The sequence below is a fragment of the Sphaerisporangium melleum genome, assembly GCF_014646695.1.
In the GTDB taxonomy this organism is placed as follows: domain Bacteria; phylum Actinomycetota; class Actinomycetes; order Streptosporangiales; family Streptosporangiaceae; genus Sphaerisporangium; species Sphaerisporangium melleum.
Window position 1 is genome coordinate 99691 of the sequence record NZ_BMNT01000021.1, and the last position, 46913, is coordinate 146603.

At 72.4% G+C, this 46913-nt stretch carries 39 protein-coding genes and 1 pseudogene (1 of these 40 running past the window's edge); 15 read left to right on the plus strand and 25 right to left on the minus strand.

Features of this window, described 5'->3' with window-relative positions; genetic code table 11:
• On the minus strand, positions 1-176 hold the 5' end (the start) of the coding sequence (locus IEY93_RS19630) for an ion transporter (protein WP_189164545.1). 667 nt of this gene lie to the left of the window's left edge; only the first 176 of its 843 coding nucleotides appear in the window; the start codon lies at positions 174-176; its stop codon lies beyond the left edge, outside the window.
• Positions 177-469: 293 nt separating this feature from the next.
• Between IEY93_RS19630 and IEY93_RS19635 the strand changes: the two genes are divergently transcribed.
• Genes IEY93_RS19635 through IEY93_RS19650 form a run of 4 tightly spaced genes read left to right on the plus strand, consistent with a single transcriptional unit; the run spans position 470 to position 4545 of the window.
• On the plus strand, positions 470-1366 hold the full coding sequence (locus tag IEY93_RS19635; protein ID WP_189164546.1) for an ABC transporter ATP-binding protein: 897 nt from the start codon (positions 470-472) through the stop codon (positions 1364-1366).
• A 41-nt stretch (positions 1367-1407) separates the two neighbouring features.
• A complete protein-coding gene (locus IEY93_RS19640) occupies positions 1408-2217 on the plus strand; it encodes an ABC transporter permease (RefSeq protein ID WP_189164547.1) in 810 nt (269 codons plus the stop codon).
• Between the two features lie 58 nt (positions 2218-2275).
• Positions 2276-2989 carry a response regulator transcription factor gene (locus tag IEY93_RS19645; RefSeq protein ID WP_189164548.1) on the plus strand — a complete coding sequence of 238 codons (714 nt, stop codon included), beginning with the start codon at positions 2276-2278 and terminating at the stop codon, positions 2987-2989.
• A complete protein-coding gene (locus IEY93_RS19650; RefSeq protein WP_203968746.1) occupies positions 2986-4545 on the plus strand; it encodes a sensor histidine kinase in 1560 nt (519 codons plus the stop codon). The genes IEY93_RS19645 and IEY93_RS19650 overlap by 4 nt, the downstream gene beginning before the upstream one ends.
• A 64-nt stretch (positions 4546-4609) precedes the next feature.
• Here IEY93_RS19650 and IEY93_RS19655 read toward each other — a convergent pair whose 3' ends face one another.
• Both IEY93_RS19655 and IEY93_RS19660 read right to left on the minus strand, forming a co-directional pair.
• Positions 4610-4843: a hypothetical protein gene (locus tag IEY93_RS19655; protein ID WP_189164549.1), complete on the minus strand. Its 234-nt coding sequence runs from the start codon at positions 4841-4843 to the stop codon at positions 4610-4612.
• A gap of 46 nt (positions 4844-4889) precedes the next feature.
• Positions 4890-6254: a S8 family peptidase gene (locus tag IEY93_RS19660; protein WP_189164550.1), complete on the minus strand. Its 1365-nt coding sequence runs from the start codon at positions 6252-6254 to the stop codon at positions 4890-4892.
• A 309-nt stretch (positions 6255-6563) separates the two neighbouring features.
• Between IEY93_RS19660 and IEY93_RS19665 the strand changes: the two genes are divergently transcribed.
• On the plus strand, positions 6564-8612 hold the full coding sequence (locus IEY93_RS19665) for a spermine/spermidine synthase domain-containing protein (RefSeq protein WP_229691284.1): 2049 nt from the start codon (positions 6564-6566) through the stop codon (positions 8610-8612).
• 87 nt (positions 8613-8699) lie between these two features.
• Here the strand turns inward: IEY93_RS19665 and IEY93_RS19670 are convergent, their stop codons facing one another.
• Positions 8700-10259: an LCP family protein gene (locus IEY93_RS19670; protein WP_189164551.1), complete on the minus strand. Its 1560-nt coding sequence runs from the start codon at positions 10257-10259 to the stop codon at positions 8700-8702.
• 751 nt (positions 10260-11010) lie between these two features.
• Positions 11011-11982: a neutral zinc metallopeptidase gene (locus IEY93_RS19675; RefSeq protein WP_229691285.1), complete on the minus strand. Its 972-nt coding sequence runs from the start codon at positions 11980-11982 to the stop codon at positions 11011-11013.
• A gap of 878 nt (positions 11983-12860) precedes the next feature.
• Here IEY93_RS19675 and IEY93_RS19680 point away from each other — a divergent pair.
• Positions 12861-13730 (plus strand): LysR family transcriptional regulator, encoded by an 870-nt coding sequence (locus IEY93_RS19680; RefSeq protein WP_189164552.1) that lies wholly within the window; start codon positions 12861-12863, stop codon positions 13728-13730.
• Between the two features lie 86 nt (positions 13731-13816).
• A complete protein-coding gene (folP, locus tag IEY93_RS19685; RefSeq protein ID WP_189164553.1) occupies positions 13817-14656 on the plus strand; it encodes a dihydropteroate synthase in 840 nt (279 codons plus the stop codon).
• A gap of 29 nt (positions 14657-14685) precedes the next feature.
• On the opposite strand, the gene IEY93_RS19690 is transcribed toward folP, so the two are convergent.
• The 4 genes from IEY93_RS19690 to IEY93_RS19705 form a co-directional block, all read right to left on the minus strand.
• Positions 14686-16110, minus strand: coding sequence for a pyridoxal phosphate-dependent decarboxylase family protein (locus tag IEY93_RS19690; protein WP_189164554.1), 1425 nt, complete (start codon positions 16108-16110; stop codon positions 14686-14688).
• Positions 16111-16165: 55 nt separating this feature from the next.
• Complete coding sequence (locus tag IEY93_RS19695; RefSeq protein ID WP_189164555.1) at positions 16166-16795, minus strand: TetR/AcrR family transcriptional regulator; 630 nt, start codon at positions 16793-16795, stop codon at positions 16166-16168.
• A gap of 160 nt (positions 16796-16955) precedes the next feature.
• Positions 16956-17714 (minus strand): YcnI family copper-binding membrane protein, encoded by a 759-nt coding sequence (locus IEY93_RS19700; protein WP_189164556.1) that lies wholly within the window; start codon positions 17712-17714, stop codon positions 16956-16958.
• A gap of 368 nt (positions 17715-18082) precedes the next feature.
• Positions 18083-18724 carry an MFS transporter gene (locus IEY93_RS19705; protein WP_229691286.1) on the minus strand — a complete coding sequence of 214 codons (642 nt, stop codon included), beginning with the start codon at positions 18722-18724 and terminating at the stop codon, positions 18083-18085.
• A 186-nt stretch (positions 18725-18910) separates the two neighbouring features.
• Here IEY93_RS19705 and IEY93_RS19710 point away from each other — a divergent pair, with 186 nt between their 5' ends.
• A complete protein-coding gene (locus tag IEY93_RS19710) occupies positions 18911-19408 on the plus strand; it encodes a hypothetical protein (RefSeq protein WP_189164557.1) in 498 nt (165 codons plus the stop codon).
• A 6-nt stretch (positions 19409-19414) separates the two neighbouring features.
• Here IEY93_RS19710 and IEY93_RS19715 read toward each other — a convergent pair whose 3' ends face one another.
• From IEY93_RS19715 to IEY93_RS19725, 3 genes are read right to left on the minus strand one after another with little or no spacing between them, the layout of a single operon-like run.
• Positions 19415-20191 carry an ABC transporter ATP-binding protein gene (locus tag IEY93_RS19715; RefSeq protein ID WP_189164558.1) on the minus strand — a complete coding sequence of 259 codons (777 nt, stop codon included), beginning with the start codon at positions 20189-20191 and terminating at the stop codon, positions 19415-19417.
• Positions 20192-20197: 6 nt separating this feature from the next.
• Entirely contained in the window at positions 20198-20986 is a 789-nt protein-coding gene (locus tag IEY93_RS19720) for an ABC transporter permease (protein ID WP_189164559.1), read from the minus strand.
• 13 nt (positions 20987-20999) lie between these two features.
• Positions 21000-21773 carry an ABC transporter permease gene (locus IEY93_RS19725; protein WP_189164599.1) on the minus strand — a complete coding sequence of 258 codons (774 nt, stop codon included), beginning with the start codon at positions 21771-21773 and terminating at the stop codon, positions 21000-21002.
• Positions 21774-22147: 374 nt separating this feature from the next.
• On the opposite strand from IEY93_RS19725, the gene IEY93_RS19730 reads away from it, so the two are divergent.
• Both IEY93_RS19730 and IEY93_RS19735 read left to right on the plus strand, forming a co-directional pair.
• The gene (locus IEY93_RS19730) at positions 22148-23137 is read left to right on the plus strand and encodes an alpha/beta hydrolase (protein WP_189164560.1); all 990 of its coding nucleotides are present in this window, start codon (positions 22148-22150) and stop codon (positions 23135-23137) included.
• A 208-nt stretch (positions 23138-23345) separates the two neighbouring features.
• Positions 23346-24980, plus strand: coding sequence for a serine/threonine protein kinase (locus tag IEY93_RS19735; protein WP_189164561.1), 1635 nt, complete (start codon positions 23346-23348; stop codon positions 24978-24980).
• 120 nt (positions 24981-25100) lie between these two features.
• Here the strand turns inward: IEY93_RS19735 and aceA are convergent, their stop codons facing one another.
• The 8 genes and pseudogenes from aceA to IEY93_RS19775 form a co-directional block, all read right to left on the minus strand.
• A complete protein-coding gene (gene aceA, locus IEY93_RS19740) occupies positions 25101-26393 on the minus strand; it encodes an isocitrate lyase (protein ID WP_189164562.1) in 1293 nt (430 codons plus the stop codon).
• Between the two features lie 200 nt (positions 26394-26593).
• Positions 26594-27385 carry an RraA family protein gene (locus IEY93_RS19745; protein WP_189164563.1) on the minus strand — a complete coding sequence of 264 codons (792 nt, stop codon included), beginning with the start codon at positions 27383-27385 and terminating at the stop codon, positions 26594-26596.
• A gap of 6 nt (positions 27386-27391) precedes the next feature.
• The gene (locus tag IEY93_RS19750; protein ID WP_189164564.1) at positions 27392-29281 is read right to left on the minus strand and encodes a DUF8034 domain-containing protein; all 1890 of its coding nucleotides are present in this window, start codon (positions 29279-29281) and stop codon (positions 27392-27394) included.
• Entirely contained in the window at positions 29278-30153 is an 876-nt protein-coding gene (locus tag IEY93_RS19755; protein ID WP_189164565.1) for a carbohydrate ABC transporter permease, read from the minus strand. Before IEY93_RS19755 ends, IEY93_RS19750 begins: the two co-directional genes overlap by 4 nt.
• A complete protein-coding gene (locus IEY93_RS19760; protein WP_189164566.1) occupies positions 30150-31157 on the minus strand; it encodes a carbohydrate ABC transporter permease in 1008 nt (335 codons plus the stop codon). The genes IEY93_RS19755 and IEY93_RS19760 overlap by 4 nt, the downstream gene beginning before the upstream one ends.
• Positions 31147-32421, minus strand: a complete 1275-nt coding sequence (locus IEY93_RS19765; protein ID WP_189164567.1) for an ABC transporter substrate-binding protein — start codon at positions 32419-32421, stop codon at positions 31147-31149. The genes IEY93_RS19760 and IEY93_RS19765 overlap by 11 nt, the downstream gene beginning before the upstream one ends.
• A gap of 320 nt (positions 32422-32741) precedes the next feature.
• Positions 32742-33395 (minus strand): GntR family transcriptional regulator, encoded by a 654-nt coding sequence (locus IEY93_RS19770; RefSeq protein WP_189164568.1) that lies wholly within the window; start codon positions 33393-33395, stop codon positions 32742-32744.
• A 107-nt stretch (positions 33396-33502) separates the two neighbouring features.
• Positions 33503-33772 (minus strand): annotated as a pseudogene (locus tag IEY93_RS19775) (carbohydrate-binding protein); the annotation flags it as partial.
• Positions 33773-34269: 497 nt separating this feature from the next.
• On the opposite strand from IEY93_RS19775, the gene IEY93_RS19780 reads away from it, so the two are divergent.
• From IEY93_RS19780 to IEY93_RS19790, 3 genes are all read left to right on the plus strand, one after another.
• The gene (locus IEY93_RS19780; protein WP_229691287.1) at positions 34270-35739 is read left to right on the plus strand and encodes an XRE family transcriptional regulator; all 1470 of its coding nucleotides are present in this window, start codon (positions 34270-34272) and stop codon (positions 35737-35739) included.
• Between the two features lie 160 nt (positions 35740-35899).
• Complete coding sequence (locus IEY93_RS19785) at positions 35900-36898, plus strand: glucosyl-3-phosphoglycerate synthase (RefSeq protein ID WP_189164570.1); 999 nt, start codon at positions 35900-35902, stop codon at positions 36896-36898.
• Positions 36899-37106: 208 nt separating this feature from the next.
• Positions 37107-37685: a hypothetical protein gene (locus IEY93_RS19790; RefSeq protein ID WP_229691288.1), complete on the plus strand. Its 579-nt coding sequence runs from the start codon at positions 37107-37109 to the stop codon at positions 37683-37685.
• Between the two features lie 99 nt (positions 37686-37784).
• Here IEY93_RS19790 and IEY93_RS19795 read toward each other — a convergent pair whose 3' ends face one another.
• The 5 genes from IEY93_RS19795 to IEY93_RS19815 form a co-directional block, all read right to left on the minus strand.
• A complete protein-coding gene (locus tag IEY93_RS19795; protein WP_189164571.1) occupies positions 37785-39299 on the minus strand; it encodes a glycosyl hydrolase 53 family protein in 1515 nt (504 codons plus the stop codon).
• Positions 39300-40370: 1071 nt separating this feature from the next.
• Positions 40371-40700: a hypothetical protein gene (locus IEY93_RS19800; protein WP_189164572.1), complete on the minus strand. Its 330-nt coding sequence runs from the start codon at positions 40698-40700 to the stop codon at positions 40371-40373.
• Between the two features lie 270 nt (positions 40701-40970).
• Positions 40971-42371, minus strand: a complete 1401-nt coding sequence (locus IEY93_RS19805) for a cytochrome P450 family protein (RefSeq protein ID WP_203968745.1) — start codon at positions 42369-42371, stop codon at positions 40971-40973.
• A gap of 142 nt (positions 42372-42513) precedes the next feature.
• On the minus strand, positions 42514-43554 hold the full coding sequence (locus IEY93_RS19810) for a nitronate monooxygenase (RefSeq protein WP_189164573.1): 1041 nt from the start codon (positions 43552-43554) through the stop codon (positions 42514-42516).
• A 66-nt stretch (positions 43555-43620) separates the two neighbouring features.
• Positions 43621-44256, minus strand: coding sequence for a DUF305 domain-containing protein (locus IEY93_RS19815; RefSeq protein ID WP_189164574.1), 636 nt, complete (start codon positions 44254-44256; stop codon positions 43621-43623).
• 180 nt (positions 44257-44436) lie between these two features.
• Here IEY93_RS19815 and IEY93_RS19820 point away from each other — a divergent pair, with 180 nt between their 5' ends.
• On the plus strand, positions 44437-45855 hold the full coding sequence (locus IEY93_RS19820; protein WP_307837601.1) for an LVIVD repeat-containing protein: 1419 nt from the start codon (positions 44437-44439) through the stop codon (positions 45853-45855).
• A 328-nt stretch (positions 45856-46183) separates the two neighbouring features.
• On the plus strand, positions 46184-46913 hold a 730-nt coding region (locus IEY93_RS38330; protein ID WP_229691289.1), incomplete at its 3' end, for an acyl-CoA dehydrogenase family protein.

Below are 46913 nucleotides of genomic sequence, written 5' to 3' on the forward strand. Positions count from 1 at the left end.
TCGGCGACGAACACGTACAGCGCGATGTGGTCCACCACGTGCAACGGCGTGGCGTAGGAGGCCATCACCCGCGGTGAGGTCTCCAGGCCCAGCGTCGCCGCGTTGAGCACGATGACGGAGATGATCAGGCGCTGGAATCCCGTCGATTCAAGGACATGACGGACACGATCACGCATGAGGATGAGCACTCCAGGAGCCGGCTGATCAGGATGCGCAAGATCCTAGAGTCTGCGCGGACGCACCTGTGTCCGGATCGCCGTCCTCGTCCGGATTCACGGCGCCCCACCGCGCCGGTTCTTGGAATGATCTGGGAACCATGGCGTGGACCGCGCGGAAAACGGCACGTGCCGGGCGGCGGCTTTCGGCCCGCGCGCCCACCTCACAGAGACCTCCCAGAACCTCTCCGGCGCCCTTCAGGCGTGTGGCCCAGGCTCTCCGCCATGAGGGACCACCACGCGAAGGGAGATCGATGATCGAGGTAATGGGACTCAGCAAGCGCTATGGCCCCGTGACGGCGGTGGACGGCCTGACGTTTGACGTCCGGCCGGGCGTCGTCACCGGCTTCCTCGGTCCGAACGGGGCGGGCAAGACGACCACCATGCGCATGATCCTGGGACTCGACACGCCGAGCGGTGGCCACGCCCGGGTGCTCGGCGCCCGGTACGCCGATCTGCCGGAGCCGATGCGCGCGGTCGGCGCGCTGCTCGACGCCGGAGCCGTGCACCCGCGCAGGACCGCCCGCGACCATCTGATGTGCCTCGCACTGAACAACCGGATATCCCGCGGGCGCGTCGAGGAGGTGCTCCAGCTCACCGGGCTGGCACCGGTGGCGCGGCGCGCCGCCGGGAGGTTCTCCCTCGGCATGAGCCAGCGCCTGGGCATCGCCGCCGCACTGCTCGGCGACCCGGCCGTGCTCGTCTTCGACGAGCCGGTGAACGGGCTCGACCCCGAAGGCATCGTGTGGATCCGCACCCTGATGCGCGATCTGGCCGCCGAGGGGCGCACGGTCCTGGTGTCCAGCCATCTGATGGCCGAGATGGCGCTCACCGCCGACCACCTGATCGTCATCGGGCGCGGCCGGCTGATCGCCGACGTCGCCGTCGAGGCGTTCATGCGGTCCGGCGAGGTCCGTGTCCGCACCCCCGGCGCCGCGGACTTCGCCCGTGCCCTGAGCGCGTCCGGGGCCGCCGTGCGGCCGCAGGGCGCTGACGGCCTGCTCGTGAGCGGGATGGCGGCCGAGGACATCGGCCGGATGGCGGCGGCCGCGAGCGTGACCCTGTACGAGCTCACGCCGCTGCGGGCCTCACTGGAGGAGGCGTTCATGGAGCTGACGCGCGACGACGTCGAGTACGGGGTGGCTCGGTGAGCGGGCCGCGGCGGAACGGCGGGGTGGCCGTGCGAGAAGCGATGAGCGGGCGGCGGGATCCCGGTACGGTGCGGCAGCGGTTCGGCGACGTGCTGAGGTCGGAGTGGGCCAAGGCGCGCACCATGCGGTCCACCTGGTACACCGTGCTCGCCGCCGTGGCGGTCGGCGCGCTGTTCGGCGCCATGTTCGCGGGCGCGGGGGCTCGCGAGTACGTGACGGCGACGGCGGCGGAACGCGCGGAGTTCGATCCCTTCGGCATGGCCTTCCGCGGACTGTTCTTCGTACAGATCATCTTCGGATACCTGGGGATGCGCAGCGTGACGGTCGAATACGGGGTGAGGACGCTGCCGGCGAGTCTCGTCGCGGTGCCGCGGCGGGGCCGCCTGCTGGCCGCCAAGGCGGTGGTCTGCTCCGTCATGGCCTTCGTCGCCGGCGAGGCGGCGGCGCTGTCGGTCTATCTCACCGGCAGGGCCGTGCTGACCGCCCGGGGAGTGCCCGTCTACGACCTCGGACAGCCGGGCGTGGCGCGGGCGATGCTGGGCGTGGGGATCCTCATGGCGACGATGAGCCTGTTCGGGCTCGCGCTCGGGTTCCTGCTGCGGGCCACCTCCGGCGGGCTCACGGTCCTGGTCGCCATCACCGCCCTGATACCGGCGATGGCGCCCACCTTCCCCGCCTGGCTGGCGTCCTTCGTGGTGAAGTACTGGCCGGCGCAGGCGGGAGGGCGGCTGGTGAGCGTGCGCGAGCAGTCCGGCCTGCTGGCACCCTGGACCGGGTACGCGGTGTTCTGCGGGTACGTCGCCGTCGCCCTGCTCGCCGCCTTCGCCATCTTCCGGAGACGGGACGCCTGAGGCCCGTCGGCCGCAGGCGAGTGGCGCGGCCGCCGGTCGGCGGAGACAGGAGGCGGAGATGGAGCGGGATGGGCAGGTGCCGGGCGAGCGGCGGCGAGAGCGGCTGCTGGTCGTGGACGACGAGCCCACGGTGCGCGAGCTGCTGTCGGCGACCCTGCGCTTCGCGGGCTTCGCCGTCACCTCGGCCGCCACCGGGGCCGAGGCCCTCGACGCGGCGCGCGACCAGCCGCCCGACCTGGTGCTCCTCGATGTGATGTTGCCCGATCTGGATGGGTTCGAGGTCGTGCGGCGCCTGCGCGACCTCGTCCGGCCGCCGGTCCCCGTCCTGTTCCTCACCGCCCGCGACTCGCCGGCCGACAAGGTGACCGGCCTGACACTCGGCGGGGACGACTACGTCACCAAGCCGTTCGACCTGGAGGAGCTGATCGCGCGCATCAAGGCGATATTGCGCCGCACCGGTTCGCCCGGCGCCCACACGCTGGTCATCGGCGACCTGGAGGTCGACCCGGAGGGACACCACGTCACGCGGGCGGGGCGGCCCGTGCGGCTGTCGCCCACCGAGTTCCGGCTGCTGTGCTACCTGGCGGCGAACGCGGGGAGGGTCGTGTCGAAGGCGCGCATCCTCGACCACGTGTGGCAGTACGACTTCGCCGGAGACGCGAGCATCGTCGACACCTACGTCAGTTACCTGCGCCGCAAGCTCGACTCCGCCGGCCCCAAGCTGCTGCACACCATCCACGGGGTGGGCTACGTGCTCCGCGAGCCCCGATGACGTCCGCACGCGGCCGGCGCGCGGGCGGCGCGGACCCGGTGAGCGTGCCGGGCCGGCTCGGGCGGATGTCTTTGCGCGCGCGGCTGCTGCTCATCACCAGCGTCCTGCTGGCGGCGGGGCTCGCGCTCGGCGGGTCCATCGTGATCGGCCTGCTCCGCGCCAACCTGGTCGACCGCGTCGACCGCCAGTTGCACGCGCTCGCCGGCCTGGCCGCGATCCTGCCGGCGGGTCTCCCCGCGGGACTCCCGGGCGCGGGTACGGGCCAGGACGGGGCGGGAGCGCTGGGCGGGCGGGCGCTCGCGGCCGGCTTCGACCTGATCACCGAGATCTACGTCGCCGACCTCGCCGGCGACGGCACGGTCCGGAGCGGCACCCGCATTCCGGGCGGCCCGGCGGCCGGTGGGCCCGTTCTGCCGGTTCTCGACACCGCGGCGGTCGCGCGATACGGACGGCGGGCGTTCGAGGCCGGGGGCCTGGACGGCACCGGACGATGGCGCGTGATCGCCATGCCGCGCCCGGCGGCGCGGACGCCCGGGGGAGCCGCGCCGCCCGGGGACGGCGCCATCGTCGTGGCCGCGTCGCTCGATGCCGTCTCGGCCACGGTCGGCCGGCTGCGCGCGGCCTTCTTCGTGACGGGGGCGGCATTGCTGGCCCTGCTCACGCTGTGCGGCTGGTTCGCGATCCGGGCAGGACTGCGCCCGCTGCGCCGCATCGAGGACACCGCGGCCGCCATCGCCTCGGGAGACCTCACCCGGCGCGTTCCCGACGCCGCCGGGCCGGCCACCGAGATCGGCCGCCTGTCGGCCTCGCTCAACGGCATGCTCGCCCAGATCGAGCGGGCCTTCGCCGCGCGGGCCGACTCCGAGGCGCGGCTGCGGCGCTTCGTCGCCGACGTCGGCCACGAGCTGCGCACCCCGCTGTTCGGCATCAAAGGATTCTCCGAGCTGTACCGGATGGGAGGCCTCAGCGACGTGGGGCCCGCCATGGCCCGCATCGAGAGCGAGTCCGGCCGCCTGGCCGGCCTCGTCGACGACCTGATGCTGCTCGCGCGGCTGGACGAGGGCGGGGAGGCGCTGCCCCTCGACCTGGCGCCGATGGACCTGCGGACCCTGGCCGCCGACGCGCGCCTGGACCTCAGGGCGCTCGCCCCCGACCGGCCGGTCGAGCTGACCGGCCCCGCAGGTGGCACGCCCGCCTCGGCGCCGGTGCTCGGCGATGAGTCGCGCCTGCGCCAGGTGGTGAGCAACCTGGTGGGCAACGTCGTCGCGCACACGCCCGCCGGCACCCGCGTGCGCGTCGGCGTGGGAACCGCGGGCGCCGAGGCGGTGCTGGTGATCGAGGACGACGGGCCCGGCCTGACCCCCGAACAGGCCGCCCGGGCGTTCGACCGGTTCTACCGCGCGGACGCCTCGCGAAGCAGGTCGGGTAGCGGAGGGGTGGGCCTCGGCCTCGCCATCGCGCAGTCGCTGGCGGCGGCGCACGGCGGCCGCGTCACCCTGCGCACCACCCCCGGCCACGGTGCCACGTTCACGCTGGTGCTTCCTCTGGCCCGCTGAACCCCGCCACGCGCGGTCACCTCACGGCCGCACCCTCCGCATGAGCGCGCCCTGGGAGACCGGCTCAGCGCGGCGGGCCGTACGGCTCGATCGGCGGGTCGGAGAAGGGGCCGCCGCCGGGCGGGGCGACGCGCCGGCCGGCGTCCTCGGTCACCCTGAGCGCGTACAGGCCTTGCTCGGGGGCGAGGAGCACCAGGCCGTAGGCGGTGTCCACCTCGTCCTCGCCCAGCCCGAGCCGGCGCATCGCCTCCTCGAGCGTCGCCTCCGCCGGCGGCAGCTCCACGGTGATCAGGACCATGCCGCCCACGTTACGCGCCCGCCTGCGGCCCGCACACGAACGCCCCTCAGGCTCGCAGGCGCTCCTCCCGGCGACGCAGCGCCGCGAGGAGCGCCGCGGTGTCGGCGATGCCGTACCCGTAGTCGTAGTCGAAGCCCACGGTGCTGCGGTCCTCGGCGGTGCGGTGCATCAGCGTGCGCAACTGGGACGGGGTGAGCCGCGAGGCGGGCCAGCGGGTGCGGATCGCCGCGACCAGCCCGGCGGCCACCGGGCAGGCGGCCGAGGTGCCCGAGTCGGGCACGTCATCGCCGAACGCCTTGGACCCGGCGAAGTGCGTGTAGGAGCAGACGTCGGGCTTGCGGTCGCTGAGCCGTCCCGGGCCCTGCGAGGAGTACCCGACCCGCTCGCCGTTGGTGTCCACTCCGCCGATCGACAGCACCTGGGGGTGGGAGTTCGCCCCGACGATGGGGCGGCCGGGGAAGGCGCACCGGCGGTCCTTGCACTCGGTGCCGCAGTTGCCCGCCGCGAACAGGATGTCCGCCCCCGCCTGCTCCAGGCTGCCCACGATGATGTTGAACGGGTGGGCGGCGCTGTCGGAGTAGTTGCCCGCCACCCCGGGCGGCAGGTCCCACAGCGGGGAGAACGAGCCCCAGCTGTTGCTCACGACCAGGGCGCGGGAGGCCGCGGGCTGGGCGTCCAGGACGGTGCGCAGGTGGGCGAACGCCGCCACCGCGTCCGACAGCAGGCCGTCCATGACGGTGCCGCCCTGCCGGCGCGACAGCAGGATCGGCACGTCGACCAGCGAGGCGCGCGGCGCCGCGATCAGCGTGTCGAACGCGCACATCGTGCCGTGGTCCACGGCGAACTCGCCGGGCTTGCCGGACACCCCGGCCGGGACGAAGCTCCGCTCGGCGTCCACGGTGACGTCCCGGCCGAGGTGCTCGGTGACGTGCGCCGCGTTGACGCCGGTGTCGCACACCGCCAGCGCCACCCCCGACCCGTCGTACCCGCCGGCGCGCAGCTCGGGCACCCGCAGCAGGCGCTCGACGTCCTGCCAGGTGCCGACCGGCGGGCTGCCGCCGCAGGTGAGGCTGGTCTCGATCAGCGGGTCGGCGTAGACCGCGATCACGTCCCTGACCCGGCCGGGCAGCAGTGCCATGCGCGCGGAGCCCTCGTCGTCGGAGATCTCGCCGCGCACCAGCACCGACGCCTCCTCCGGCGCCATGGAGAACACCAGCGGCTGGTGCAGCGACAGCGGGTCGCCGCCAGGGGCGGCGGGCCGGGCGCGGGGGAGGGCGACGGGGGCGAAGGAGTGGTCCAGCACGACGCCGGGGAGGTCGTCGGTGACGTCGGCGGTCGTGGCGGCGAGATCGGGGGCCGCCACGGCGGCGACGACGTCGGGGGAGGGACGGAGCTGGATGAGGACCCGCATGAGGCACCCCTTGAGATCGCGAAGTCGGGACCTCACCACGGTGCTGTATGCGCCGCGACCCCGTCCACCAGCAGAAATGCCGTGTCACCTGGCAATATTCGCTATTTCCCGCAATCCGCCGCCGGATTTTTCCGCCGCTTCCGCTCTCCGGGGACATGGACCCTCGCCTCGGTCACCGCCGGGCGCTCCGCTCTTTCGAAGGAAGCCGGGCCGTCGCCCGGGTGTGCACGGCGGCGGCCGGCGACGTGGTGCGGACGGGAATCGTGGAAGCCTTCCGCTGAAGGGCCGGGGTTGACTACGTTGAGACCCGTGATCGCCGAGGTAGAGACCCCCTCCCGTCCCGGACCCGGTCCCGCGGGAGAGCACTGGATGCCCGTCCGCCCGCGCCTGGTGGTGGCCAGCGCCTTCATGCTCTTCCTGGAGCTGGCGCTGATCAGGTGGACCGGATCCAACATCGTCCACCTCAGCTACTTCACCAACTTCGTGCTGCTCGGCTCGTTCCTCGGCATCGGGCTGGGCTTCCTGCGGGTCGGCCGCAGCACCAGGCAGCCGTACTACTCGCCGGTCGTCCTCGCGGCCCTGGTGCTGATCGTCTTCTACTTCCCGGTCACCGTGGACCGGCAGGCCGAGGGCGTGCTGTACTTCACCAGCCTGTCCACCAGCGGCCCGCCCGCCTGGGCCATCCTCCCGGTGATCTTCGCCGCCGCGGCGCTGGTCCTGATGGGCCCGGCCGAGCTGGTCGGCCGCTGCTTCCCCGAGCTGCCGCGCCTGGAGGCCTACCGCTATGACCTGATCGGCAGCCTGACCGGCATCGCCATGTTCTCGCTGCTGTCGCTGGCGAGCGCGCCGCCGGTCGCCTGGGGCCTGATCGCCGCCTGCGCGTACGGCGTCCTGCTGCGCCCCCGCTCGCTCGGCCGTTACCTGGGATTGGTGACCTTCCCGTCCCTGGTGGTCGTCGCGGCGCTCGCCGTCGAGTCCTTCGCCGCCGGCGCGCTCTGGTCGCCCTACTACAAGGTCACCTACCAGCAGCACTCGTTCAACGGCGTGCCCATCATGGACATCGCGGTGAACGGCATCCCGCACCAGCAGGCGATCCCCGCGGCCAACCGGCTGGAGTGGGAGCGGCAGTACGCCCTGCCCTACGAGCGCGCGGCCGCGGCGGGACACCTGGACGACGTGCTGATCGTCGGCGCCGGCAGCGGCACCGACGTGGCCATCGCGCTGTCCAAGGGCGCCAAGCGCGTCGACGCGGTCGAGATCGACCCCAAGCTGAGGGAGCTGGGCGGCGCCTTCCACCCCGACCGGCCGTATGACGACCCGCGGGTCACCACGCACATCACCGACGGCCGCGCCTTCCTGGAGCGCACCGGCAAGAAGTACGACCTCATCCTGTTCGCCCTGCCCGACTCGCTCACCCTGGTGTCCGGGGCCAGCTCGCTGCGCCTGGAGAGCTACCTGTTCACCGAGGAGTCCATGCGCGCCGCGCGTGACCACCTCAAGCCCGGCGGGGCGTTCTCGATGTACAACTACTACCGCGAGCAGTGGCTCGTCGACCGGCTGGCCTCGACCGCGCAGCAGGCGTTCGGGCACAAGCCGTGCGTCGACCAGGTCGGCGCCGGGCAGCAGGCCGTGATCACCGCCGGGGTCACCGCGGACGCCCAGCGCTGCGGCGGCGAGTGGGCCGGGGCCGCGGCGGGCACCCCGCCCCCGGCCGTGGACGACCGCCCCTTCCTCTACCTGCACGGGCGTGACATCCCGTCCATCTACCTCATCGCGCTCGGCCTGATCCTGGCGGTCAGCGTCATCGCGGTGCGCGCGGTCGCCGGGCCGTTCCGCAGGATGCGCCCCTACGCCGACCTGTTCCTGCTCGGGGTGTCGTTCCTGCTGCTGGAGACCAAGAACGTCACCGGGTTCGCCCTGCTGTTCGGCACCACCTGGGTGGTCAACGCCGTGGTGTTCGCCGGGGTGCTGGTGGCGGTGCTGGCCGCGGTGGAGGTGACCCGGCGCTTCCGCACGCCGCCGCTGCCCGTCATGTACGCCATCCTGCTCGGCGGGCTCGTGCTGGCCGCGCTCGTGCCCAACGCGTGGCTGCTCGGGCTGCCGGTGCCGCTGCGCGCGGTGTGCGCGGTGGTCGTCGCGTTCCTGCCGATCTTCGCGGCGAACGTCGTCTTCGCCAAGCGGTTCGCCGACACCGCCGACGCCACCGTGGCCTTCGGCGCGAACCTGCTCGGCGCGATCCTCGGCGGCTGCCTGGAGTATCTGTCCCTGGTCATCGGCTACGAGGGCCTGCTGGTCGTCGCCGGACTGCTGTACCTCGGCGCCTTCGCCCTGCTGCCCCGCACCGCCCGGGCCCTGTAACCTCTCGCCCGCCTGCCCGGCGCGTCCACGCCGGCGGCCCCGCACCTGCCGGTGCGGGGCCGCCGAGGTGCTGCGCGTCGACGCAGGTCAGAAGCCGCAGGCCTCCTTGAGGGTCTTGGCGGCGCTCCTGCTCTGGCGGTTCGGTGTCGGAGTCTCGACCGGCGTGGCGGTCGGCGCGGGGCGCGACGCGGACGGCGTCGCCGAGGAGCCCGCGCCGCTCGGGAGCGCGCTCGCGGGCACACCCGGCGTGCCCACGCCGGCCGAGGAGGTCGCACCGGGAGTGGCCCCCAGGGCCACCGCCCTGGTCGCGGCGCGCTCGGACTCCTTGACCGCCTGCTGGCTGAGCCTGCGGATCTTCACCCAGTCCGCGGCGCCCGGCCAGACGAGGGGCGGCACGAACTGCAGGCTGGTCGTCCTGGCGTCCTTGACCTTCAGCGCCAGCGGCACCAGGTGCTCCAGCAGGTCGCGGGGGATGTCGGTGCGGAACAGGTGCCGCGTCGCCTGGGCGATCTTGCCGAAGTTCGCGAGCACGACGCTCGGGGTCGCCTGGTCCAGCAGCGCGCCCATCACGCAGCGCTGGCGCGACATGCGGGAGAAGTCGTCGCTGTCGACGCGCGAGCGGCCGTACCAGAGCACGTGCTCGCCGTCCAGCCGCTGGTAGCCCGCCTTGATGACGCCCGCGGTGCCGTAGTGGCCGCCCCACTTGATGTCCCGCTCGACCCGGATCTTCAGCCCGCCGATCGCGTCGATGAGCGCGGCGAAGCCGTACATGTCGACGATCGCGTAGTAGTCGATCTTGAGGCCGAGGGTGTGCCCGATGGCGTTCTTCAGCTCCTGCGGGCCCTTGCCCTTGCCCAGGTGGTCCTCGGCGTACTGCCACACCTCGTTGAGCAGGCCCTGCCCGGAGTCTCCGGTGAAGCCGTTCGGGAAGCGGGCGGCCAGCGGGTCGCCCTTGGGGAAGTGCACGAACTGCAGGTTGCGCGGCAGGCTGAACATGACCGAGTTGCCGGTCCGGACGTCGACGCTGGCCACGGTCATGCTGTCGGTGCGCACGCCGGTGCGGTTGCCCGCGGCGTCGCCGCCGATGAGCAGGAAGTTGACCCGGCGCCGGCCGTTCCACGGGTCCTCCTGCTTGACCGGGGCGACCGTGGTGCCCGGCACCGGCTGGAAGATCGCGTTGGTGGTGTCCCGCACCGTCATCACGCTCGTCGCGGTCAGCGCGAACGGCGCCATCACGCCCACGCACAGCACGCCGACCATGATGCCCGAGACCACCTGGCCGCTCTGCGGCAGCCGGTCGGGGCCGAGCGCGATGTAGGAGGTGATGACCAGCGCGAACCACGCCAGCGCGCCGGCCGCCGCCGCGACCGCGATCGTCGCCCAGGTACCGTCCTTGACGGCGAGGCCGAGGTTGTACCGGACGACCACGGTGAAGACGACGCCGGCCACCAGCAGGGCGCCGAAGACGCCGAGCAGGACGAACCCCACCCGCCGCTGCCCGGCCCGCAGGTGCGCGGCGCCGGGGACGACGATGGACAGCAGGGTCCAGGCGAGGATGGAACCGGTCGTAAGCGGCTTGGCGAAGCGCGGGGCGGGCCCGCGCTCCTTGGCCGGCCGCTGCGGCTCGTCCGGACCGGCCGGACTCACCGCGGTCTTCTCTCCGGCCGGGGCCCTGCGCGGCTCGGGGGAGCGCGGCGAGCCCGGCCCGCCGCCCTCGGGGCGGGGGCCGCGCGGGCCCTTCCCCGATCCGGGACCCGCGGCGGGCCGTGCCCGGCCGTCTCCCGGCGCGGGACGCTTGCGGGCCTCTTGCGGCGCCGTCGCCGGTGCCCGGTCCTGGGCCGGACGTCCCTGGTCCTGCGGTGACGAGGGACGCTTCCGGTCCTGTTCCGGAGCCGGACGGCCTTGGTCCTGTCGCGGCGCGGGACGACCCTGGCCCCGCCCGGCCACCGGACGTGCCTGGTCCTGTCCCGGAGCGGGCCGTCCTTGGCGCTGTCCGGAAGTGGGACGTCCCTGGCCCGTGCCGGGTGCGGGACGCCCGCGGCCTTCTCCGGCGCCCGGGCGTTCCCGGCCCTCGCCGTCCGGACGTCCCCGGCCCTCCTGGGAAGGCGAGGGCCGGCCGCGGTCCTGGTCGGGAGCCGGCGGCTCGGAGCCGTCTCCTTGTGCGGGTTGGCCGGAGCCGTCCCCGCCCGCCTCTCCCGGGGTACGGCCAGGCGTGGTCACACGTGCTCCCTCATGACGCTTCGGAATCCTGCCGCCAACCAGGAGAAACCCATCGGTTGGCCCCCGCCGGTTCACGGATTTCCAGGATTCTAGCCCCCATACCTGGACATCACCGACGCAAACCCAATTTTAGGGAATCGGTCCGTAACAAGTGGCTGAACGCCCGCCGTCGCCGGCCCTAGGAGGTCGAGGACGCCGAGGCCAGCCAGGTGTTGCACTGGAACGCCTTGCTCCGCTCGTATCCCTGCCGGAACCAGCGCCCGCTGTTGGGCGGGCTGCCGTGGTCGCGTGGGTACCCCGGCCAGTCGCCGACATTGGAGAAGAAGGAGAACAGCGTGTTGCGCCGGGCCGGTGGGATCGGGTACGAGGCCGCCACCGACCGCATCCACATGCCGCTGAAGCAGTTGGCCTGCAACTCGTACCTCCGGCTCAGCGCGAGCCTGCCGCTCTGGCCGCGGGAGTTGAGCGTCTTGCTCCACCAGGAGCCGGCCAGCCCGGACAGCTGCTGCACGTGGTGGCCGTACTCGTGCGCCATCATGCCGATGATCGCGCCGTGCCAGCTCGACAGCGAGCCGTACCCCCGCTGGTTCCCCCTGCCCCGGGACATCGCCGAGGTCGAGGCGTAGATCGTCATGTTGCGCGGGCAGTAGTAGGGCACGATGCTTCCCCGCTGCGGGAAGTCCCCGCACGCGCCCCGCCCTCCGCGCGCCGTGATGGCGTAACCGGGCGGGGTGAAGCCGATGCCGACCCGCCGCAGCCCCGCCGACCAGGTGCGGTTCATGCACTGCCCGGTCTTCAGGATCAGCGACCTCAGCTGCGCGTCGTTGAAGACGTTGGTCGAGGCGGCGCGGCAGGCGGTGCGCGGCAGGGTGCCCACCCGGTAGACCGTGTTCCCGGTCAGGCTGGTGTCGAGCCGCGGCCGGGTGGTCGTGGTGCCGGTGTCGGAGGATCCCGAGGTGCCCGTGGAGGTTCTGGTGGGCGCCGGCCTGCTCGGCCGGGAGGTGACGGTCGGGAACGGCTTCGGCGTGTAGGGCGTGAAGGTGGGCACCGTGAACGTGGGGATCGCGATCGGGGAGGGCGGGTCGGGGCGGCGGGCCTCCTTCAGCAGGGCCGAACCGACCACCAGCAGCACGAAGACGGCGGCGACCACACCGAACAGGCCGCCGACGATCGCCGCGCCGCTGGAGCCGCGCTTCGGCGGCCGGCCCGGCGCGTACGGGGCGTAGGGCCGCTGCGGCGGGACCGGTGGCGGCGCCCAGCCCGGCCCGGCGGGCGGCCGATGCGGGGCCCCGCCACCCGGATACGGCCCGCCGGGACCTCCCGGCGGCGGGCCGGGGTGGTAAGTGCCGCCGCCCGGCGGGTACGGTGCCTGGCCGCCTCCCGGCGGGTAGGACGCGCCGGGAGGCGGGGCGCCCGGGCCTGGATACGGTGCGCGGGGCCCTCCTCCCGGCGGAGGCGGGGGCGCCTGGTGCGGCGGTCCCTGTGGAGGCGGGGCGCCCGGCCCCTGCGGCTGGTACGGCCGCCGGTAGGGCTGCCTCGGCCCCGGCGGAGGCGGGACGGGCGCGGGGGAGGAGCCCGGTGCGGGAGGCGCGCCCTGCGGATACCCCGGGGCGTACGCCTGCGGCGGATATCCGGGTGGCGGCTGCCCGTGCCCGGGGCCCGCGCCGGGTGCGCCCGGCGGAGGCGGCGCGACGGGACGCCCGTCCTGCCTCGCGGCCCAGGCCGGATCGGGCGCGGGCGGATGCGGAGGATGCCCGCCGGGAAAGGCTTGACCTGGATGGTCGGGATGTTCTGGATGCGCTGGATACCGTCCGTCAGCCGCCAATTCCGGACGCCCCCTTGCCGGCCCCACCCGGCCGCGTGTTCTCCCCTGTCACAAGATCCCCATTGTGCAGCATTTAGGGCAGAACTTTACTCATTTCCCAGTGGTCACGGATGTAGCGGTATCTGGTTACATTCTGAAATCATCCGAGGTGATCTCTGCGATAGTCCGGAATCGCCGCACCCGTCTGCCCTAGCTTCGTTGCCATGAATCTGCAGCAGCTGCGTTATGTGGTCGCCACTGCGGAGCACCGCACCATGACCGACGCGGCCAGATCGCTTTACATCGCGCAGCCCGCGCTTTCCCGCGCGATTCGCGACTTGGAACGGGAACTCGGGATGACGCTTTTCGCGCGTTCCGGCCGGGGGGTGGTCGTGACGGCCCAGGGCCGCCGCGTCGTCAAACTCGCCAGGGAAGCGCTGGACGCCGTGCACGAGATAGAGGCGCTCGCCAGCCATTCCCCTGCCGGGACCGGCGAACTGCGCGTCGCCTCGCCGCCGAGCCTGGAGCCCGCGCTCGCCGCTCGCCTGCTCCCCGCCTATGCCGCCGAGCATCCCGGCGCGCGGGTGCAGGTCGTCCGGTGCGACGGGCGCGACGGTGTGGTGAACGCCGTACGCGAGCAGCGGGCCGACCTCGGGCTGACCGACCTGCCCGTTCCGGCCGACCTGGTGAGCCATCCGCTGGAACGGCAGGAGATCGTGCTCATCTCCCCGCCCGGCCTCGACCTGCCCGGCTCGGTCGCGATGAGCCGCCTGAGCGGCATGCGCGTCGTGCTCCCGCCCCCGGGCAGCGCGCGCAGGCGGGAGCTGGAGATGCTGTTCGCCACCCATGGCGTGCGGCCGGTGGTCGCGGCCGAGATCGACGAGCGCGGCGGCTGGCCCGCCACCGTCCGTTCGGCCATGGCCTCTCTGCTCGGCTACCGGACGATGGCCGACCAGGCGCTCAGGGCCGGGCTGGTAGTGCGCTCCCTCGACCCTCCGCTGCGCCGGATCATCGCTCTGGTGCACACGCGACGCCGCCTGCCGGCCACGGCGCAGGAATTCCTCACCGTCGCCGAGGGCGCGTCGGCGGTCTGAGCCGTTTTGGAGCGTTCCCGGGCGACCGGGGCCGCCGGCCGCAGGTGGAGGCGCGCCCTGCCACGCGCTGGCGTACGCTTGCGGCGATGCATACCTTGCGCCTGCGTGGCCGCGAGTTCCGGCCGGGCGACTTCGCCGTCATGGCCGTCGTGAACCGCACGCCCGACTCCTTCTACGACCAGGGCAGGACGTTCGGCTTCGAGGCCGCCCTCGCCGCCGTGGACGCGGCGGTCGCCGCCGGGGCCGACATCGTCGACATCGGCGGAGTGAAGGCCGGGCCGGGCGACACGGTGGACGCCGCCGAGGAGATCCGCAGGGTCGCGAGCCTGGTGGCCGAGGTGCGCCGCGCGCATCCCGATCTGGTGATCAGCGTGGACACCTGGCGTGCCGAGGTGGGCGAGGTGGTCGCCCAGGCGGGGGCGGATCTGCTGAACGACACCTGGGGCGGTCCCGATCCGGCGCTGGCCGAGGTGGCCGCCGAGTACGGCATCGGCCTGGTGTGCGCGCACGCAGGTGGCGTCACCCCGAGGACCCGTCCGCACCGCATCGCCTATGACGACGTGGTGGCCGACGTCCTCGCCCGCACGGTGGCCCTCGCCGAACGGGCCGTACGGGCCGGGGTGCGCGAGGACGCCGTGCTGATCGATCCGGCGCACGACTTCGGCAAGAACACCTGGCACTCGCTGGAGGTCGGCCGCAGGCTGGGCGAACTGGTCGCCACCGGCTGGCCCGTGCTCGTCGCGGTCTCCAACAAGGACTTCGTCGGAGAGACGCTCGGCGGGCTGCCGGTCGAGGAGCGCCACGCCGGCACCATCGCCACGCTCGCCGTCTCGGCCTGGCAGGGGGCGCGGGTCTTCCGCGTCCACGACCCCGCTTCGGCGCGTGCCGCGCTGGCCACCGTGGACCGGCTGCGCCGCCTGTCCTGAGGTCGCCGGCCGCGGGCCGGCCCAGGGCGTCAGCCGTAGATCACCGAGAGGAACCGGATGAGGATCGCCTCGCGGGTGCGGGCCGGCAGCGCGTCCAGCACGGCGTTCACCACCGCCATCCGCGGCTGGCCTTCCGCGCGCAGATCCACCCCGACCGAGGCGGCCAGCTCGGCGAATGTCGCGTCGTCGATGGAGTCCAGGTCGAGGCCCTCCAGCAGTTCGGCCAGCCCTTCGGGCACCTGTGCGGGCCCGGCCGCCCTGGCCGCCTCCGCCGACACCGCGATCACCTCGAGCAGCGCATCGACGCCGGCCAGGGTGACCCCGGTGACCGTGATGTGCAGGTTGGCGGGGATGCCGGCGTACGACAACTGGGGCTGCAGGAACCAGCCGCGCCGGCGCGCCTCGTCGGCGAGCACGAACACGTCCACGTCGTCGCCCGCGAAGGCCACCAGGGACGACTCGGGAGTGCCGAGCACCCGCAGCCCGGGGATGGCGGCGATGCCCTCGGCCAGCCGCCGCGTCGCCGCCAGGGTGTCGCGGGCCAGCGCCAGGTAGCCGTCCTGTCCGAGCGCGCGCAACGTCGCCCACGCGCCGCCCAGCGGCCCGGCGGACTTCGAGCTCTGCACGGTCGCGTTGATCACCGTGTACCCCGGCCAGGCCGCCGAGGCGAAGTACGCGGCACGGCGCAGCGCGGGGTCGGCGAACAGCACCACCGAGGCGCCCTTGGGCGCGTACCCGAACTTGTGCAGGTCGCAGGAGATCGAGGTGACGCCCGGCACCGACAGGTCGAACGGCGGGACCTGCGCCCCCGCCCGCGCCAGCCAGGGCAGCAGCCAACCGCCCACGCAGGCGTCCACGTGGCACAGCACGCCGCGCGCCGCCGCCAGCGCGGCGACCTCCGCGACGGGGTCGATCACGCCCTGCGGATAGGACGGCGCCGAGACCACCACCAGCACGGTGTCCGGGGTGATCGCCTCGGCCACGGCCTCCGGGACCACGCGGAAGGTCGCGGGGTCCACCGGCACGGGCGCGACCTCCAGGCCGAGATAGTGCGCCGCCTTGTGGAACGCCGGGTGCGCGGTCACCGGCACCACCATGCGCGGGCGCCCGGCCACCGGGCGGGAGTCCCGGGCCGCCTTCACCGCCAGCATGATGGACTCGGTGCCCCCGCTGGTGAAGATGCCCGGGGTGGCGGGGCCCCCGCCCAGCAGGCCGGCCACGGCGCCGACGACCTGCCGCTCCATGGCGACGGCGCTCGGGAACGCCGTCGGGTCCAGGGTGTTGACCTCGAGCATCTCGAAGTAGGCGCGGGCCGCGGCGTCACCGACCTCCGGCCGCCCGGTGTCATAGACGTAGGCGGTGACCTTGCCCCCGCGCACCGGCAGGTCGTGCTGCTTCAACTGGGCGATCTCCGCGAGCAGGTCGTCCGCCGATCGGCCGTTCTCCGGAAGCACGTCGCTCTCCCTCGCCAGGTGGTACGGCGTCGCCGCACGGTGGCCAGGGACGTTATCACGACGATCCGGGCAGACGGAACAAGCGGTCGATCACCAGGTGCAGGTGACGTTCGAAGCGTTTCACGTAGTGCTCGTCGGGCGGTCCGGGGATGTGGCCCATCACCGTGCCGGCGGTGGTGATGCCCTGCACCATCCAGATCACCGTCCAGATGGCGAGCTCGAGGTCGACGTCCGGGTCCATGTACCCCTTCTCGATCGCCGGCCGGACCCCCTCCAGCACCACCTGCAGGATCGGCTGGATGAACCGCTGCTCCAACTCCCGCACGTCCGCCGCGTCCAGCAGCGACCGGTGCACCCACAGCAGCGTCCGCTCCGGGTGCTCGATCGTGTATTCGACGTAGTCGTCCAGGACGCGGTGGATGGAGGCGGCGGTCTCCTCGGGCGTCCGGGTGGAGAATCCGGCCATGGCGGCCTCCCGCGCGGCCCGCTCCCGGTCGAAGAGCAGTCGCATGACGGCGAGGTACAACTCGCGCTTGCTCCCCGCGAGCCGCTCCACCGCGGCCGTTTCCAGGCCGGCGGTGTCGGCGATCTGCCGCAGAGAGGTGCCGTCGAACCCGAAGGCCGCGAACAGCTTGATCGCGGCGCGCATCAGGCGTTCGTGGTCGCTTTCCCGCTCGGAGGTCATGGCACCGACGCTATGCTCACCGTCCGCACCGGACCGATCGCTTGGTGGAGCCCTGTCATGGCTTTGCGCGCCCGACGCCGCCGGGCCGGCCGCCGGCGTGATCGCGATCAGCGCACGGCCGGACCGGGTCCGGCCGTGCGGGCCCGCCGCGATCGGAAGGTCAGTCGCCGGTGGTGCCGCGGGCACGGCGCCGGCCGGTGAAGCCGACGACGAGACCGGCCAGGCCGACCACGATCCCCGCGGCGCCGAGCAGGCGCGCGGTGCCGTCCGAGGCCGCCTTGCCGTGCCCGCCGGCGCCGGTGGCCCGCACCGCGACGGCCGGAGCGGCCGACGCCGCCGGACTCGCGGCCGGGGACGCGTGGTGGTCGTCCTCGCTCGCGCCCGCCGCGACCAGCTTGAGCGTCGGAACCGGGTGCTCGGCCTCCGAACCGTCGGCCTTCGGCTCGTCGTCCCACTTGACGACCTCGCCGTTGGAGTAGGTCTGGGTCGCGGGGAAGAGCATCTGGTCGGTGTCCTCGGGCAGGATGCCCATGGACACCTCGAACTCCTGGAACTGGTGCGGGCCGATCTTCCCGCCACTCCACGTGATCTTGGTGACCGCCTCGGTGATCTCGCCGTACTTCGAGGGCACCGGCTTGGCCAGCTTGCTCTCGGTCACCTCGACCTTCCACCCCGGGACGGGGCGCACGGACACGAACGGCAACGGGTGGTCGACGGGCAGGTAGATCACGACCTTGGTGGTCGACGCCTTGTCCCGCTCGTTCGGGACCCGGAAGGCCACCTTGCTGAAACCGCCCTTCTCCGCCGTGCCCGGGTTGATCGAGACGTGCGCCAGGGCGGGGAGGGCGAGAGCGGCGACGAGCGCGAGCGCGCCGGCCGGAACGAGGGCCACGCGGCGGATGACGGTGTTCGCTGGCATCGAAGACTCCACTTGTTCGCTGAGGACGGTTCTGCACTGAGGAAGGCGGAGAAGGCCCGCGAGGAGCGCGGGAGCCGGGCGGCCTGAGCGGCCCGGTCGTCGTACTGCCTGACCATGTCCCCGGTGTCCCCGGCGGCCGCGCGCCGCTCCCGGTGGCATCGATCCACCGGGTGAGGCCGCGGCAGGACGGCGTCCCGGCGGGCTGAGGTCCACGCCGTCCGGGCGCACGGGGAGACCCGCCCATCGGTACGCGGGCGAGCCGCCGGAGCGCGGCGGAGCGGCGGCACCAGAGGCGGCCGGCGCGCGGATGGGCGAGGCGAGACCCGGCAGCGCCGGTTCGTGCGTCCGGTCGCGCGAGGTCGCCAGGGTCAGGCGACCGGGAGCGGAGGACCGCGCCTGCTGACCGTGTGCCGCAGCGCCTCGCGGGCCCGTTCGGCGAGGATGCGGCGGGGCGGACGGCCGGTGGCCGGGGGAAGGGGAGCGGCGCCCGCGCCGAGCAGCGCGAGCAGGCGGGACAGCCCGCGCAGGGCGCGTCCGCCCGCTCTGCGCAGCATCGACCACAGGGCGGACTCGCCCTGGGCCAGCCACCAGCCGGTGATCAGCGTGACGGTGAGGTGGGCGATGATCATGCCGAGCGCCGCGCCCAGCCCTTCCCCGTGGGAGACGTGCAGGCCCGCCGGGGAGCCGGCGCCGCCCGCGGCGCCGAACAGCTCGTGCAGGAAGATCTGGGCGCCGACGAGGAACCCGACGATCGTGCGGGGAGAGCGCTCACGCCCGGCGAGCAGGGTGGCACCGATGGTCACGCCGGCCCACCCGGCCATCACCGCCCAGTAGTGCGGGCCGGACCCGCCCGCGAGCCGGTGGCCGAGCACGGCGAGCCCGACGCAGACGACCGTGAAGACGGCCGCGCGCGCCAGACGCAGAGGGAGGCGGGCTCGCATGACGCCCCACATCGTGTCATGCCGCAGGCGCCCCTGTCCCACCCCGTACCAGGAACTGGGGTCGGTCACCGGGGGCCGGCACGCTTTCCCGGCCGGCGCTCGTGCGCCGGGCGGACCGGCCGCATCCGGCCCTGCGGGCCGCGCGCCGTCCGGGGAGCGCGGTGTGTGCGGCGGCTTGGCAGATCTCTGCCTTTTCGAGGGTTTTGTCGCTACTGTTGCCCGCGATCGTTGTTCTGTGAGGGGCGAGGTGTGGCCGTGCGGCACTTCCTGGGACTTCTGCTCGGCGTCGTGGTGACCGGGATTCTGCTGGCGGGAACCGGCTGGGCCTCCCAGGACGCGGCGCGCGGCGTGGTGAACGGCGCGGCGGCCGCCGTAGACCCGGTCCGGGACACCACGGCGCTCATCGGGCTCGGCGCGATGCTGGCCGCGGGTCTGGTGCTGGGACTCGTCGTCGCGGGCAGGGTCTCGCCGCTCGCGACGTTCATCCCCTCCATGGCGCTGCTCGCCTGGACCGTCGTCTACCTGCTCGACGTGCATCGCGCGCTGGGACTGGTCCCGGCCGACCCCTCGATGAGCCCCGAGATCGTCCAGGCCGGCAAGGGCATGCAGAACCTGCTCGCCGAAGGCGTGTACGCGATGATCGGGATCGCGCTCTTCATTCCCGTGCTGATGCCCTCCCGCTGGGCCGGCCGGCAGCGCGACATGGAGGAGGGGTACGACGAGGAGAGCTCACCCTCCGGGAGCTACTACTGACCCGCGTCACAGGGGGAGGCGGCGGGTGTAGAGCCGGGTGACGACGTCCTCGATGCTCGTCTCGCCGGGTACGGTGGCCATCAGCTCCTCCACGGTGCCGTCGAAGGCGAGGGTGCCGTGGTCGATCAGCATGACCCGCCGGCACAGGCGTTCGATGTCCCCCAGGTCGTGCGTGGTGAGCAGCACGGTGGTGCCGCGCTCGGCGTTCAGGTCGCGCAGGAAGTCGCGCACCGCCGACTTGCTGACCACGTCGAGCCCGATGGTGGGCTCGTCCAGCACCAGCACCGCCGGGTCGTGCAGCAGCGCCGCGGCGATGTCGCCCCGCATGCGCTGGCCGAGGCTGAGCTGGCGAACCGGCTTGTCGAGGAAGCCGCCCAGGTCCAGGACGTCGCACAGCTCGGCCAGCCGCTTGCGGAACACTTCCCGATCTACTTTGTAAAGGTGCCGGATCAGGGTGAAGCTGTCCTTGAGCGGCAGGTCCCACCACAGGGTCGTCCGCTGGCCGAAGACCACGCCGATGCGCCGGGCCAGCGTGGTGCGGCGGCGGGAGGGGTCGAGACCGGCGACCTCGATGCGCCCGGTCGTCGGGGCGAGGATGCCGGTCAGCATCTTGATCGTCGTGGACTTGCCCGCGCCGTTCGGGCCGAGGTAGCCGACGAACTCGCCGGGGGCCACCCGGAACGACAGGTCGCGCACGGCGTGCACCACCCGCGTCTCGCCGCGCAGCAGCCCCCTCCTGTGCCGGAGGGTGAAGGAACGGCCGACGCCGTCGACCTCGATCATCGCGTCTCAACTCCCCGTGGAACGGTAGCGGCGCAGCCCGGCCCGCCAGGCGAGCCCGGCCGCACAGGCCAGTGAGAGGGCGGCGACCGGACTCATGAAGCGCAGCCAGTACGGCAGGCCGAACGGGTCCGGGTGGTCCAGGACGAAGAGCCCCGGCTGCCAGTTGACGAAGGCCAGCGGCACGATGAAGGTGACCGCGCGCACCAGGTCGCCCCCGTACACCGACAGGGGGTACTGCGTGAGCGTGCCGCCGCCGTAGGTGAAGGCGTTGGCCACCTCGGGGGCGTCCACGAGCAGGAACTGCGCCGCGCCGCCGAGGGTCCAGATGGCGGCGAACAGCACGATGCCGCACACCACCATGAGCGGGATCATCCAGGCGCGCTGCCAGGGGACGCTCAACTGGGTGAGCGCGATGGCCAGCACGGCGGCGGCCTGCAGAGTGCGCCCGATGCGCTGGAAGGAGAACCGGTGCACTGCCATCTGCACGAACGGGCTGGCCGGGCGGATCAGCATCGCGTCGAACGTGCCTGCCTTGACGTGCAGGGTGAGCCGGTCGATGTTGCCGAAGAGCAGGTCGGCGAGCGCGAACGACATGCCCGAGGTGCCGTACAGGAACATCACCTCGGGCAGGGAGAAGCCGCCGAGGGCCGTGGTGTGCGCGAAGATCACCGCGATGGCCGCCACGTCGAGACCGGTGAGGATGAACGAGCCGAGGGTGAGCATCGCCATCGACAGGGGGTACTGCGCGGCGGCGCGGGTCCAGGTGGCCGCGAGCAGGACGTAGGTTCGCGCCATGTTCAGCATCGGCTCACCCGCCCTGGATGACGACTTTGCGGCGGGCGATGCGGGTGACGGCGGCGCCGGCGGCGAGAAGCGCCAGGCCCCAGGCCGCCTGGAAGGCGAGCGCGCCGAGGAGGTCGCGCTTGCCCAGGAACACGTCCGCCGGCACCTGCACCATCGCCGCCCAGGGCAGCGCCCCGGCCAGCACGCCGAGCCAGCCGGGGAACAGCACCAGGGGCAGGATCATGCCGCTGAAGAACAGCGTGAGGGCCAGCGACATCGACTGCACGCCGCGTTCGTCCATGATCCAGCACGCCGACATCGCGACCAGGTAGCGCAGCCCGAAGCTGACCACGATGCCGAGGATCATCGAGACCGTGAACGCCGCCCACACGGCCGGGTCGGCAGGGAAGCGGATGCCGAACAGGGCCGCGCCGATCAGCGTGGGCGGCACGCTCCTGATCAGGAACAGGTAGCCCGCCCGGCCGAGGTCGTCGGCGAGCGTCCACAGTTGCAGGGACGCCGGGCGGACCAGGTCGAGGGCGACGTCGCCGGTGCGGATCCGCTGGGCGAGGTCGAGCCCGCCCCCGAAGACCTCCATCGGGCCGATGAACGCCTGGGTGAGGAAGCAGAAGGTGACCGCGTCGGTGACGTCGTAGCCGGCCAGGCCGGGGCGTGCCTCCCAGAGGGCGATGAGGACGTACGCCCGCAGGACCCCGAAGACGGTGTTGGTGAACGCTCCGGCCAGCGCGGCGGCACGGTAGGCGGCACGACGGCGGAAGCCGTATCTGAGGACGGCCAGATAGAGGGAGAAGGCGACACACCTCCGGAGACGGCGGGACGGGAATTCTAACCGCCGCGCCCCTGCTCGCTCACCGCATTTTCCCCCGCGCGCGGCCTCCGGTGCCGAGGGCCCGGCCGCGTGCCGGCCCTCGGCGGCGAGGGCTCACGGGGTCGGCAGGCCGCTGCCCGCGATGCGCCCGGGACGGCTCGCCCGCCACGCCGCCGGTGGCCCGCGTGCCGGGGGCCTTGCCCGGCCGGGCAACCCCATTCCTCCCCCTACCAGGTCAAATGTTTCGGCTGCCCCTCGACGTGCGGTGTAAACGTCAGGTAAACCGGGGTATACGCGTCGGTAGTAGAACGGCGTTCAGGTCGGTTGCGGTGCGGAGGTACGCCATGTCAGGGGAGATCGACGTGGACATCCATCCCAGATACCCCCTGAGCTGGCAGGCGAGCCTGTTCAACGGCCTCATGCGGGGGACGACCAAGCCGCTGTCGGCGATCCTGCTGCGGCACGCCATGGGCATCACCTGTGTCTCGCGTGCCGTCGCGCTCGGCTCGCGCCTGCCGCTCCCCGTGCCCGGCCACGTCGCGATCGACCCGGCGGACGGCGAGGCCTGCGGCTCGGAGTGGGTGCGCGCCGGAGACGACCTGGACGAGGGCAAGGTGCTGCTCTACTTTCACGGCGGCGGCTACTTCTTCTGCTCGCCCGCGACGCACCGCCCGATCACCTGGCGGCTGTCGCGTGTCGCGCGGCGCCCGGTGTTCGCCCTCGACTACCGCCAGGGGCCGGTCCACTCGCTGAACGAGTCGCTCACCGACGCGCTGGACGCCTACCAGGGGCTGCTCGACCGGGGGTACGCCCCCGGCGACGTCATCGTGGCCGGCGACTCCGCCGGCGGGCACCTCACGCTCTCCCTGCTGCTCGCGCTGCGTGACGGCGGCCGGCCGCTGCCCGCCGCCGCGATCTGCCTGTCCCCATGGGCCGACCTGTCGGACGTGCGGCGCAGGGCCAACCGCTGGGCCGACCCGATGCTCTCGGCCGGCCGGGTCGAGTGGCTCGCCCGCCGCTGGACGGCCGGTTTGGACTGCGAGGACCCGCTGGTCTCGCCCGTGCACGGCGACTACACCGGGCTGCCGCCGCTGATGGTCGTCACCGGTTCGACCGAGGTGCTGCGCGACGAGGGCCACCGCGTCGCGCTCCAGGCCCGCCGCTGCGGGGTGCGGGTGACCTACGAAGAGTGGCACCGCATGCCGCACGCGTTCGCCATCCTGGCCGACATCGTGCCCGAGGCCCGGCTGGTCTACCGGCACATCGAGCGGTTCCTGGCCGCCGTCGCCTCCTCCGGCTCACCCGAGACCGCCGGCACCTCCGCCGCCGCCTGACCGCGTCCTCGACCTGGCCTGACACCGCCGCGACGGCCGGAGTCCCGGCGGTCACAGCGATCTCCATGGTCACAGATGGCACTGCGTTCTCTTACCTCCGGGGATCAGTCGCCTTACCTCTCATGCCGCTTTCACCTAGTTCACGGCAGATGTCCGCGCGGGAGGACACAGTGGCCTGTGCCGTACCTCGAAGGGAGGTCATCTCCGAATGGCACGTGGCGGAGCAGGCGTCCCGCGTGGGATGCCGCCGGGCGTCCGGCCGCTGACAGTGGGAGACCCGGTCATCATCGGGAGCTACCTGCTGCTCGGCCGCCTCGGCGCGGGCGGCATGGGGGTGGTGTACCTCGCGGAGCGGCCGGAGGGCGGTCTGGTCGCCCTCAAGACCCCGCACTCGGTCCATCTCGCCGATCCGACGCTGCGCGCGCGCTTCGGCGAGGAGGTCGAGTTCTCCCGCCGGGTGGTGCCGTTCTGTACCGCGGCGGTGGTGGAGGACGGCGCGGACCACGACCGCCCCTATCTGGTCACCGAGTACATCCCCGGTCCTTCCCTGTCCCAGGTGGTCGCCGCGCGCGGGCCGCTCACCCCCGATCTCGCCTACGGCGTCGCCCTGGGCGCGGCGGCGGCGCTGGTGGCGGTGCACGAGGCCGGGTTCGTGCACCGCGACCTGAAGCCCGGCAACGTGCTGCTGTCGCCCCAAGGGCCGCGCGTCATCGACTTCGGCATCGCCAGGGACCTCGACGCCGCCGTCGCGCACACGCAGGCCGGCCAGATCATGGGCAGTCCCGGCTGGGTGGCCCCCGAGCGCCTGACCGGGGGCCCCGCCATCCCCGCCTCCGACGTCTTCGCCTGGGGCTGCCTGGTCGCCTACGCGGCGACCGGCCACCACCCGTTCGGCAGCGGGGACGCCGATGTGCTGACCCGGCGCATCCTGGTGGAGCGGCCGCGGCTGTCCTCGGTGCCCAAACTGCTGTGGGACCCGGTCTCGGCCGCGCTGGCCAAGGAGCCCGGACAGCGCCCGCAGGCCGCGGCGCTGCTCGGCTGGCTGCTGGACGCCGGGGGAGTGGAGCGCTCCTGGGACCGGCGCGAGGCCGTGGCCGCCGTGCTGGAGGAGATCTGGGCCCCCGTCCCGTACCCGCGGCGCCTCGCGCCCGCCGGCCGGGAGGCGATGAGGCCGGAGGAGGGGGCCACCACCGGCGCCCGTACGGCCCGGCGCGCGGCCGCCCGGCGCGGCCACGCCGCGCACGCCGGCTTCGCCGCCCTGGCCACGGTGTCGATCGCCGCGCTGACCGTCGTCGCGGCCGGTACAGGGGTGAGCCGCATCGACGAGAGCTCCGGCGGACCGGGCCGGGTGCCGGTGGCGGTGCCGATCCAGGGCTCCCGGATGCCGGTCGAGGTGCCCGACACCACCCCGCCGGCGACGGGCGGCGGCGCGGCGCGGCACCGGCCCTCGGCGGTCGCCACCAGCGGGCCGTCCGGCGTCCCGGTGTTCACCACCGCGCCGACGGTGGCCGCCACCAGGACCGAGGGCCCGACGGGCGGGCCGGACGGCGTACCGCCCCGGACGTGGCCGAGCCCGGTCGCCTCGCCGTCGCCCAAGCGCACCAACGCCCCGCCGCCGGACCGGGAGGAGCCGCCGGCGTGCCGCAACAAGCGCGGCAAGCAGAAGCCCTGCGACCCGCCCAGCCGTGACCCGCGCCCGACCAGGACCCCCGCCCCGACCAAGGACCCCCGGCCGACGGTGAGCATCAGCCAGATCCCCGAGTGGGGAGACGGGGAGTCGGGCTCGCCGACGCCCCCGCCCCCGCCGCCGGCGCCCACCCCCACCGACCCGCCGTCCTCCTGACGGTCCCTGGCCGGCCGTCGCGTCGCACGGCTAGCGCGGGGACGGAGGCCGGTGCTCGCCGTCGCCCGGAGACGTACGGCGGTCACCGGGCCGGGGCGGGCAGGGCGCCGTGGCGGGCGATCAGCGGGAGTGGGTGAACTGCTCGGCCTCGGTCGAGCCCTGGAGCGCGACCGTCGAGGAGTCGGGCGCGACGGCGGTGCCGACCAGGTCGAAGTACCCGGTGCCCACCTCGCGCTGGTGGCGGGTCGCGGTGTAGCCCTCCCGCTCGGCGGCGAACTCGGCCTCCTGCAGCTCGACGTAGGCGCTCATGCCCTCGCCTGCGTACCCGCGGGCGAGGTGGAACATCGAGTAGTTCAGCGAGTGGAAGCCCGCCAGGGTGATGAACTGGAAGCGGTATCCCATGTGGCCGAGCTCGCGCTGGAACTTGGCGATGGTCGCGTCGTCCAGGTGCTGCCGCCAGTTGAACGACGGGGAGCAGTTGTAGGCGAGCATCTGCTCCGGGTAGCGATCCTTGATCGCCTCGGCGAAGCGCCGCGCCACGTCCAGGTCCGGCGTGGAGGTCTCCATCCACAGCAGGTCGGAGTACGGCGCGTAGGCCAGGCCCCGGGCGACGCAGGCGTCGACGCCGTTGCGCACCCGGTAGAAGCCCTCGGCGGTGCGCTCACCGGTGGTGAACGCCTGGTCGCGCGGGTCGACGTCGCTGGTCAGAAGCGTCGCGGCCTGGGCGTCGGTCCGCGCGATGATCAGGGTCGGCACGTCGCAGACGTCCGCCGCGAGGCGGGCGGCGTTGAGGGTCTTGATGTGCTGGCCGGTCGGGATCAGCACCTTGCCGCCGAGGTGGCCGCACTTCTTCTCCGAGGCGAGCTGGTCCTCCCAGTGCACGCCCGCCGCGCCTGCGGCGATCATGCCCTTCATCAGCTCGAAGGCGTTGAGGACGCCGCCGAAGCCGGCCTCGGCGTCGGCCACGATGGGCGCCATCCAGTGCGGGGCGCCGGTGTCGCCCTCCGCCCAGGAGATCTGGTCGGCGCGCAGCAGGGCGTTGTTGATCCGCCGCACCACGGCCGGCACGGAGTTCGCCGGGTAGAGGCTCTGGTCGGGGTAGGTCTGGCCGCCGAGGTTGGCGTCCGCGGCGACCTGCCAGCCGGACAGGTAGATGGCCTTCAGGCCCGCCTTGACCTGCTGCACGGCCTGGTTGCCGGTCAGGGCGCCGAGCGCGTGCACGTAGTCCTCGGTGCGCAGCAGCGACCACAGCCGCTCCGCGCCGAGACGGGCGAGAGTGTGCTCCTCCTGCACCGTCCCGCGCAGGCGGACGACGTCCTCGGCCGTGTAGGTCCGTTCGACGTCCTGCCAGCGCGGGTCGCTCTCCCAGTCTCGACGCAGTTCCTCTGCCGCTCCCTTGAGGCGATCATCCATTTCGACTCCTTCGGCGTCCTCTGGGGGCTTGATTCGAGTCTGCGGCGGCGCAGGGACGACGACAAGGCGGAGCGGGAGAAAAATGAGCTATCTTTCGGATTCAGCTCATACTCGTCAGTATTTATGCAGCAATAAACGCAAAGTTTTCGCTATGGCCTAGACCAATCTCCGGCAGGACGGCGTACGTCGATCTCCGATGGTCAGGCCCGCCCCTTCGGGCCGTCCCGCCATGCCTCGTACTCCGCCCGGCTCTCGGAGGTGAGGGGGTAGTAGTCGCTCAGCGGCGCGCCGTCGTCGATTCTCATCCGGCTGAACGTTTCCCAGTCCTCGTGGTCCCCCGCCTGGTCGACGACCTGCGAGGCGCTGCGCTGGGGCACGATCACCGCGCCGTCGTCGTCGGCGACGACGAGGTCACCCGGCAGGCACAGCGCGCCGCCCACGGCCACCGGGACGTCGTAGGCCCAGGGGAACAGCTCCGACTGCGAGGCGTAGTGCGGGGTGGTGCCGGTACACCAGATCGGCACGCCGAGCCGCCTCACCCGCGGCGCGTCGCGGATCCGCCCGTCGACGATGATGCCGGCGCCGCCGCGGCGCTTGAAGTAACGGACGAGCATGTCGCCCAGGCAACCGGTGTACGCGCTGCCGTACGCCTGGACGACCAGGACGTCACCGGGCTGGATGGTCTCCAGGACGGCCCACAGCGCCGTGGTGCGTTCGACGTACTCCTGCGCGACGCCGCTCGCCACGTCCTCGCGCTGCGGCATGAACTGCAGGGTCACGCTCGAACCGACCACCCTCTGGCCGGTGCTCAGCGGCCGCGGGCCTTCGACGAACGTGCGCGTGATCCCCATCTTGTGCAGGTGGGCGCAGGCGGTGGCGGAACTGATCGGTGCCATCGCGTCGATGAGATCCCGGTCCGCGCGCCGGTACGCCGGGCCGCGCACCGGCAGGGGCCACACGGTGCCGATCTGAGAGGAGGGGGAGGCTGACATGCTGGTTCATGCTCCTGTCGTGGTGGATGGACGGCGCTGGTGCCGGGCGGGCCGTCCGAAGCGGGCGAACCGCAGGCGCAGGCGGGTCTGGGTGCGCGGCGCGAGCCGCAGCAGCACCCGCCCGGTCCGCGCCGTGTCCGCCGGGCGCCCTGGACCGGGCAGGGTCTCGGCCGCGGTGATCGGGTGCTCGCCGTACCCGCCGCCGGTGATCGACAGCGTGCGCGTCGCGCTCGCGTGCAGGTTGAGCACCCGCACGGTGACGGTGTCGCCGTCGAGCCGTTCGACCAGGGCCGCGACCTGGTCGGGCAGGCCCGGTCTGCCGCGGTCGGCATCCGCCCACCTGAGCTGGGCCAGCGGCAGGCCGCCGTTGTAGAGCATCTGCGGCGCGCCGGCGACGAGCTGGGTGAGCACCTCGGTCACCACCGGGTTGAGCCCCTGCCACCAGTGGATGTCGTCGTCCGGTGGCGGCGCCGGATGCCGCTCCATGAGTTCGAGCCGCCGCCGGACCTGGGCGATCGCCATCGACAGGGCCTGCTCGGGATAGTCGTCGTTGTCCCCGGCGAGATAGCGGTACCAGGGCGGCTCGTGGCCCGCCTCCTCCTTCTCCCGGAACCCCCGCACCTGCCGCCAGTCGTAGCCTGACCGGTCCGCCAGGTCGGCCAGAACCGCCTGGTCGCCCGGCCGCCGGGTGACCCACCACAGCCAGGCCGGGTAGGCGGGCGGCAGCGGCTGGTAGTCGAACCAGCCGCCCGCGTCCCGCCGGTAGGGCACCAGGAGCAGATCCCGCCGGACGTCGTCGCCGAGCCGCTCGTACCAGTGGTCGAAGAACGCGGCGTCCTGCGGGTCCAGGGGCGCCCGGCGGGCGTGCTCCAGGGCCGCGCGCACCGCCTGCCGCGGCAGCGACATGGGGTCGTCCACGCCGGAGACCAGGGTCGCGTTGATGGCGCCGATGAGCGCCGGCGCCACGACGCTGTACAGGCCGTGCGGCCACGACCAGCCGTAGTGGCCGCCGAACCACCGGCCGCCGTGCAGTTCGCCCACCGTGCCGCCGGGGCCGACGTTGTCGGGGATGAGGCCGTGGTTGGCGGCGGCCCGCTCCTGCCAGGCGCCGACGTACTCGGTGACGAAGCGGGAGTAGCGCTCGTCGTGGTCGTACAGCCAGGCGTTGGTCACCAGCGAGGTGACCGCGAGGTTCATGGCCACGTCCCCGGTGCCCAGCCGCCGGTTCATCTCCTCGGCCATCCGGCGGGCGTTGGCCGGGTCTTCGAGGTCCGCCCAGGTGCCGATGCCGGGAACATCGCGCAAGGGCAGCCCGTACTTGGCCATCGCCAGGTTCGCCGCCGAGTACGGCCGGTCCTCGGCCAGTCCCGGCCGGGGGCCGAGCGCGCCGACGTGCGGCGCGCGCATCATCCGCAGCCGCCGGTCGTAGTTCCCGGCCGGCGAGTCCGGCAGGTAGAGGTCGGCGAAGCGCGACGCCCGCCGCCGGAACTCCTCGTCGTCGGGGTCGGCGGCGCAGATGCCGTAGAAGAACAGCAGTGACTCGCCCTGGTGGAACCAGTCATAGCCGTTCTCGAACTCGCCGGTGAGCAGCCCGCGCCGGGTGAGCTGGGCGGTGACGCCGCGCCAGTGGTGCTTGCAGGCCTCCAGCAGGTCGTCGGCCCCGCCGAGCACGTAGAGCGCCGGCCAGTTGAAGAAGGGCTCGTAGAAGTCGTCCACGCCGTCACGGCCGAACGTCCGGCCGGCGTAGACCAGCGAGCCGTCGTCGGCGCAGTACAACCGCTCGAACCGGCGCCGGCCCTCGTCCAGCAGGGCGAACAGCTCACGTTGCAGGACGGCCCAGGCGGGGGCGTGGGTGATCGGGGTCGTCGCCTCGACGACCGGTGCCGGGTGACTCATTCCTTGACCGCCCCGGAGGTGAGTCCTGAAACGATGTTGCGTTGCAGGAGGACGAAGAAGACGAGAACGGGGACCACGGCCATGAGCAGGTTCGGGTAGACCACGGTGAAGTCGGTGGAGTACCGGCCGATCGCGGCGTAGACGCTCGTCGTGACCGTGTAGAGGCTCGAACCGGGGCCGAGGATGATCTGCGGGTTGACGAAGTCCGTCCACACGCCGATGGTGTGCAGGATGACGGCCGTGGCGACGGCCGGGCGCATCAGCGGGAAGATGATCCGCCAGAAGGTGCCGATCGGGCCGGCACCGTCGATCCGGGCCGCCTCGTCGAGTTGCCGGGGCAGCGTCTTGATGTAGGACACGTAGAGGAACATCGAGATCGGCAGGGTCAGCGTGGTCTCGAAGGCCAGGAAGCCGGCCACCGTTCCCATCAGTCCCAGGGACTTCAGCACGAAGATCACCGGGATCACCAGCACCTGGCTGGGGATGAACAACCCGACCAGGAAACAGCCGAGCAGCACCCGGTGCCTGATCCGCAGGCTGCGCGCGATGACGTACGCGGCGGGCCCGCTGACCAGCAGGGACAGGACGTTCACCGCGACGGCGAACGCGGCGGTGACCAGATACGCCCTCAGCAGTGAGAAGTCGGGGGAGGCCAGCGCCTCGCGCAGGTGACCGAGCGAGAGCCGCCCGAAGGGGATGCCGAACGGCTCCTGGGTGATGTCCTGCTGCGACTTGAACGAGTTGACGACCAGCAGGTACGCGGGGATCAGCATCACCAGCGCGATCACGGCGAGGACGGCGGTCCTGCCCGAGATCACGCGCCGGTGGCCGCTTCCACCGTCCTGCGGGGGAGTGGGCCGCGAGCCGGTCATGCGCTCACCGCCTGCTCCGCCCGCCGGCGCAGCGCGGTGATCGCGAGCGCGAGGGCTCCGATGACCACCGTCAGCGTCATCGCCTGCGCCGCGCCGTACCCCAGGTGGTTGGTGCGGAAGGACTCCGACAGAATCAGGAAGGCGAAGGTGCTGGTGCGCCCGGCCGGCCCGCCGCCGGTGAGGGCGAGCACGATCTCGTAGACCCGCAGCAGCCCGACCAGTACGAGCACCAGGTTGACCGTCACCGACGGCGCCAGCATGGGCCAGGTGACCGAGCGGAAGACCTGCCAGCGGGTCGCTCCGTCCATGCGGGCCGCCTCCACCAGGCTCACCGGGATCGTCTGCAGTCCCGCCAGGTACAGCACGACGTTCACCCCGAACTGCGACCAGACGACCACCGCGACGATGCTGCCCACGGCCCAGGTGGGGTCGGACAGGAACGGCAGCGGGCTGTGCCCGGCCGAGGTGAGGAGGCCGGCGATCGCGCCGTTGGCGCCGAGGATCGCCGACCACAGGAAGCCGATGATGATCGGGCCGATGACGTAGGGGTAGAACACCACCGCGCGCAGCAGGCCGGTCAGCCGGCCCGAGCGGTTCAGCAGTACGGCGAGGGCGAGCCCCGCCGCGTTGCAGGCCACGGTCCCGACCAGGGTGACCACCAGCGTGACCACCGCGGCGTGCCCGACGTCGGCGTCCTGCAGGAGCCGGGCGTAGTTGGCCCAGCCGACCCGCCGCGGATCGGGGGTCAGGCCGTTCCAGTCGGTGAAGCTGAGGTAGGCGGCCAGCGCGATCGGCAGCAGCATGAACACCGAGATGAGCACGGTCGCGGGCGCCAGCAGCACGGTCTGCGAGACGAAGGCCGACAGCCTGGCGCGTCCGCGGCCCGTCGACGGGCGGCCTCCGGTGCCGCTCCCGGGGGCCGCGCCGGCGGGCCGGGCCTCGCGCGCCGGGCCGGGCCGGTCGCCGGCCCGGACGCCGCCGGGTGCGGGAGTGCTACCTGGCATTCGAGGTGTACCAGGAATCGATCGACGCGAGGACGTCCTTCGGCGTCTTGCCGAGATACAGGCCCTGCACCTGCTTGTTCAGCTCGTCGTTGAATCCGGTGGGGGCGGAGTTGTCGCCCTGCCCGCTGGAGGCGACCACCGTGGCCGCGCTCGCGGACACGATCTCGCCGACCGCCTGGTTGAGCGGCGAGGCGGGGTAGTCGAAACCCTTGCGGAAGTTGCCCTCGGCCTTGAGCTCCGCGACGACGGCCGTCTTGTCGGTGACGAGGTACTTCAGCAGGTCGAGGGCGGCGCTCTGGTTCTTCGACGACTTCAGGATCGACCAGGGGATCGACGGGCCGCCGGACACCGGGGCCGGTGAGCCGTCGAGCGTCGGCATGGCGAACACGCCGACGTCGAAGCTCTTCTTCGCCTCGTCCGCCGTCGGGACGAACCAACTGCCCATGATGAAGGTGGCCGACTTGCCGGCGAGGAACTGGTCGATGGCGTCCTGGTACTTCAGTCCCATCGCGTCCGGCGGGGTGAGTTTCCGCTCGATCCAGCTCTGGTAGACCTCCAGCACCTTGCTCCAGTCGCTCCGGGCGAAGTCGACCTCGCCCTTGTTGCGCCGGTTGAACCAGTCGGGGGCGGTGTCGAGGACGTTCGGGTTGGCCATCATCTGCACCTGGGCGCCGGTGACCCACTCGCCGGCGGTCTGCGCCGGGACGTAGCCGGCGTCCTTGAGCCGGACCAGGTCCTCGGTCAGCTCGTTCATGGTCTTCGGCATGTCGGTGATGCCCGCCTTGGCGAAGGCGGACTTGTTGTAGAAGACGATCGACTGGACCTGGTTGCCGCTGCCTGCCTGCCACATGGTGCCGCCGACCCTGGACTGTTCGGCGTACGGCGTGTCCTTGACCCACTGCTCCTCCGGCAGCGGGCTCAGCTGGGGGACGATCTCGGCGCTCAGGCTGCCGGAGACCAGGTCAGGGGGCGACCCGGCGGCGAGTTGCTGCTGCAGGGTGGCACTGACGTCCGAGGCGGTCGGAGCCTCGATGGAGACCTTGACGCCGGGGTGCGCCTTCTCGAACGGCGCCACCAGATTCCGGTAGAACTCCTTGGTCAGCACCGGGGTGATGTTGACCAGCAGCCGCAGGTCGGCCGACGTCGCCGAACCCGAGCCGCCGGACTCCTGGAAACCGCCCGCCGAGCCGGAACATCCGGCCAGGGCCAGCGCTGTGAGGGCAACGCATCCCGTTATGAGTGATCGCCGACGCAACGGTTTCACGGGGTCTCCCTATCGTCTATCGATTACCGATGCAGGAATCCAACAGCGGCGTGTCCCGCACGTCAAGAGGGTGTTACGCCGAACCCCATCAATGGTTACAAACCCGACATCTGCCGCATCTGGCGCCCCGGTTCCTTCCGGCCGGGACGGCCGGTCCCGGTGCCCGCCGCGCGCACGCGCGCCGACGGCCGCAGGTCGTGAAGACGCGATGATGAGGGCGGAACGTCACCCGTCCGGTCCGGCCGGGTCGCCCGCGCCACCCGCACCGGCGGCGAGATGATCCCCTGCTCGCCGGAGGCGGCCCGTGCCGCGGGCGCGTCCTACGTGTGGCTCTCCAGGCCGGTCGCGTGGCTGAGGAACCCCGCCGCGGCACGGCCGCGGTTGCCGCTGGCCAGCAGCTCGACCAGGTTCTGGTGCGCTTCGGCCATCTCCGCCCAGCTCCCGGTGAAGCCCGGATCGCCCACGATCCGCAGGCTCAGCAGGCTGGGCTCCATGACGCCCCACAGCCGCGGCAGGTAGCTGTTGCCGCTCAGCTCGACCACCCTGCGGTGGAACGCCATGTCGTACCCGCGGAACGCCGCGAGGTCGTTGCCGCCCGCCGCCTCGCGCATCCCGTCGACCAGCGCCTCCAGCTCCCGGCGCGCTGTGGCGTCGAAGTTCTGCACGGCCTCCCGCGCGGCCGCCTCCTCCAGCAGGCCACGCACCTCGCGGGCATCGTCGGCCTCGCCGGCGCTTATCTGCGTGACGTAGCTTCCCCGGCGCGGCATCGAGGTGACCAGGCCCTCGTGGACCAGGCGCTTGACCGCTTCGCGGACCGGCGCCTGGCTGACGCCGAGCTGCCGGGCGATCTCGGATTCGACGATGCGCGCGCCCGGTTGCAGCCTGCCGTCCAGTATCGACCGCCGCACCAGGTCGTAGGCGTGATCGGACAGCAGGCCGCGTGGCAGCGTGGCTTCCCCGAACGGTGACGTCATGCTCCTCCTTCGGTTATCGCCTAACGATAACCGAGCGAGTGGTGAGCAGGCACGTGCGATCCCGGCCGGGTCGCCGGACGACGGCGGAGCCCGGCCGGGACGCCCGCTCACGGCACGGGGACCGGCCGGGTGAAGGCGAAGTGGTCGATGTCGGCGACGCCGGGCGAGGAGCCGAGAGCGACAAGGTACACCTTGTGCACTCCCTTGGTCGGGGTGATCGGCACCGACTGGGTGGTGTAGTCATCGAACCCGCCGGTGGACGCGACGGTCAGGGTGCCGATCACCGGACCGGTCAGGCCGTCGACGCGGGTCTGGAAGGCGCGGCCCGAGTAGGCGGGGTCGGAGCCGATCGACGCCGTGAACATCGTGCGGCCGTCGCCGAAGTCGACCGTCCGCCGAGATCGCCTCCGGCACCTACCGGGAGACCGTCAACCCCCGCAACGACGGCACCGCCGGCAGCCGTATCACCTACCGGGCCGCGCCCGGCGCGACGGTCGTCATCGACGGCACCGACCCGGTCACCGGCTGGCGAGGCCCGTCGCGCCGTCGGAGCCGGTCGGGGCCACGTAGTAGGTCTTGGGGCGGGGGGCTGCGCATGCGCGACGTCGCCGATGACGGAGGTCAGCAGGGCGGCGACGGCGACGATGACAGACGCGGACGTACGGTGACGCACCACGAATTCCTATCGTCTATCGATTAGGGATGGTGCACCGTATCGACTGCGGAAGCCGGCGGTCAATGGCGTGGAAACACCACCGAAACCGGAACAGAACCCGGCGGACGGGTTTGGTGGTCGGCCCGAGGGGCCGATGGGGACGGCGCCGGAGGCATGGCGAGCTGGAAGAAGCGTGGAAATTGCGCCTAGGATCGTGTTATGGCGTCTTTGGTGGGAGAAGAACCGCTGTCTTTGACGCAGGAGCTCGACCTCCTGGCGTTCGGCCAACGGCTCAAGCACCTGCGCAGGCAGCGCGGGCTGACCCTGGCGGAGCTGGGCGAGCGCGTCGGCCGCGCCCCGAGCCAGCTGTCCCTGCTGGAGAACGGCAAGCGCGAGCCCAAGCTGTCCCTGCTGAAGTCGCTCGCCGCCGCGCTCGGCGTCCCGGTCGAGGAGCTGCTGCGCCGCCAGGCCCCGAGCAGGCGCGCCCAGCTCGAGATCGCCCTGGAGGAGGCGCAGCGCGACCCGATCTACGCCTCGATCGGCCTGCCCCGGCTGAAGGTCTCGGCCCGGGTGCCGAGCGACGTGCTCGAGCACATCATCGGCCTGTACGAGGAGCTGCGCGCCCGCCAGGCCAAGGGGACCGCGACCCCCGAGGAGGCCAGGGCGGCCAATGCCGAGCTGCGGCGCAAGCAGCGCGAGCAGGGCAACTACTTCGCCGAGATCGAGACCGCCGCGGCCGATGCGCTGGCCGCCGTCGGCTACCGCACCGGCGCGCTGTCCCAGGGCACGGTGCAGGCTTTGGTCACCCACTTCGGCTTCACCGTGCGCACCGCCCAGGACCTGCCCCGATCCGTCCGGTCGATCACCGACCTGCGCAACCGGCGCATCTACGTCCAGCACGAGCAACTCGGCATGCACACCCCGCGCACCATCCTGCTGCAGACCCTCGGGCACCTGGCGCTCGGCCACCACAAGCCGCGCGACTTCGCCGACTTCCTGCGCCAGCGCACCGAGGCCAACTACTTCGCCGCCGCCGTCCTGGTGCCCGAGACGGCCGCCGTGCCCTACCTGCAGGAGGCCAAGCGCGACCGGGCGCTGTCGGTGGAGGACCTGCGCGACGTGTTCGCCGTCTCCTACGAGATGGCCGCGCACCGCTTCACCAACCTGGCCACCCACCACCTGGACCTGACCTGCCATTTCGTGCGCAACGACGCGGGTGGCACCATCTACAAGGCCTATGAGAACGACGGCATCGTCTTCCCTGCCGACGAGCAGGGCGCCATCGAGGGCCAGCGGATGTGCCAGAAGTGGTCCGGACGCCAGGTGTTCCAGCGCCCGGACCGCTTCTCGGTCTACCACCAGTACTCCGACACGCCGACCGGCACCTATTTCTGCGTCGCCCACGTCGACCCCTCGCGCGAGCGTGACTTCGCCATCACACTCGGAGTGCCCTACCGCGAGTCGCGCTGGTTCCGGGGCAGGGAGTCGGTCAACCGGACCAGGTCCGACTGCCCGACCGGCGAGTGCTGCCGCCGCCCGCCGGCCGAGCTGACCCAGCGCTGGGAGGGGTACGCCTGGCCGTCGGCGCGGGCCAACTCCCACGTGCTCGCCGCCCTGCCGCCGGGCTCGTTCCCCGGAGTGGACGAAGCCGACGTGTACGCCTTCCTGGAACGTCACGCGGGCGCCTGATTCCGCCTCGCCCGCCGGGAGCCGTCCCGTGGCGCGAGCCGCGGTCGCCGGCGGTGAGGCGCGGCGCCGCCGGCCGGTCCGCCCCGCCTGCGGGCGCGTCCGGCGTGTCAGGTGCCAATAGAGTGATACGTCAGCTGATAGGAGGCGACAGGGGGATCGCGTGCTGCCTGAGGTGGAGACGTGGCTGCGCGACCGTACGACCGCATCCGCGGACTGGCCGGTCGAGGCCCTGCTCGCGGCCAAGGGGAGCACCAGCGTCAGCGTGGTGCTCCCTGCCAGGAACGAGGCCGCGACGGTCGGCGACATCGTCGCGGCGATCCGGCGCGACCTGGTCGAGGCGGTGCCGCTGGTCGACGAACTCATCGTCATCGACTCCCGGTCCACCGACGACACCGCCGCCCGGGCGGCGCGGGCGGGGGCGGCCGTCTTCGCCCAGGACGAGATCCTGCCCGCCCTGGCCCCGATGGACGGCAAGGGCGACGTGCTGTGGAAGTCCCTGGCCGTCACCTCCGGCGACCTGCTGGTCTTCGTCGATGCCGACCTGCGCGAGTTCGACACCGGCTTCGTGACCGGCCTGCTCGGCCCCCTGCTGGCCGACCCCGCCGTGATGTACGTCAAAGGCTGCTACGACCGGCCGTTGCGCGAGGCGCAGGGGGCGGGCGGGCGGGTGACCGAACTGGTGGCCCGCCCGATGCTCAACCTGCACTGGCCGCTGCTGGCCGGGTTCGTCCAGCCGCTCGCCGGCGAGTACGCCGGACGGCGCTCGGTCCTTGAGCGGGTGCCGTTCGCCACCGGGTACGGGGTGGAGATCGGCCTGCTGATCGACCTGCTGGAGCTGGCCGGCCTGGACGCGCTGGCCCAGGTGGACCTGGGCCGGCGGGTGCACTCGCACCAGTCCACCGAGGCGCTCGGCGTCATGGCCGGGCAGATCATGCACACGGCCTGGGCGCGGCTGGAGCGCCAGCGCAAGATCGTCCCGCTGCACAGCCCGGCCACCGGCCTGACCCAGTTCCGCCGCGGCGACGGCCTCCAGGCGACCGGGCACCTTCCGATGGTGCGGGACGTCGCCGTGCCCGAACGTCCCGCGATGCTGGAGGTTCCGCAGTACGCCGTCACCCGGCTGCCCGAACTGCTGGACCAGCGTCCCGCGCTCCCCTGAACCTCGGCGCCCGAGAGGACCGGACGGCGAACGTGGGCATCGCCGGTCAACGGCGTGCCTGCGGCCCGGCTCCGGAGGGACGAAAGTCCCATTTCATCAGGACATTAGGGCCGTAAGGGCGGGACGTCTACCGCTCCTTGACGGACGCTGGAAACGATGTACTGAAGCCGCGAGGAGAACTGAGGAACTGATCCGAAAGGAAGCGGCCATGGCCATCACCGAAGGGCGCCACGACGTCACCCGTACCCGCAACGTCGTCCCCCACGTCCCGGACCAGAACACCGGCCATGTCGAGCAACACAGGCACCCCGTGGACTACGTGTGGGCCGTCGTCCGCCTGGGTCTCGGGTGGACCTTCCTGTGGGCCTTCGTCGACAAGCTGTTCGGGCTGGGCTTCGCCACCCCTGCGGCCAAGGCGTGGATCAACGGCGGCAGCCCGACCACCGGTTTCCTCAAGGGCACCAAGGACGCCGCGCTCGGCGGCTTCTTCGGCGGCCTGGCCGGTCAGCCGTGGGTCGACTGGCTGTTCATGGCCGGCCTGGCCGGCATCGGCACCGCGCTGATCCTCGGCGTGGGCATGCGGATCGCGGCGGCCACCGGTGGCCTGCTGCTGGTGCTGATGTGGGCGGCCGAACTGCCGCTGCCCAACAACCCCTTCCTGGACGAGCACATCGTCTACGCCGTCGTCCTGATCGGCCTGGTGCTCACCGGCGCCGCCGACACCCTCGGCCTCGGCCGCCGGTGGAGCCGGACCGCCCTGGTCGAGCGCTTCCCGATCCTCAAGTAGCCGACGGCGGCCAGGCAGCCCGCCCGCGCACCTCGCGCGGGCGGGCTCCTTCGCGTGTGCGAGGTGCGCGGGCGCTCTACCGCGGCCCGGCCGGGGCGGTCACTGGCGGCCGAACTCGGCGATGGCGGCGGTGGGCCTGCCGGTGAAGTCGAACAGCGCCTGGTTCTCCCAGCCGTTGCCGGAGGAGGGGTCGGCCGGGTCCCAGCCGTTGCCGGCCACGGCCGTCCAGGTGGGCTCCCAGTAGAAGACGCCGAGCGCGCCCGCCGCGCGCGCGGTGCTGATCACGTCCCGGAACATCGCCGCCTGTCCGGCCTGCGTCGCCGGGTAGCCCGGGTAGGGGGTGGCGGCGGTGATGATGTTGCCCAGCTGGTCGGCGTTGCCGGTGGTGAACGGGTAGGCCGTCTCGGCGACGAACACCGGCTTGCCGTACCGGGTCCTGATGTCGATCAGGTTCGCCTGCAGAGCCGCGAGCGTCCCGTGCCAGTACGAGTAGTAGGAGGCGCCGATGACGTCGAAGCGGACGCCCCGGGAGGTCGCGTTGTCGAAGTACCACCGGAACAGGGAGTTGTTCCCTCCCTCGGCCAGGTGGATCACGACCTTCGTCGCGGACGACACCGCCCGGACCGCGTCCGAGCCGGCGTTGAGCAACTCGGCGAGCCGGCCGAAGTCGGCCGAGGCCCGGCCCTCCTCCCACAGCATGCCGTCGTTGATCTCGTTGCCGATCTGCACCATGTCGGCCGTCGTGCCCTGCGCCCGCAGCCCGTTCAGCACGTCGTAGGTGTGGTCGTACACGGCCTGCTTGAGCTGGGCGAACGGCAGGGAGGCCCAGGCCCGGGGCTTGGTCTGGGTGCCCGGGTCGGCCCACCGGTCGGAGTAGTGGAAGTCGACCAGCAGCCGCATGCCGAGGGCCTTGATCCGCCGCGCCATGGTCAGCACGTGCGCCTTGTCGTTGTAGCCGTCCGCGGGCGACACCCACACCTTCAGCCGCGCGTAGTCGGCTCCGGAGGATCTGAGCACCGACAGCGCGTCGCGCCGCACGCCGTCCGTGCCGTAGTACCCGCCGCCGTACGCCTCGGACTTGGCCAGGCTGGACACGTCCGCACCCCTGATCGACAGGGTGCTCGCGCCGGAGGAGAAGGCGACATCGTCGAAGCTCGCCCAGCTGCCGGCCGGGGCGCTGGACGACAGCCGGATCGTGCACGAGCCACCCGAGACGGTCGTGGACACCACGATCCGCAGCCACTGGTCGGTGACCGGCACCTCCGTCCTGCGGTCGGGGCCGCCGCAGTTCTCCAGGCCGGCGTACACCGACGTCTGCCCGCCGCCGTTCCTGACGTAGAGGCTGAGCGTGTAGGAGCCGGAGGCGAGGCCGGTGAGCGTCTGGGAGGTCTTCACCGCGTACGCGCCCGACGACCAGTGGGTGAGCCGGTAGGAGCCGGAACGCCCGCTCCACTCGGTGTACGCCGCGCCCGTCGTGCCCGAGAGGCTCCAGCCCGTCGTGCCGGACTCGAACCCTCCGTTCGTCACGGTCGCCGCGGCCTGCGCGGGTTGTCCGGCCGCCATCGGGAACAGCAGTGCGGCGCCGCACAGCAGCGCCGCCATCGTCCTTTTCATGGACCCTCCGGTCAGGGGAGGTGGATTGTGGGAACGTGCACGCTAATCGCCCGCGGTGTTCTTGAGAAGACGCCCGGAAACCGTCAGGCGCAGGCCGTCATCGACCACGAGGTCAGCGGCTCTGCGCGCCTGCGGGAGAGGAGTTCTCCTGTGCACGTTCACAGAAGGCGGGCTCCTCATCGCGCCTCTCCATCGGTCGCACACCCGGTCGCCGGCGTCCGGTGACCGTACCCCCTGATCGTTCATCGTGGTGGCCTCGCCCGGGGATGCGCCCTCGCATCCCCGGGTCGGAGGTCATCGCTTCCGCGTGTTCCGCCGCACGGTCTCCTCCTTCCCGCGCGTCGCGCGTGCGGCCGGTGTCGTTCGTCGTCCTCGTCGCCCGCCGGAGCCGTCGTGGCGTCCGGCGACGTCTGTGCCGTCCTTTCGGGTGTCTCCCTCGCGTCAGGTGTCTCGTCGTCCGTCTCGTCGCGCAGTCGCAGGTGCCGGTGTCCGGGCGGGTCGCCTCCCTTCGATGGTCGGGTGCGGGCAGGTCAGGTCGTCGTCCGCTGGGTCTGGTCTCCTTTCCTTCGCGTCCACCGGCCGGTCGTCTTCGTCGGGTTTCCGGCCGGCCGGGCCGGTGATCGGTGCCTCCTTTCACGGCGTCGTCGTTCGGGGCGGGGTGGACGGCCCGATGACATCTCCTTTCGCGTGGGGGCCGTGAGGTTCCGGGGGGTCGAGGTCTCCGTGGGGAAGGTCGGGTGCGGCCGGCTCCTTTCACGCCGTTGTCTGGACCTGAATCGAGGTCGGGCCGGGGTTCGGTGGTCTCCTTCCGTGCGACTTCGGCCTGGGCCGCCTCCTTTCCGTGCGGCCATGATCGGGGGTGGTCGGGTGTCACGCCGGTGCGGGCCGGATGCGGTCTCCTTTCCGTCCGCTGCTGTACGGGGCCGATGGGACGGTGCGCCTCCTTTCGATCGGCCGTTGTACGTCCGGGGAACGCGCGAGTCTCCTTCCGTCATCTGGTCCGGGAATGCGGTGCTCTTCTCCTTTCGTCACCTGCCGGCCGTTCACCGCGTCGTCTTCGTGCCGTGCCGGCTAGTTCCAGGCGGCGTGCTGGTCCACCTGTCTCGCTGTGGCCACCGGCACCAGCGCGCGGGGCGGGTTCGGGTCGCGCAGGAGCGTCTCGTAGGAGACCAGCCGCCACGGGCCGAGCTCGGGGTTGGCCAGGACGCTGACCACCTGCGCGTGGACATGTGCTGTTCTGATCTCCTCCTCGGTGCTGATGCGAATGGCGATGAATCCGGCGGTCTGCATGAACTCCTTGTCCCATTGGCGCGGCAGCATCGCGAGCAGCCGATTTCCGTCGACCGCCGTCTCCTTCAGCGTGCGTCCCCTCATGGGACGCAGCGTGAGCACGACCAGCATGGCTTTCTCCCCTCAGTCCCAGGTCGTGCCCGCCGCCACCGTGCAGGTGGCGATCCGGATCCTTATTCCTGGTCCCTTTTCTTTGGCGTTTCCGGTTCTTTCTTGCACTCCCAACTTTGCGCTTTTCCGGCGGCCGGGAACAGAGAGAACAAAGGCAGTAAGCTGCCGCCGGATGGCCGTTTCCTGCCAGCCCCGGCTCTGGACACGCCGAAGCGGCGGAGCCCGCAGGGGACTGCGGGACGCCGCGACGGAGTGAGGGGTGGGAGCGCTTCAGCGGTCCTTGCGCAGGCCGCCGAGGAAACGCCAGAAGGCCGAACGGGCAGGGGCCTCGGGGGCGGGGGCGGCGTCCGCCGCCGGTCGCGGCCGGTCGGCGGCGGACGCCGCCGGGGCGAGGGCGCCGGGCGGCAGGGGACGGGGGGCGAGTTCGAAGTGCACCGGGAGCGAGCGCAGTCCGCGCAGCATGGGGGAGGACCGCCAGGGGAGCTGGTCGGCGGGCAGCGCCAGGCGTACCCGGGTGAACCGGTCGAGCAACCGGCCGACGGCGATCGTGGTGATCCGGGTCGCCAGATGCCGCCCGGAGCACCGGTGCGGCCCGGCGCCCCAGGCCAGATGGGCGCGCGTGCCGCGCAGCGCGTTGCGGTCGATGGCGCCGGCGAACAGCGGGTCGGTGTGGGCGCCGGCGATGGACGGCACCACCGGGTCTCCCGCGGCGATGACGAACCGGCCCATCTGCACGTCCACGAGCGGGAAGCGGAAGGTCAGGTGCGCCGCAGGGGTCCGCACCAGCGCGATGCGGTTCACCAGCTCCTCGATGGAGCCGCGGGACGTGGCGCTCCACAGGCCGGGGTCGGTCAGCACCTCCACGATGGTGTTGCAGATCAGGCTGCCGGTGAAGTCGCCCACCAGCCCGGGGAGCAGCCCGAGCTCGCGGGTCAGCTCCTCCAGGGTGAGATCGGGCACGGCCGCGAGCATGTAGGACGGCAGGTCGTCGCCGGGCGCGCGCATCTTGGCCGCGGCCAGCTCGGTCATCGCCGCGGCCAGCCGCTGCGAGGCGGCCGCGGCCTCCGGACCGGCGTCCACCACCCGCCAGACGTCCATCAGCACGTCGTCGCTCTGCGAGCCCGCGAGGCCCAGCAGCCGCTCGATCACCATCAGCGGCAGGGGGCGGGCGAACTGCGCGGACAGGTCGGCCCAGCCCGCGCCGCTCCCGCCGTCGGCCAGCAGGTCGATGAGGTCGTCGGCGTGCCGGGTGATGGCGCGTTCCAGCGCCTGCGCCTGCGGGCGGGCGGACTCCTGGAACGGGGCGAGCCCGGCCGCCCACGCGTCCCGCAGCCGGCTGAGCCGCGTCCCGTCCTCGAACACCGAGCCGCTGCTCTCGTAGATCGGCGCCAGCGGCCAGCCGGGCGGGACACGGCCCTCGGACCTGGCCCGCCAGTTGGCGGGCCGCTTGCTCCAGATGTCGCCCTCGTTCTGCAGCACCCGCAGCACCTCGCCGTAGCCGATCACCAGCCAGACGGGCACCCCGAGAAGGTCCACCGGTGCCACCGGGCCGTACGTGTGGCGCAGCCGGGCCAGAACCCCCTCAGGATCGGCGTCGTAGTCCCTGCCGAGCAGCGGTTCGACGGGCATCGCCGACAGCCGTTCACCTGTCATCCACGCGTCGGGCGTCAATGCGGGTGCCCACCTTTCCATTCCGGAGACCGCGCCGGCGGGCGTGGCAAGTGTGAGGGGCATCACGCTCCCGGGCCGGCGATGGTCACAAAATGGACCCCTGCCGTCACCGCTCCAGTACGAATCCGAAACTTTTCGGAAACTATCTCCAGCGGCGGGCGGCGCGGTCGAGCGCCTCCGCGGCCTCGGTGGCGAGCCGCCGCACCAGCTCCCCCGCGGGGACCTCCTCGGCGAGCGCATGCCCCTGCCCCGCCCACAGGTTGACGCCCTCGGCGTCACCGGCCCTGCGCGCGGCGGCCCGCAGCGGCGCGGTCAGGTGGTGGACCTGCGGATACGCCGAGGGCGCCTCAGCGGTGTGCTCCCGCAGGAAGCGGTTGACCAGCCCGCGGGCACGGCGGCCGGTGAACGCCCGCGTGACGGCGGTCAGGCGGCGCGAGCCGAGCGCCTCGCGGTGCGCCGGGCTCGTCCCGGCCTCGGGGGTGCGCAGGAAGGCGGTGCCGAGCTGCGCGGCGACGGCGCCCGCCGCCAGCACCGCCGCGACGCCCGCGCCGTCGGCGATGCCCCCGGCGGCCACCACGGGCAGCGGCGTCGCGCGCAGCACCAGGCGCAGCAGCGCGAGCAGGCCGAAGTCGGTGTCGTCGTCGGTGAAGCCGCCCCGGTGCCCGCCGGCCTCGACACCCTGCGCCACCAGCGCGTCGGCCCCGCTCTCGTACGCGGCGACCGCCTCGTCCGGGGTGGTGACCGTGACCAGGACGAGGCACCCGGAGGCACGCAGCTCGCCGGCCACCTCGCGGGGCGGCGTCCCGAAGGTGAACGACACCACCGGCACCCGCTCGGCGGTGACCACGTCCAGCTTGCCGCGCCACCCGTCGTCGTCCGCCACCGGCGCGCCGAGCGGCACACCGTACCGTTCGGACTCCCCGCGCAGCCGCCCCGCGTAGGCCTGGACGGCCGCCTGGTCGGCCGGGCCGGGGGAGGGCACGAAGATGTTGACGCCGAACGGCGCGTCCGTCAGCGCCCGTACCGCCGCGATGTCGGACCGCACGCTCTCGGCGGTACGGTAACCGGCGGCCAGGAAGCCGAGCCCTCCGGCCGCGGACACCGCCGCCGCCAGCTCAGGGGTGGAGGGACCGCCGGCCAGCGGGGCCTGGACGATCGGCAGGGCGAGCGCCGAGAGATCCACTGTCCCACTCTAACCAGGCGTCCGCAGGCGCTCCCCGTGCCCCCGGCCGGGCGCGTGCCGCCCGCGTCAGCCGCCCGGCCGGATGCGGCGCAGGCGCTGGATCTCGGCGGTCTGGGTGACCGAGATGTCCTCGGCGAGCTCCTGCACGGTGATGTGCGAGCCCTTGTCCATCTCGTCGGCGGCCATGGCGATGGCGCCCGCGTGATGGTCGGTCATGAGCCGCAGGTAGAGGCGGTCGAAGTCCGCGCCCGAGGCCGCGCGCAGCTCCGCGAGCTGCTCGTCCGTCGCCATGCCCGGCATGTCGTGGTGCGCGGCGTGGTGGTCGGGGACGCGCTGCCCCTGGTCGCGCAGCCACCGGATCATCGCGTTGATCTCCGGCCCCTGGACGCCGGCGATGCGCGCGGCGATGCGCTTGACCTGGTCGGAGGCGGCGCGGGTGGCGGCCAGGGCGCTCATGTCGAGGGCTTGACGGTGGTGGACCACCATGTCCTGCATGAACGTCACGTCCGCGGCGTTGGCGGTGGGGGAGGGGACGGGAGTGACCAGGTCGCCCGGTGCGAGCGTTCCGGCCGTCTCACCGGGCCGTCCTGGGGCGATGACGGGTGCGGAGGCGGTCGCGACGGCCTGGGCCGCCGGCCCGCCCGAACAGCCGGTCACGGTCAGCGCGACGACGCCGGCGGCGATGAGGAGCGCGACGCGCACCCGGCCTCCCTGAGAGGATCTTTGCTGTGCGGCTGCACACCTTAACGCCATTAGGAGCCCGGGGTAAAGACGGGACGTTGGCAGATTTTGCTGACAATGTGGACTATGGCGACATTCATCTGTTTGGTCCATGATCTCCTTGTGTTCACTTCTGACAGGAAGTTGCAAGGAGGGTTCTGAGTGTCGTCCACCCCCCGCAGAGGCGGCCTGACCGGCCGGATCCTCGTCCTGGCAGGCACGGTCGCGGCGATGGTGCTCGCGACCGTCCCCGCGCAGGCAGCGGACATCCCGGGCACCGACCAGATCGTCATGAGCCCGAACGTCCAGCACGTGGCGAACATCCCGAAACCCGCGGCCATCGCCAACACCATCAACACCGACATCGCCTTCCAGGGCGACTACGCCTACGTGGGCAACTACGGGGGCTTCTCCATCTACGACATCAAGAACCCCAAGAAGACCAGTGTGGTCAGCTCGGTGGTCTGCCCCGGCTCCCAGATGGACCTGTCGGTCTACGGCGACCTGCTGTTCGCCTCGGTCGACTCCTCGCGCTCCGACGACTCCTGCAACAGCGTCTCCCAGCCTGCGTCGAACAAGGCGTCCTGGGAGGGCATCCGCATCTTCGACGTGAGCGACAAGGCCAACCCCAAGTACATCAAGTCCGTCGAGACCGCCTGTGGCTCGCACACCCACACCCTGGTGCCGGACAAGCGGCGCGGCAACGTGTACCTGTACGTGTCGTCGTACTCGCCGCGGGCCGACTACCCCGACTGCCAGCCGCCGCACGACAAGATCTCGATCGTCAAGGTGCCGCTGAACGACCCCACGTCGGCTTCGGTGGTCGCCACCCCGGTGGTGTTCCCCGACGGCGGCAACGAGACCCAGCCGGGTCTGGCGGCGCCCACCAGCGGCTGCCACGACATCACCGCCTACGCCGAGAAGGGCATCGCGGCGGGCGCGTGCATGGGCGACGGCGTGCTGTTCGACATCAGGGACCCAGAGAACCCGAAGGTGACGGCGCGGGTGACCGACCCCAACTTCGCGTTCTGGCACTCGGCCACCTTCAACAACGAAGGCACGAAGGTCGTGTTCACCGACGAGCTCGGCGGCGGCGGCGCGGCCACCTGCAACGAGACGGTCGGCCCGAACCGCGGCGCGGACGCCATCTACGACATCAGGCACGGTCAACTCGTGTTCAAGAGCTACTTCAAGATCCCGCGGTACCAGGGGGAGACGGAGAACTGCGTCGCGCACAACGGCTCGCTCATCCCGGTCAAGGGACGCGACATCATGGTGCAGGCGTGGTACCAGGGCGGCGCCTCGATCTGGGACTTCACCGACTCCACCCGCCCGGCCGAGATCGGTTACTTCGAGCGCGGCCCGGCGGCCGAGGGCTCGGGCGGCTTCTGGTCGGCGTACTACTACAACGGCTACATCTACGCCAGCGACTTCAACCGGGGCTTCGACGTCATCAAAATCAATGATCGGCGGACCAACCCGGCCAACGGCGTCCATGTGGACCGCCTGAACGTCCAGACCCAGGGCTCCTACCGCGAGCGCGGCCACGGCGACTGGATCTGGAGCGCCGACGAGGACTGACCGGCGGCCGGTCGCGCGGGACGCCGCCGGCGCACCGCGCGACCATCTCCGCAGACCCCGCGCCGGCCTCGGCGGACGTCCTGACCGGCGTGCCGGGGCGACGGGCGGGGAACATAGTGTGCAGGACCAGTGATGGACGGCCCGGGCGCCGCACGGCCCCGGGCCGTCCTGCGCGTCCGCGGCCGGCCGGGCGGTCCCCGGCGGTCGCACGGTCATGGCGGGATGCGAGTAAGGTGAGCACCGCCCGGGTGTTACCGCTGGTAACGCCTGCCGTCCGCGGCGCGCGGCGGCTGCCCGGCACGTTCCCTCGTGAGGAGTTGTCGAGACGATGGCCGAGAGTGCGAGCGAGTTCTCCCTGGAGCTGAGCGCGGACCTTCGCGAGGTCCGCGACTGGGTCCACGACTTCGCGGCCGGCGTCATCCGCCCGGCCGGCGCCGAGTGGGACGAGCGCGAGGAGACCCCGTGGCCGGTCATCCAGGAGGCAGCCAAGATCGGGCTGTACTCGCTGGACTTCTTCGCCCAGCAGTGGTTCGAGCCGAGCGGCCTCGGCATCCCGGTGGCCTTCGAAGAGATCTTCTGGGGCGACGCTGGCATCGGCCTGTCCCTCGCCGGCACCGGCCTGGCCGCCGCCGCGCTCGCCGCCAACGGCACCCCCGAGCAGATGGCGGAGTGGCTCCCGCAGATGTTCGGCACCCCCGACGACGTCAAGCTCGGCGCCTTCTGCGCCTCCGAGCCGGACGCCGGCTCCGACGTCGGCGCCATCCGCACCCGGGCGGTGTACGACCAGGCCACCGGTGACTGGGTGCTCAACGGCGTCAAGACCTGGGCCACCAACGGCGGCATCGCCGACGTCCACGTCGTCGTGGCCTCCGTCGACCCCGAACTGCGCACCCGCGGCCAGGCGTCCTTCATCGTGCCGCCGGGCACCCCCGGCCTGTCCCAGGGGCAGAAGTTCAGAAAGCACGGCATCCGCGCCTCGCACACCGCCGAGGTCGTCCTCTCCGACGTGCGCGTGCCCGGCGGCTGCCTGGTGGGCGGCAAGGAGAAGCTCGACGCCC

Bases quoted from the DNA above. Each gene is read 5' to 3' on its own strand.
- IEY93_RS19635 (WP_189164546.1), top strand. From the start codon at position 470: ATGATCGAGGTAATGGGACTCAGCAAGCGCTATGGCCCCGTGACGGCG.
- IEY93_RS19640 (WP_189164547.1), top strand. From the start codon at position 1,408: ATGAGCGGGCGGCGGGATCCCGGTACGGTGCGGCAGCGGTTCGGCGAC.
- IEY93_RS19645 (WP_189164548.1), top strand. From the start codon at position 2,276: ATGGAGCGGGATGGGCAGGTGCCGGGCGAGCGGCGGCGAGAGCGGCTG.
- IEY93_RS19650 (WP_203968746.1), top strand. From the start codon at position 2,986: ATGACGTCCGCACGCGGCCGGCGCGCGGGCGGCGCGGACCCGGTGAGC.
- IEY93_RS19655 (WP_189164549.1), bottom strand. From the start codon at position 4,843: ATGGTCCTGATCACCGTGGAGCTGCCGCCGGCGGAGGCGACGCTCGAG.
- IEY93_RS19660 (WP_189164550.1), bottom strand. From the start codon at position 6,254: ATGCGGGTCCTCATCCAGCTCCGTCCCTCCCCCGACGTCGTCGCCGCC.
- IEY93_RS19680 (WP_189164552.1), top strand. From the start codon at position 12,861: ATGAATCTGCAGCAGCTGCGTTATGTGGTCGCCACTGCGGAGCACCGC.
- folP (WP_189164553.1), top strand. From the start codon at position 13,817: ATGCATACCTTGCGCCTGCGTGGCCGCGAGTTCCGGCCGGGCGACTTC.
- IEY93_RS19695 (WP_189164555.1), bottom strand. From the start codon at position 16,795: ATGACCTCCGAGCGGGAAAGCGACCACGAACGCCTGATGCGCGCCGCG.
- IEY93_RS19700 (WP_189164556.1), bottom strand. From the start codon at position 17,714: ATGCCAGCGAACACCGTCATCCGCCGCGTGGCCCTCGTTCCGGCCGGC.
- IEY93_RS19715 (WP_189164558.1), bottom strand. From the start codon at position 20,191: ATGATCGAGGTCGACGGCGTCGGCCGTTCCTTCACCCTCCGGCACAGG.
- IEY93_RS19720 (WP_189164559.1), bottom strand. From the start codon at position 20,986: ATGGCGCGAACCTACGTCCTGCTCGCGGCCACCTGGACCCGCGCCGCC.
- IEY93_RS19730 (WP_189164560.1), top strand. From the start codon at position 22,148: ATGTCAGGGGAGATCGACGTGGACATCCATCCCAGATACCCCCTGAGC.
- IEY93_RS19735 (WP_189164561.1), top strand. From the start codon at position 23,346: ATGGCACGTGGCGGAGCAGGCGTCCCGCGTGGGATGCCGCCGGGCGTC.
- aceA (WP_189164562.1), bottom strand. From the start codon at position 26,393: ATGGATGATCGCCTCAAGGGAGCGGCAGAGGAACTGCGTCGAGACTGG.
- IEY93_RS19745 (WP_189164563.1), bottom strand. From the start codon at position 27,385: ATGTCAGCCTCCCCCTCCTCTCAGATCGGCACCGTGTGGCCCCTGCCG.
- IEY93_RS19750 (WP_189164564.1), bottom strand. From the start codon at position 29,281: ATGAGTCACCCGGCACCGGTCGTCGAGGCGACGACCCCGATCACCCAC.
- IEY93_RS19755 (WP_189164565.1), bottom strand. From the start codon at position 30,153: ATGACCGGCTCGCGGCCCACTCCCCCGCAGGACGGTGGAAGCGGCCAC.
- IEY93_RS19760 (WP_189164566.1), bottom strand. From the start codon at position 31,157: ATGCCAGGTAGCACTCCCGCACCCGGCGGCGTCCGGGCCGGCGACCGG.
- IEY93_RS19770 (WP_189164568.1), bottom strand. From the start codon at position 33,395: ATGACGTCACCGTTCGGGGAAGCCACGCTGCCACGCGGCCTGCTGTCC.
- IEY93_RS19780 (WP_229691287.1), top strand. From the start codon at position 34,270: ATGGCGTCTTTGGTGGGAGAAGAACCGCTGTCTTTGACGCAGGAGCTC.
- IEY93_RS19790 (WP_229691288.1), top strand. From the start codon at position 37,107: ATGGCCATCACCGAAGGGCGCCACGACGTCACCCGTACCCGCAACGTC.
- IEY93_RS19795 (WP_189164571.1), bottom strand. From the start codon at position 39,299: ATGAAAAGGACGATGGCGGCGCTGCTGTGCGGCGCCGCACTGCTGTTC.
- IEY93_RS19800 (WP_189164572.1), bottom strand. From the start codon at position 40,700: ATGCTGGTCGTGCTCACGCTGCGTCCCATGAGGGGACGCACGCTGAAG.